Here is a 56692-nt window from a genome sequence, read left to right as displayed (position 1 = left end):
GAGGTCTTCGGGCCCGGGGCGGGAACGGGGGAGCGCATCGTGCACCGGCAAGTCGGCGAGCGAATGATCACACCGTGTGTGCGAGTGATGATATCCGCGATGTTTGAGGGTTCAAGATTGACTGGTGGGTAATCTTCCGAGTTGGCGAAAATTTTCATCGCACCGGCGATCGGCCCGTGCGGGCGGCCACGACGGCCGGCATCCGCTCCGGCGCAACCGGGGCTTTCGGCTGCTGTGGATCGGTCAGCTGCTGTCCGACACCGGCTCGCAGATCAGCGCGATCGGCTATCCGCTGCTCATCCTGGCCCTGACCCACTCGGCGGTGCTCGCCGGGCTGGTGGGCACGGTACGGGCCGTCGCCCTGCTGTGCCTGCAACTCCCCGCGGGAGCGCTGGCGGACCGGTTCGACAGGCGGCTGACGATGATCGTCTGCGACGCCGCACGCGCCGTCCTGCTCGCCCTGCTCGGCATCCTGATCGTGCTGGATCTCGCGTCCTGGCCGGTGATCCTCGCCGTGAGCCTGATCGAGGGGGCCGCCGGTGCCCTCTTCAACCCGTCGGCCGCCGCCGCGCTGCCGGCCGTCGTGCCGGACCGACAGCTCGAACAGGCCTGGGCCGCCACCGAAGGCCGGACCTACGGGGCCGGCCTCGCGGGCCCGGCGCTCGGCGGCCTGCTGTTCGGGGTGGGCCGGGCCGTCCCGTTCCTGGCCGACGCCCTCTCCTTCGCGGTCTCGTGCGGCATGGTCAGCCGGATCCGCGGGCGGTTCCGGCCGGAGAACGCGGCCGGGCGCACGACGCTGTGGCGTGAGGTGCTGGACGGTCTGCGACTCGTCTGGCAGGTGTCCGTTCTGCGGGCGGCACTGATCCAGACACCCTTGGTGAACTTCGCCTTCAGCGGCGTGATCTTCGCTCTCACCCTCACGCTGCGACAGGGCGGTGTCTCCACCACGGTGATCGGTCTGGTGCAGGCGGCCGTCGCGGCCGGCGGGCTCCTCGGCGCCGTGATCGCTCCCTGGCTGCAAGGACGCGCGCGGCTGGCGACGCTGGCCACCGCCATCACCCTGGCCGGGGCCCTGCTGTTCGGCACCGCGGCCCTGCTCCTCCCGTCACCGCTGGTGGCGGCGCCGGTCGCACTGGCACTGCTGCTCGCCCCGGCCGCGAACGGCGCGCTGGTCGCCGTGGTGCTGCGCAGCGCGCCGGAGCACATGCGCGGCCGGGTCATCAGCACCGTGGTGACGGCGGCGACCGCCCTGGCGGCCCTGGGGCCGCTGAGCGCCGGCCTGATCGTGCAACACGCCTCCGGGGCCTGGGCGGTGGGCGCCTTCGCCGCCACGACCGCCGTCGCGGCCGTACTGTGCCTGATCCTGCCGGGTTTCCGGCACGCGGATTCCGCGGCGACCGCACCGGGCTGAATACGTACGAGCGGACGGCGTGTGCGGTGCGGTGCCGTGCTGGACGCGCGCGGGCGCCGGTGAGGACGCCGGCGTCCGCGCGCGGCGGGGCGGTGGATCTCAGGCCGTGTCCGGGAGCGTCACCGGCCCCGCCTGCGGCCGCTTCGCCGAGCGCCCGTCGCCCGACGAACGCCCCCGCAGCCGCCGCCACAGCCACGGCCCGAGGAAGTCCACGGCCCAGCGCACCTCGACACCGACGGCCCGCAGCGCGGGGACCGGCGGCCGGGGAGGCAGCGGCTCGGCCCAGCCGTCGTGGCCGGGCAGACCGAGGGTGTGGGCCATGCCGGAGGCGATCCGCGCGTGGCCCAACGGGCTCGCGTGCAGCCGGTCGTCGGCCCACAGGCGCGGATCGGTGGTGACCGGGTGGGCGAAGACGTCCAGGACGAGGACGCCGTGACGCTCCGCGGTGGCGCGCAGGCGGGTGTTGAGGTCGAGGATGCGCGGCAGCACCCGGCGGGCGAGCGGCGAGACCTTCCCCAGGTCCGGGAAGTTCACGGTGGCCACCTGGGCGCCCGACGCCGTGAGACGGACGAACATCTCCTCGATGTCGGCGACGACCGACGCGGCGTCGAAGCCGGACCGCACCAGGTCGTTCATACCGGCCATCACGGTCACGAGGTCGGGCTTCAACTCCATTGCCGGCCCCAGCTGTTCGGCCCGGATCTGGGCCGCCGTCCTGCCGCGCACGGCGAGGTTGGCGTAGGACAGGCCCGGCTGCCGCTCCGCCAGGGCCTCGGCCAGCCGGTCGGCCCAGCCACGGTGCCCGCCGACCGGATCGGGGTCGCCGAGGCCCTCCGTCATGCTGTCGCCGATCGCCACGTAGCGCAGGTAGGGGTGAGGAGCCGTCATGACGAGCAACCCTACCCAGGCACCTCGACCCGGGTGCTGGGGTGGTCGTGGGCGGCCCGGAGGAGAGCGGCGGCCCCGCGGACGGCCGCGGTGTGCGGGCCGACGACGGTCCGCACGGGAGCACGCAGCCGTTCGGCGAGTCCGGGGCCGACGTGCGGGCGCAGGGCTCCGCCGCCGGCCAGCAGGACGCCCCGTCGCAGCGCGTCGTGGGTCCGGAACGTGTGGTCCTGATCCAGCATGGCCTCCGTCATGGCGGCGATCGCGTCGGTGATCCGCGCCGCCGGGGTGCGCCGGCCCGCGTCGCCGGTGCCCAGGACGGTGCGGCGGGCGTCGGTCACGGCGCCGTCGTCGAGAAGGACGACGTCGGTGACATGGGCCCCGATGTCGGCGACGAGCACGGGCCGGGTCAGGTCTGCGTCGGCGGCGACGGCCACGGCGCGGGCGGCGGGAACGGTGAGGACGGTGTGCGGCCGCAGGATCTCGGCCGCGGCTCGGGCCTCGGCGCGGAAGGCGACACCCCCCAGCGCGGGTGTGGTCAGGATGAGCAGGGGGTGGGCCGTGCCGGGCAGCCGATGGCCGAGCAGACGGTCGAGCATCCGGGCGGTCGCGGCGGTGTCGACGATGGCGCCGCCTCTGACGGGATGGACGATACCGTCGCCGAAGGCCGTCGTGGGCACGTCGAAGAGTGGTCCGCCGCCCGAACTCCAGGCACGCGTACGGGCGCTGCCCAGGTCCAGGGCGATGCCGCGGCACTGCCGGCACCAGGGCCATGGCCGGTGCCGGAGGCCGGCGGAGCGGGGGCGGCGGGCCGCGGTCACCGGCCGGCCTCCCTGAGGTGCTGGCAGCGACCGCAGTAGCGGGCCTGCGGCACGATCGTCAGACGGTCACGGTCGATGGGGCCGCGGCACAGATGGCAGGTGCCGTAGCGGCCCTGGTCCATGCGCTCCAGGGCCGCCTCCACGTCGGCGAGGACCATCCGGGCGGACGCGGCGAGCTGGACGCGGACCTCGGTCTGCGAGGCGGCCCGCCGGTCGAGCAGTGCCTCGGTACGGGGCACGGCGGGGGCCGTGAGCTGCTGGATCTGTTCGCGGCGAAACGCGCGCTGCTCGTTCAGGCTGTCGCGCAGCGCGGTGAGGTCCTCGGCCGACAGGGCCGTGCCGCGTGCGTGTGCGCCGATGGTCTGCTGGTTCACCACTTCACCCCTCGGGCGGTCAGGGAGACGAGAAGGCCGGCCGACGGTCGTCAGGCCGCGTCGCGCTGGCAGGGGACGCACCACCCCGTGTAGGGCAGGATCTCCAGCCGCTCGACCGGGATGGGCTTGGAACAGCCCCGGCACGTGCCGTAGGTGCCGTCCTGGACACGGGTGAGGGCCGCGTCGATCTCCTTGAGGACCCGCTGGATGGTGTCCCGCTGCGCCGACATCAGCTGTTCCTCCGCCGTGTGTCCGGCTTCGGCGAGGGCCCGCAGCTGTGTCAGGCGGGTGTCGCGTTCGTGCGCGAGGCGCTGGCGGGCCTCGTGCGCGGGCAGCCCTCCGGGCCGGGACGCGGTCCGCATGTCGGGCCGGGGCGCGGTCCGCATGTCGGGCTGGGGCGCGGTCCGCATGTCGGGCTGGGGCGCGGTCCGCATGTCGGGCTGGGGCGTATCGAGTGACATCGCGGTTCCTGTCTTCCGCACGGTGGATGGGGGCATGACCCCACCGTGGCCGATGCACCGCGCGAAACCCATCGGGCGCGATACCCATTCGCCGTCGCGGGGGGTCTACGGTGAGGTGGGCCGACCGGGAGCGGAAATGGGCATCGGAGCCCATCGACGCGGCCCCCCGGGTGCGGGCAGGCTGACATGAGCCCGGCCCGCGCGGCGGCGGGACGCGGCATCTGGACCGGGTCGCGCGGCGGCCGTGGACGAGACACAGGCCGTGTCACGGGCAGGAAGGAGGGCTTCGTCGCCGTGTCCCTGTTCTGGCGGATCTTCGCCCTCAACGCCGTGGTGCTGGGGACCGCGACGGCGCTGCTGCTGTGGGCTCCCGTGACCGTGTCCGTCCCGGTGGTGCTGACCGAGGCGATCATCCTCGTGGCCGGCCTGGTCGTCATGCTGATCGCCAACGCCGCCCTGCTGCGGATCGGCCTCGCCCCGCTGGAGCGGCTGACGAGACTCATGACGACGGTCGACCTGCTGCGGCCCGGGCAACGGCTGCCGGAGCACGGCCGGGGCGAGACCGCCGAGCTGATCAGCACCTTCAACGCAATGCTGGACAGGCTCGAACACGAGCGGGCGTCGAGCAGCGCCCGCGCGCTGCTCGCCCAGGAGGACGAGCGGCGCCGCATCGCCCAGGAACTGCACGACGAGGTGGGCCAGAGCATGACCGCGGTCCTGCTGGGGCTCAAGCGCGCGGCGGACGACGCGGAGGAGCCGCTGCGCGGTGAGCTGCACCAGGCACAGGAGATCACCCGCGAGAGCCTGGACGAGGTCCGCCGCCTGGTGCGCCGGCTGCGACCGGGAGTCCTGGACGATCTCGGTCTGGTCAGCGCCCTGACCTCGCTGACCACCGAGTTCGCCACCCAAACCGGGCTGCGCGTCGTCCGCCGCTTCGACACCGGTCTGCCCGCACTCGACCAGGAGACCGAACTGGTGCTGTACCGGGTCGCGCAGGAGGCCCTGACCAACGCGGCCCGCCACGCCGAGGCCGGGCGCGTCGAGGTGAGCCTGGCCCCGGCCGGCGGCGCGGTCGTGCTGGCCGTCGTGGACGACGGCCGGGGGACAGGGGTGGCCCGGGAGGGCGCGGGGATCCGCGGGATGCGCGAGCGGGCCCTGCTCATCGGGGCCACGCTGGACGTCACCTCCCAGCCGAGGGCCGGTACACACGTCCGGCTGACCGTACCCGTCCCCAGGAAGCAGCCATGACCCCCACCGAGCCGGCCGTGATCCGCATCCTCCTCGCCGACGACCACGCGCTGGTGCGACGCGGTGTGCGGCTCATCCTCGACGGCGAACCGGACCTCCGGGTCGTCGCCGAGGCCGGGGACGGCGCGGAGGCCATCACCGAGGCCCGTACCCACGAGGTCGATCTGGCGGTGCTGGACATCGCCATGCCCCGGATGACGGGTCTGCAGGCCGCCCGGGAACTGATCGCGCTGAAGCCGGACCTGCGGGTGCTGATGCTGACCATGCACGACAACGAGCAGTACTTCTTCCAGGCGTTGAAGGCGGGCGCCAGCGGATACGTCCTGAAGTCGGTCGCCGACCGCGACCTGGTCGCCGCCTGCCGGGCCGCCGTGCGCGACGAGCCCTTCCTCTATCCGGGGGCGGTCACCGCGCTGGTCCGCAACTACCTCGACCGGGTCCGCCACGGTGAGGAACCGCCCGACCAGGTCGTCACACCCCGGGAGGAGGAGGTTCTCAAGCTCGTCGCCGAGGGGCACTCCTCCAAGGAGATCGCCGAGATGCTCTTCATCAGCATCAAGACCGTCCACCGGCACCGGGCGAACCTGCTGCACAAGCTCGGCCTGCGCGACCGCCTGGAACTCACGCGCTACGCCATCCGCGCCGGCCTCATCGAACCCTGACTCCGTCCGCCTGATCCGCGCCGGTCCGGAACTCCCGGACCGGGCAAGCGCGTTGGCACTGACGAGGCACTTACTTCAGACACCGGAACGGGGAGGGGGCACATGGCACGCGGCCTGCCCACCGTCCCCCGCGGGGGCGGCCCCGGCGTCGGCCCCGCAGCGGTGCTCGCCGTCCTGGTCGCCGTCCTCACCGCCCTGCTCCTGCTGCCTGTGTACGGAGGCGCGCCCCGCGTGCCCGACCGCGTGGCGTCGGCCGTCGAGGGCCGGGCCGTGTCGGCCTTCGAGGTCGCGCGGGCCGACAGCGGGGCACCGGCGGACGACGGGCACTGCGCCGTCCTGCTGCGAAGCCCTCGCGATGTCCCCGGCGAGAGGCCGGCGCCGCCGGCCACGGTCGCCGTCGCCGCGCACCGCGCGACCGTCGGCCCGCCGTGGCTCGTCCGCACGACCTCCCCGGCCGCGGCGACCCCGCCGGCCGCGCCCCCTCCGACAGGCCGCCACCAGGGGCGGGCGCCACCTCCACCACCAGGCACCTGAGCTTCCCTTTCTTTCCGTCGACCGCGGTCATGCCTGGCCGCGGTGTGCCTGCCGGAGGCCCCTGTTGACCCGCGCCCCGCGCATCCGAGGGCTGCTCGCCCTCGCCGCTGTCGCCCTGTCCCTGTACATCGCCCTCACCACACCCGTTCACCTCGGACTCGATCTGCGGGGCGGCACGCAGATCGTGCTGGAAACCCGCCCCACCGATACCGACACCGCCGACACCGCCGACACCACCGACACCGCCGACACCGCCGACGCCGACGGCGAAGCCACCGACCGCACCCTGGAGGTGCTGCGCGGACGCATCGACGCCCTCGGCGTCGCCGAACCCACCCTCGCGCGCTCCGGCGACAACCGGATCGTCGTCGAACTGCCCGGAGTGCAGGACCCGGCCGAGGCCGCCGACGTCCTCGGCCGCACCGCCCAGCTCACCTTCCACCGGGTCCTCGGCACGACGACCGCCACCGACGACACGGACAAGGACGCGCCGAAGCAGCCGCGGGAGCGGGTCCTGGCCGACGAGTCCGGTCAACTCCTGCGCCTCGAAGCGGCCTCGCTGACCGGTGGAGACGTCGAGGAAGCCGCCGCGCGGATCGACCAGCAGACCGGCGCCGGATGGCATGTGACCGTCGACTTCGAGGGAGCCGGCCGCGACGGCTGGGCCCGCCTGACGGGCGAGGCCGCCTGCGCCCCGGCCGGAGACCCGGCCCGGCGGGTCGCCATCGTCCTCGACGACAAGGTCATCACCTCGCCCCAGATCGATCCGTCGGTCGGCTGCGGCGCCGGCATCAGCGGTGGCTCCACCCAGATCACCGGATCGTTCGACGCCGACGAGGCCAGGGAACTCGCCCTGCTCATCAACGGCGGCGCCCTGCCCGTACCGGTGGAGAACGTCGAGCAGCGCACCGTCGGCCCCACCCTCGGCGCCCAGGCCATCGAGGCCAGCGCCTGGGCCGCCGCGGTGGGCACCGCGCTCACCGCGCTGTTCATCATCGCCGTCTACCGGCTCATGGGCGTCCTCGCCACCGTGGCGCTGCTCTGCTACGGCCTGATCTCCTACGCCGCGCTCGCCGCCCTGGGCGCCACCCTCACCCTCCCCGGCCTCGCCGGATTCGTCCTGGCCATCGGCATGGCGGTCGACGCCAACGTCCTGGTCTTCGAACGGGCCCGCGAAGAGTACGCCTCCCACCACCGGCCCAGCCCACGCTCGGCCCTGACGGCGGGATTCCGGGGTGCCTTCAGCGCGATCACCGACTCCAACATCACCACCCTCATCGCCGCCGGGCTGCTGTTCTTCCTCGCCTCCGGACCCGTACGCGGCTTCGGCGTCACCCTGGGCATCGGCGTCCTCGCCTCCATGTTCAGCGCCCTGGTCATCACCCGGGTGCTCGCCGAACACGCCGCCTCCCGGCCCCGGATCCGCCGTCGCCCCCGCCTGACGGGCATCGACCGGACCGGTGCCGTCCGCGACCGCCTCACCCGCACCCCACCGCAGCTGATGCGCAGGCCCCGGCGGTGGCTGGCCGCCTCCGCCGTGGTCCTCGCCGTCGCCGTGGCCGGGATCGGCGTACGCGGCCTGGACTTCGGGATCGAGTTCACCGGAGGCCGCCTCGTCGAGTACTCCACCGCCACACCCGTCGACGCCGACCGGGCGCGCGCCGCTCTCGCCGACGCCGGATTCCCCCGAGCCGTCGTCCAGACCTCCGGCGACAGCCAACTCACCGTCCGCACCGACCGGCTGACCGACGCGCAGGCGGCAGCCGTCACCGACACCATCGGCACGCTGACCGACCGCGCCGACAAGGTCCGCGAGGAGGCCATCGGCCCCAGCCTCGGCAAGGAGCTGCGCAACGGCGCCCTGATCGCCCTCGTCGTGGCCCTCGGCGCCCAGCTCCTCTACCTCGCGGCCCGCTTCCGCTGGCTGTTCGGCACCTCCGCCGTCGCCGCGCTCGCCCACGACGTGGTGATCCTCATCGGCGTCTTCGCCTGGCTGGGCAAGCCCGTGGACGGCGTCTTCCTCGCCGCCCTGCTCACCGTCATCGGCTACTCGGTCAACGACTCCGTGGTCGTCTTCGACCGCGTCAGGGACCTGAGCCGCGCCGACCGAACCGCCCCCTTCGCGGCCGTCGCCAACCGGGCTCTGCTGCAGACGCTGCCCCGCACCGTCAACACCGGCATGGGAGCCGCCTTCATCCTCACCGCCCTGGCCGTCCTCGGCGGTGACTCCCTCGCCGACTTCGCCCTCGCCCTGCTGATCGGGCTCGCCGTGGGCACGTACTCCTCCATGTTCACCGCCACCCCACTCGCCATCGAGCTCCACCGGCGCCGCTGACACGACGGGCGCGCGGCCGGTGCCGCGCGCCCGGCACGGCTGCCGTGAAAACCGTTGTCCGGGCGGCCGAGGACGGTGATAGACAGTCAGCGTGACGAAGACGGTGACCACGACCCTGGACTTCCCCGCACGGTTGCGGATGATCGAGGAACGGTCCGACGCGTTCCGGGCCGTGATCGCCGCCGCGCCCAGCCTCGCGGAGCGGGTGCCGACCTGCCCCGAGTGGACGCTGCTGGATCTGGTGCGGCACCTGGGCACGGTGCACCGCTTCTGGGCCGCCACCGTCGCCGCGGGCCCGGCCGACGCTCCCCCGCCCGAGACCGCCCCGGACGCGCCAGGGGAGCGCGCGGCCCTGCTGGCCTGGTCGGCCGAGGCCACGGAGCAACTGCTCGCGGCACTGCGGGAGTCCGGCCCGGATCGCGGCTGTTGGACCTGGTGGGGTACGTCGCAGTCGCCGCAGACCTGCGGCGCGGTCGCCCGGCACCAGGTCCAGGAGGCGGCGGTGCACACCTACGACGCCCAGATCACCACGGGCGGCGCGCGGCCGCTGCCGGACGAGTCGGCACTCGACGGCGTCGACGAGTTCCTGTCCACCTGCTGTGCGGGGACGGCCCCCTGGCCCCACGAGCCCGCCACCGTCGACTGTCTCACCACCGAGGGCCCCGCGTGGCGCCTCACGCTCCGCGCCGACGGGACACGGGCCGCCCGCCTCCCCGACTCCGGCACGACGCCTGCCGACGCCTCCCTGCGGGGCACGGCCGGCGATCTGGTCCTGGCCCTGTACGGCCGGATCCCGGTGGACTCCCTGAAGGGGGACGGCGACCGCCGCCTCTTCGACCTGCTCCTGGCCTGGGACCCGGAAGAGGATGAGTAGCCCCCGCGAGCACCGCGGGGAGACCCCGCCGCGCTTCACCCTGGCCGCGACCACCCTCGACGCACCGGACGCCCGCGAGCCGGCGCGGTTCTACCGGCGTCTCCTACGGTGGCCGACGCGGAAGGAGGAACCGGACCGGGTCGAGATCGCCCCGCCCGGCGGCGGCGGGCTGTCCTTCCGGACCGAGCCGATGTACACCCGGCCGCAGTGGCCTTCCACCCGGTCCGGGCAGCGGATGGTGGCCATCTGAACATCGAGGTCGGCGACCTGCCGGCGGCCGTCGAGCGCGCGCTCGCACCGGGGGGCGAGCATGGAGGAGTTCCAACCCCGGTCCGACGTACGCGTCCTGTCCGATCCGGCCGGTCACCCGTTCTGCCTCTTCGTGCGCGGCGCTCATGGAGGGGACGCAGGCCCCAGGGGTGAGCCGGGGGCCTGCGTCGGCTTCAGCGGGTCGTGGTGTGCGACCCGGGTGCGATCAGTGGCCGACGGACCGGGGCGAAGGTGCCTCGGCCCCCTTCGTCGCGAGCGAGCCGCCCATCGCGGTGAGCGCCGACTGGTAGGCCGCCTTCTTGTTGCCGTTGCGGTCGAACAGCAACGGGTTCTCCCCGCTGCGCCAGGAGTCGCTGTCGCGGATGCCCCAGACGGTGATGCCGGTGCAGCGCGCCACGTTCATACACGCCCGGACCGTGTTCGCGTACGCGGACCCCGGTGCCTGCGCGATGTCCAGTTCGGTGATCTGCACGTCCACGCCGAGCGCGGCGAAGCTCGACAGCGTGGTCTGGAAGCTGCCGGGGGGACCGCCGGCGCCGAAGTGTGCCTGGAGGCCGACGCAGTCGATGGGCACACCCCGTGCCTTGAAGTCGCGGACCATGCGGTAGACGCCCTGGGTCTTGGCGGCGTTCCAGTCCTCGATGTTGTAGTCGTTGTAGCAGAGCTTGGCCGCCGGATCGGCCGTGCGGGCGGTGCGGAACGCCTGCTCGATGAAGCCGGTGCCCAGTACGTCCCGGAAGACCGAGCTGCGCATCTGGCCGCTGTTGCCGTCGGCGAAGGCCTCGTTGACCACGTCCCAGGAGTGGATCCGGCCCTTGTAGTGGTTCATCACCGTGGTGATGTGGTTGTTCATCACGCCGCGCAGGGTGTTCGCGTCGCGGATGGAGTTGACCCAGCCGGGGAGCTGCTGGTGCCACACCAGCGTGTGGCCGCGCACGCGCTGGCCCCGGGAGGCCGCGCGGTTCATGATCTGGTCGCCGCCGCCGAAGGTGAACTGGCCACGGTTCCGCTCGGTCGAGTCCCACTTCATCTCGTTCTCGGCCGTGACCGAGTTGAACTCGCGGTCCAGGATGCCGGTGTACTGGCCGTCACCGAGCCGTCCGGCGGCAACGGCGGTTCCGAAGTACCGCCCGGACTGGGCGGCCTGGGCGCCCAGGGTGGACGCCTTGACCGCTTTCGGCGCCGCTTCGGTGGCGGCGCCCGGTACCGTCTCCGGCGCACCGGCGGCGATGCCGGGCGTGACCAGGGACATGACGGCTGCCAGGCCCAGTACCGACGCCTGGCGCCGGCCGAGCCGTTTCAACGGGTTCATCGTTCTCCTCGTACGGTCGGGTGCGAGTGATGGTCGTGCTGGTGATGCGGGTGCGGAGGCTTCAGGGAGTGGAGGTCTCAGGGGATGGAGGTTTCAGGGGGTGGTCAGCTCGAAGCGTGTGACGCGGACCGAGCCGCCGAGTGCCTGCGTGGCGTGGTTGAAGAGGGCGAACCGGTAGCCCATGAAGAAGCGCCAGTCGTTGCCCATGGAGAAGGCGGGCCCGAGGCGGGTGAAGCGGGTGCCGTCGGTGCTGTAGGAGAAGGTGCCCGGCCGGGGTGATCCGGGGCGGATGTCGGCGTTCGCCCGCAGCCAGACGCGACCGCCCGGCACGCTCGCGCTCGCCCGTTCGACACCGGTGCCGGTGGTGTTCCAGCTGCCGTCCATGGTCAGCCCGTCGACCATGACCAGCCGTGTCGCACCGCCGTCGCGCTTGAGGCCGATCCACGCGGAGGAGTCACGCAGCAGCGCCAGTCCCGCCCGGTCGCCGTCCCGCATGGCCGAGGGGTCCAGCTGGACCGTGGCCGTGGAGGTGGGGCCCTGGATGCGGTGGGTGAGGGTGTTACGGGCCCAGTACAGGTCGCCCGTGACGGTCGCGGTGCGCAGGGTCAGGCCGTTGTTCACCGACCACTTGGTGTTGTCCGGGTTGTGGTTCCACTCCCACTTCGGCTTGAGGGCCGTGCCGTCGAAGGTGTCGACCCCGGTCATGGGGGTGGTCGGGCGGGGTGGGGCGGGCACCGCCGGCGCGGGATACGAGGCGCCCCAGGTGCCGTTCATGAGCTGCACGACGGGCCAGCCGTCCGAGGTCCAGGTGACCGGCGCCAGGGCGGGTACCCGGCCGCCGGGGTAGGCGTCCACGAAGGCCAGGTAGTACCAGGCCCCGCTCTGCGTCTGCACCAGTCCGCCCTGGTGCGGGACACCGCCGCCGGGGATCGGCCCGCGCAGGTCGAGGAGGACCTGCCGCATCGTGTACGGACCGAAGGGGCCGCTCGACGACTTCAGGATGTACTGGCCGTTCGCGGGGCGGGTCAGGAAGATGTAGTACTGCCCGTTGATCCGGTAGAAGCGGGAGCCCTCCAGGGTGCCGACACTCGACGGTGTGGTGAACACCTGCTGGGTGCGGACCTGGGTGCGGCCGTCCGGCGAGAGCTGGGCCACGCTGATGGTGGAGTTGCCGTAGGCCACGTACAGGGTGTCGTCGCTGTCCACGAGCAACCCCGCGTCGTAGTACGGCGTGTTGATCGTGGTGAGCCTGTTCCACGGGCCCTCGACGGCGGTGGCGGTGTAGACGTACGTCCGGGCGAAGTCGATCTGGCCGAGCCAGTAGAAGGTCCCGTTGCTCGGGCGATGGGCCAGTGACGACGCCCAGATGCCGCGGACGTAGCCACGGCCGCCGTTCAGGTCGTATTTGGCGCCGAAGTCGAGGGTCGGCACCGCGTGACCGGCGATCTCCCAGTTCACCAGGTCGTACGAGCGCAGCACGGGCGCGCCCGGCGAGTAGTGCATCGTGGAGGCCGAGGCGTAGTAGGTGGCGCCGACGCGGATGATGTCGATGTCCGCGAAGTCCTGCCAGACGACCGGGTTGGTGAAGTCCGCGGCGGCCGGCCCGGCCGGCTCCTGTGCCGGACCGGGGGCCGCGACGCCGTGCGACGCTCCGGCCAGGGGGAGCAGGGTGCCCGTCACCAGACCGGTGGCTGCGGTCAGCGCACGACGGCGATCCCAGAAGTGATCAGGCCATGACATATCCATGTCGTTCTCCTAGCGCGGCCGGGCCGTCGTGGGTGGCGCGTGGAGCCGCCGTGCCTCGGGATCGAGGGGCGGGTGCTTGTGCCGACGTACGTCGTAGGAGGTGCCTGACTCGGCGCGCGGTCCGCCGTGGCAGAACTTGCCCGTCCTGCCTGGTTCGTGATGTCGGACACCGATCGGCACATCGAGCACTTTGGATGATAGGAGGCCGGTGTGCCCCGTCAATACCTCTCGCATGATTCGGTGTTCAGGTCGAAAGATTTCGTTCGCATCGCGCGTCGGAGTCGGCTGCTTCCGCCGAGGTCCGGAGGCTCCTATGCCTGGTCCACGCCAACTCCGGTGTCAGCCGCGGCCGTCGGAACCGGTGGCACGCCGTGTGTTGACATGTTCACCCGCCTCTCTATAGTCCGGGACTACCTGGTGACCGGGTGGGTTCGATCGTGAACGTGGCCGAATCTTGCGTTACCGCTGGCTGTCAGGTGCACGACATTCATGGGATCGGTTGCCGGAAAGGGAGTCACATGATCACGAGGACCAGAACCCTCTTATGGCCCGCCATCGTCGCGTTGCTCGTCCTGGCCCTGGGGAGCACGACGCTCGCGGCCTCGGGCACGGCCGCCGCCTCCGAGCGTGCCCCCGCCGCCACGACCCCCGGCTGCGGCAAGGCGCCCGCGCTGACGAGCGGTACGCACACGATCCAGAGCGGCGGCAAGAACCGGAGCTTCATCCTGCGCGTCCCGGACGGCTACGACCGCAACCGCGCCTACCGGCTGGTGTTCGGCTTCCACTGGCTGGGCGGCACCTCCACCGACGTCTCCACGGGCCGCACTGTGGAGACGGGCACCTGGGCCTACTACGGGCTCCAGCGGCTGGCCGACAACAGTGCCGTCTTCGTCGCACCCCAGGGCCTCAACAACGGCTGGGGCAACGCGGGCGGCGAGGACATCACCTTCGTCGACGACATGATCCGGCGGCTCGACGCGGGTCTGTGCATCGACACGACCCAGCGCTTCGCCCTGGGATTCAGCTACGGCGCCGCCATGTCGTACTCGCTCGCATGCTCGCGGGCGACGGTCTTCCGCGCCGTCGCCGTCCAGAGCGGCGGGCAGCTCAGCGGCTGCGGCGGCGGTACGCAGCCCATCGCCTACTTCGGTGTGCACGGCCTGCGGGACAACGTCCTCGGCATCTCCGGCGGCCGGTCGATGCGGGACAGGTTCGTCAGGAACAACGGCTGCACCCCCCAGAACCCGCCCGAGCCGGCGCAGGGCAGCCTGTCGCACCGGGTCACCACCTACTCCGGGTGCTCGGCCGGGCACCCGGTCGCCTGGGCGGCGTTCGACGCGGGACACATCGCGGCTCCCCAGGACGGGGCCACCGGCGACAGCGGCTCCAGGACCTGGCTGCCGGCCGAGGTGTGGCGGTTCTTCAACCAGGTGTAGGACGCCTGCAACTCCGTTGCGCCGCACGGCACTTCGGCCGGCCGGACAGGGCCGGCACATGGCCGGGCGACTGACAGTGCAAGCGGTTCACCCCGGTGGTTGCACCGCCGGGGTGCTGCCGTGCCCGCGCCCGCGGCGTACCGCGCGCCGACGGGACGGACCTGCCGACACCTCCGGGCGACATGCGGAAAGCGGCAGTTGCCCGATGGCGCGGCGCCGTCGGCACTACGCTGCGGTGTCGTGCAGGAGACACGTCTCGACATCGCCCGGATCAGGGCGGCCCGCCAGGTCATCGACCCGGTCTTCCTCGACACCCCGCTGTATCGCTGCGAGGCCTTGGAACCGCACCTCGGATGCGCGGTGAGCGTCAAGCTCGAGACCGCGAACCCCGTGCGCAGCTTCAAGGCCCGCGGCACCGAGGTCGTCGCGACCCGGCTCGCCGGCGGTGGTCACGGCCCACGAGCCGCGGTGTGCGCCAGCGCGGGCAATCTCGGCCAGGCCCTCGCCTGGTCCGGTCGCGGCCGGGGCCTCGAAGTGACCGTCGTGGCCTCCCGCTTCGCGACCGTGGCCAAGCTCGACCGGATCCGTGCGCTGGGCGCCCGGCTCGAACTGGTCGACGGCGACCACGAGTCGGCCCGGGAGCGGGCGGCGGCCGTCGCCCGCTGCGAGGGCATCAGGCTGGTCGAGGACAGCCTGGACATCGAGACCTGTGAGGGCGCGGCGACCATCGGCCTGGAACTGGTGGACACCGCGCCGGAGTTCGACACGGTTCTGCTCGCTCTCGGCGGCGGGGCGCTGGCCACCGGCGTGGGGCATGTGCTCAAGACCCTGGCGCCCGAGGTCGAGGTGATCTGCGTCCAGCCGCTGGGCGCACCGGCGATGACGCACTCGTGGCATCAGCGGCGGGTCGTCACCACCGACGCGACCGACACCATCGCCGACGGCGTCGCCGGCCGGTATCCCCTCCCGGAAGTCCTGGACGATCTCCTCCTGGTCGCCGACGACGCCGTCCTGGTCCGGGAGGCGTCGATCATCGCCGGTGTGCGGATGCTCCACGACCACGCCGGCCTCGTCGTCGAACCGTCGGCCGCGCTCGGTGTCGCGGCGGTCCTCGAAGACCGTGACCGCTTCGCCGGTCGCCACGTCGTCACCGTCGTGTGCGGCGGCAACGTGGACAGGGACGCCTATCGCCGCTGGATCGGTGCGGTTCCCCCTCGCGTCCCCTGACGGCCGGCGTCCCCGGTCGGCGCACCACGTCGTCGACCGGTGCCGGGCGCCCGTGCGGCGCCCGGCACCGGTCGTGCGCGTCACGCCCGGGTGCAGGCGGTCCCGTTGAGGCTGAAACCGCCCGGCGCGGTGAAGGCGCCGCTGTAGGTGCCCTGGAACCCGAACGACTGGCTCCCGCCGGGGGAGATGCTCGCGTTGTGCGCCAGGGGGCTCGCCGTGACCGATCCCGAGGACGGGGAGAGGGAGGCGTTCCAGGAGCTGGTGACGCTCTGGCCGGCGGGCAGGGAGAAGGCGAGGCGCCAGGCGTCGACGGGTGCGGAACCGGTGTTGGCGACGGTGACGTTCGCGGTGAAGCCGCCCTGCCACACGTTCGTGGTGTACGCCACCTGGCAGGCGGCGCCGCCGGGGCCACCGGGCCCACCGCCACCGGTGTTGACACTGGACGAGAACGCGTTCACGGTCAGCCCCGTACCGTTCTGCCAGGGCTCGAAGCCGGCCTGGACGCTCGTCAGGTACCAGTTGTTCTGCGCCAGTCCGCGCGCCACGGCCTGGCGGACGAAGTCCATCACGTCGAAGCTCCAGCCGGCGATCGCCGACGGGGCCACGAAGGACAGCACGTCGTTGGTGCCGTTGTTGCCCGACCACACCTGCCACGAGCGTCCGCCCACGGTGGCCGTGCCGACCTGCGAGCCGATGGGCTGGATCGGGCCCACCTTGTTGAACCAGATCATGATCTCGGTCCGGTTCACACCGTCGGTCCGGGGCGTCGGGTCCAGCCAGATGTCGTACGAGGCGTTGTAGACGGCGTCGCCGACGTAGCCGTACGAGATGCTGCTCGGCGCGCTGGAGATGTTCGAGAGCTGGGCCGGGAGGCTGGTTCCCGGGGAGCAGTTGGTGTAGTGGCAGCCGTTGAACAGGGACGGGTACGACTTGGGCGCGCCGTTGGTGGGGACGGAACCGTCGGCCCGGCTGAGCCGGAAGCCGGTGTCGGTGGCGGTGACGCACTGGGGGTCGTTGGTGCCCCAGCGGTTGTTCTGGACGACATAGCGCCCCTGGACGACGGTCGAGCCGTACTGTTCGCAGACGGTCGTGTCGGCCTGGGCGGGTGGCGTGGCGGCGAAGAGTGCCGCGATGGTCGCGAGCGCGGTGACGAGCGCGCCCAGCGCGCCGCGCACGGAACGCGGCAGAGGCGGATACGGCGACGGTCGCATGGGGGCCTCTTTCGGAGGTACGGCCGGGAGGTGGGGGGTGGTGCCAGGCGCTCCCTGCATCCCCGCCTTGGGAGCGCTCCCATTTCCGTTCTGCCTTGGACTGTAGAAGCGCGAGCATGCCCCTGACAACCCTGCTGCGCCACTGCGGCGCCGTACGGAACGGAGGCCCGACGCGATGCGGGACGGCGTCGGGAGTGTCGTCCCCGGCCCGTCCGGCACACCGCCCACGATCTGGCCCGCGGCCCCGCCCTGTGCCGGACGTCCGGTCATGCCGCCGCCCGTGGCCGACGAAGAGCCGGGCCGGCACTGTTCGCCACCCTGCGCGCGGCCCGGTAAACGCCGGCGTCCGCCGCACAGGGCTGGGCGGACGGTCCCGGGTCGGCGCGGCGACTTCGGGCGGGCCGGGGGAGAAGGCTTCGGGCGGGCCGGGGGAGAGGGCCGGACCAATACCCTCGGCCGCTGACCGCTGACCGCTGACCGCTGACCGCTGACCGCTGACCGCTGACCGCTGACCGCTGGCCGCTGGCCGCTGACCGCTGACCGCTGACCGCTGGCCGCCGGCCGCCGGCCGTCCGAGCCGGGCCCGGCCACCGACCGACCCGCCGCCCCGCCTCGGGCGCACTGATCACCGGCTCCCGGGCGTGATCACCGGCTTCCGGGCGCCGGGTGCCCCATGGCAGGATCCCAGGACCCGCACTCCATGGCCCGCGCGGCCGGCACTCCAGGCCACACCGGAGGAACCCGTCATGACCGCCTCGTTCCACGTCCTGACCACCGGCTACGCCGAAACGCGGGTGGCGGGCACCGTCACCCTGCTCGTCGAGGGAGCGACCGTCGCGGTCGTCGATCCGGGGATGGTCGCGGACCGTCGGCTCATCCTCGACCCGCTGGCGGACCACGGGTTGACCCCCGAGGACGTCACCGACGTGGTCTTCAGCCACCACCACCCGGACCACACACTGAACGCGGCCCTGTTCCCCGAGGCCCGCTTCCACGACCACATGGCCATCTACCGCGACGACATCTGGGAGGACCAGGACGCCGACGGCTACCGGCTCTCCTCGTCGATCACGCTGATGACCACCCCCGGTCACACCGACGAGGACGTCAGCACCCTGGTGACCGCGGCGGAGGGCCTGGTGGTCCTGACCCACCTGTGGTGGACCGCCGAGGGACCGGCCGACGACCCCTTCGCGCCCGACCGCGACCGGCTCCGGGCGGCCAGGGAGAAGGTCCTGGCCCTGGGCCCGGCCCTGATCGTCCCCGGCCACGGGGCCCCCTTCGTGCCGTCGGCCTCGACTCCTCTCTGAGCACGCCGCACGCGCGGGCCCGTCCGCGGCCGGTTGAGCGGGCCGGGCCGCGGCGGGATGCTGGAGGCAGCGCCCCGCGAGGGGCGACCCGGCGCCCGTGCCCGGGCGACGCAGGGGACGAGGTCGGTACACGCCCATGGACAACGAGCCCGACACCACCACAGCGGCACCCGACGACTTCGCGGTCGTCATCGACGCCCGCGGCGCCGTCATGGTGTGGAGCGCGGGAGCCGGACGGCTCCTCGGGTACGGGCCCGAGGACGTGGTGGGCCGGCCCGCCTCGGCCCTGCTCGCCGGAACACTGCCCTTCGCGACCCGGCGCCACCTGGCCGCCGCCGAGTCGTGGACGAGCGACCTCGCGCTGCGCGGGCGCGACGGGGACCGCGTCACCGTGCGGCTCCGGGGCACCCCGCTGACCGACGCGGGCGACAGCGCGTACTGGGTCCTCACGCCGGCGGCGGTGACCCATGCCTCCGGCCCGACGGATGTGGCATCGGCGCAGCTGTGGGACCTCACGCTGGCACAGCTCCCGCTGCCCGTGGCCATCTACGACAGCGAGGCGCGGTTCGTCACCTGCAACCAGGTCATGACCCGGGCCATGGGGCTGAAACCCGACGAGATGCGGGGACGGACCCTGTGGGAGATCTACCCCGCCCCGCCCCTGGACGAGATCGACCGCCTGCAGCACCAGGTGGTGCGCACCGGCGAGACGGTCTTCCGCGAGGAACAGCCCTTTCGAGCCTCGGGCGAGGCCCGCGATCACGCGTGGTCCGTGTTCCTCTCCCCGCTGAAGGACCCGGCCGGCGGGGTGCTGGGGGTGTCCGCGCTGGTCATCGACATCACCGAGCAGTACTGGGCCCGGCGCCGACTGGCGGTGCTGAACGACGCCAGCGTGCGCATCGGCAGCACCCTCGACGTGACCCGCACGGCCGAGGAACTGGCCGAGGTCGCGGTGACGGGGTTCGCCGACTTCGCCACCGTCGACCTGCTGGAGTCCGTCGTCCAGGGGCATGAGCCGCAACCGGTGCCGCCCGACACGCCGGTCGTCTGCCGCCGCACCGCGCAACGGTCGGTGCTCGCGGGATGCCCCGAGTCCGTGGTTCCCACGGGTGACACCGACGTCCACCCTTCCGGCTCACCCCCTGCGCAGGCCCTGATCACCGGCCGGGGGACCCATTACCGCGCGGGCGACCCGCAGTTGCGCGCGTGGTCGACGGCCTCCCCGGCCCGGGCCGTGAGCATGCGCCGGTTCAAGATCCATTCGGTGCTGATGGTACCCCTGCGCGCGCGAGGGGTCACGCTCGGCGTCATGCACCTCATGCGGCACCGGACGGCGGACGCCTTCGGCCCGGACGACCTGGTCCTCGCCGAGGAGATCGCCGCCAGGGCCGCGGTGAGCATCGACAACGCCCGCCGCTACACCCGTGAGCGCCGTACCGCGCTCACGCTCCAGCGCAGCCTGCTGCCCGAACGGCTGCCGGAGGTGGCCGCCGTGGACCTCGCCTACCGCTACCTGCCCGCCGGGCCGGGGGACGAGATCGGCGGGGACTGGTTCGACGTCATCGAGCTGTCGGGGGGACGGGTCGCGCTGGCCGTGGGCGACGTGGTGGGACACGGCGTGCGTGCCTCGGCCACGATGGGCCGTCTGCGCTCCGCGGTACGGACCCTCGCCGACGCCGACTTCATGCCCGACGAGCTGCTCACCCGGCTGGACGACCTGGTCATCCGCCTCGACCGGGAGGAGGGCCCGGACGCGCGGGGGCAGGCGGAGGAGGCCTCGGGGGAGGTCGGGGCCACCTGCCTCTACGCCGTCTACGACCCCGTCGCCGGCCACTGCGACCTGGCTCGGGCGGGGCATCCACCGCCGCTGCTGATGACGCCCGACGGGACGGTGCGGGTACTGGATCTGCCCGCCGGGCCTCCGCTCGGCCTCGGTGGACTGCCCTTCGAGGCCACCCGGATCGACATGGCCGAGGGCAGCGTGCTCGCTCTCTACACCGACGGTCTGATCGAGGCCCCGGGCCGTGACGTCGACGTCGGGCTGGACCTGCTGGGTGAGGCACTGCGCCACCCCGCCGCCGGCCTGGAGGAGACGTGTGAGGAGGTGATGCGCAAGGTGCGGCCCGACCCCCCGGCCGACGACATCGTCCTGCTCCTGGCCCGCACCACCACCCTCGGCGCGGACCAGGTGCGCACCTGGCAGCTGCCCGCCGATCCGTCCGCCGTCGCCGGAGCCCGCCGGTCGGCCGGCGAGCAGCTGACCGCCTGGGGACTGACCGAGCTGGAGTTCGCCACCGAGCTGATCGTCAGCGAACTGGTCACCAACGCCATCCGCTACGGCACCCCGCCCATCCGGCTGCGACTCGTCCGTGCCGACGCGCTCATCTGCGAGGTCTCCGACGGCAGCAGTACCGCCCCGCATCTGCGGCGGGCCCGGACCTTCGACGAGGGCGGACGCGGACTGCTCCTCGTCGCCCAGGTGGCCGAGCGCTGGGGCAGCCGCCACACGTCCGCGGGCAAGACGATCTGGGCCGAGCAGTCCCTGCCGGACGAGGCCCCGGCGCGAGGGACCGCCGTCCGGCGTGAGCCCTGAGGGAGCCCGCGGGACGCGCGGGCACCGGCCGGCCTCCGTTCACGTCACCCCGCGACCGAGCGGGCTCCCGCCGAGAGCCGCGCCCCGGTGGGTCGTTCAGGGGGAGGCGAGCCTGCGGAGCACCGCGGCGGAGACGGATGTGGGCAGGGTGCGCAGTGTGCGGACCAGCGCGGCCGTGGGCCAGGGGAAGTACGCCTGAGCCGGTTCGCGCTCCAGCGCGCGCACGACGTGCCGCGCGGCCCGCTCCTGACTGATCTGGAACGGCTTCGGCAGGCCGTCCCCGCTGATGCGGTCGGTGGCGACGAACCCCGGGTGGATCGAGGTGAACCGGATGCCGCGGGGCGCCAGTTCGACGCGCGCCGCGTCGATCAGGGTGCGCGCGGCGGCCTTCGCCGCCGAGTACGGGCCCTGGCGGGGGATGCCCATCAGCCCGGCGAGGGAGCTGGTGTGGGCGATCAGGCCGCCGTCCCGCTGGGATCCCATCCGGTCGATCAGCGGGACGAGATAGTTGACGACCGTGTCGTAGTTCAGCGCCATGATCCGGGCGACGTCCGCCACGCTCACCCGGTCCATGGACATGTCCGGTCCCTGGCCCGCGTTGAGCAGCGCCACGTCGATCGCCCCGAACTCCGCGACGCCGGTCGCGACCACCTCGGCCGCCGCGCGGGGATCTAGGGCGTCGGCGACGAGGTCCAGGCAGGCGCTCCCCGCCGCCCGCACCTCCTCGGCCACGCGCGCCAGTTCGGGGGCGCGCCGTGCCGTGAGGACGAGGCGGTTGCCGTCACCGGCGAGCTGGCGTGCCACCTCGGCGCCGATGCCCGAAGAGGCGCCGACGATCAGAACCGTGCGGTCGGCGATGCGCGCCATGGTCCTCCCTCGCTCCGAGCGGGAACGCTCACCGGCCGTCCCGATGCCGGTCACCCTACGGGGACACCCCACGGCGCCGAACGCCGGCCGGTGTGGTGCGCGCGGGTCGCCCGGCCGTGCCGGGCGACCGCATCTCCCGGCCGCCGTCGACAGGACTCCATCATGTGACTGAGTCGATCCATCGAGTCGGCCCATTGCGACACGCGCGGCCAGGTGCGGCCCGATGCGGCTCGTGCGGCGCGGGGTTCCGAACAGAGCCCCGGCGCCCCAGCGCCGGGGCCGCCCGGGCCTCGCGGGGGTGGCGACCTGCTCAGTCCCCGAAGCCCCCGAAGAAGGGGCGGACGTCGGCGACGAACGCCTCGGGCTGCTCCAGCGACAGGAAGTTGCCCCCGCGCTCCAGTTCGCTCCAGTGGGTGATGTTGTGGTCCCGCTCCGCGAAGCGGCGGACGTCGAGCGCGAGGACCGGCGTACGTTCCGGGTCGACCGGATGCGGCCACGGACCCCCACGGGGCCAGGCTGCACACCGCGCGAACCGCCCGGCGGGGACATCACCGCGTACGTCTCCCTGCGGGTGTCGAGCGCCGCGTGGCGCCACCACGCGGGCGTGACCGTCCACGCCCCGGCCACGGCGGTGATCGAGCGGATCAACCCCGCGGGCGGCACGGTCCAGCCTCTCGACGCCGACACCTGCGTCCTGACCACCGGCGCCGACACGGTACAGACGCTCGCCGCCCACCTCGGCATGCTCGACTTCGACTTCGACGTCACCGAGCCCGTGGAACTCGTCGACCACCTGCGCCGGCTCGCCGACCGCTACGCCCGCTCGACACTCCGGCGCCCCCTTCCCCGGACGACGGCGAGTGAGCCTGGGGCACTGCGGTCACGGCGTCCGGATGGCCACCTACATGGGCCGTCGCGGCGTGGCGTTCGAGGACGAGGCGGGCCGTGAGGGCCATGGCCTCGTCGACCATCTCACCCCGGAACGTCACGGCGCCCCTCCCGTCCCCCTGCGCCGCCTCGACCACCGCGACCAGCTCCGCACAGCGCGCGAGTTCGGCGGGCCCGTTCCTGTGCGGTCCCGTACGGGACGCCGACAAGAACGACACCTCCCTGGTCACCCGCTGGATGGACACCTGCCCGTTCTGACCGGCCGCCGGGCCGCGGGCCCGACATGGGCGAGGCACGAGGTCACGGTGTGGCGTTCCCGCGCCGCACCGTGCGTCGTGTGGACCGGCGAGGGGTGAGCACCGGCTGTACGAGCCGGTGCCGGTCCACGCCGCCGCGGGCGTTGATGAGAGCGATCAGCAGGTCGACCGCTTCGTCGCCCACCAGGTCCGGGCGCAGGCTCAGCGTGGTGACGGGCGGCGTCGTCGCCGCGTAGTCCGCGTCCTCGCTGACGCAGGCCACCAGAAGGTCCTGCGGTACCCGGAGCCCGTGCTGTCGTGCGGCGGCGAGGATGTTGTGACCGGAGTCGGAGTAGACGCCGATGACGGCGTCCGGCCGAGGATCGCGTACGAGCAGCCGTGTGACCGCTTCGCGCTCGGCGGTGAAGCAGTCGGGCAACACGGTGTACTCCTCGACCAGGACGGGAAGATCGCGTTCGGCGCACCAGGACGTGTAGGCGCGCCGGACCAGGCGCGGGTACGCGTCGTCGTGCAGCGGCAGGGAGAGCCCGATCCGTCGGGCGCCCGCCTCGGCGAGATGACCGAGCAAGAGCCGCAGTCCCACGTCGTAGTCCGTTTCGACCCAGGCGTCGCACCAGTGCGCCCGGGGCGGCCGGCCGTCGCAGACCATCGGGATGCCCCGCTCCCGCAGCAGGGAATGCACGGGGTCGTCGGCGCGCGGCTCGACATGGATGACGCCGTCCATCGGCGTGTTGAGCCACATCCACGGTGACAGCGAACTCGGCATCACCATGAGCAGGTAGCCGCGCTCGTGCGCCGCGGCGATGCCGCTCAGCGCCAGCTGCGCGTAGTACGGGATCTCGGTGTAGGGCACGGGAAGGTCGCCGTGCGTCGTCATGGTCAGGCCTAGTATCCCGGTGCCGCCGCGAGCCAGGGCGCGTGCCGTGCCGGCCGGGGCGTATCCCAGTTCGCGTGCCGAGGCGAGCACGCGCTGCCTGGTCGTCTCGGACAGCCGCCCGGTGCCGTTGAGGGCGTTGGACACCGTGGCCGTGGATACCCCGGCCCGCGCGGCCACGGCGTCGAGCGTGGGGCGTTGCCAGACACGCGAGCTTCTCATGTGCACCCCAACAGCGCCTGTTGTTCCCCAACGACCCTGTGACCGCTTGTGGTTAAGAGCTTAATCACGCAGCGTACTCGCGACGGCGGCCGGGACGGCCGCCGGGTGAGGAGTATCCCGAACGTCGCGGAACAAGAACAGTCGCGGCCGAACATGGGCCACTTCTGGCCAGGTTCCGTATTCTTGCCCCGCCCAGGGGCCCTGTCGGATCCGGACGCTCGGGTCCCCGCGGCCTCGCGGGCATCGGGCTCCAGCGTCACATGAACCGACGCAGCTCATGAACCATCGCGTCACACGAACAAGCGCGGCACATGAACAAAAGGGGAAACGGTGGAGGCGACAACTACACGGGTGCGACAGGGCACCATACCTCCGGTGGTGGCGGCGCGGTGGGCGCTGTGGACGTTCGTCCTCGTCAACCTGGTGATCGTCGAGGTCCTGTTCGTCACCGCCGGGACCGGGAAGAACGGGGTGCTCACGGTCGCCAAGTTCTTCGGCCTGCACGCGGCCGTGCTGATGCTGTTCCAGTTGCTGCTGGTGGCCCGGCTGCCGTGGCTGGACCGCCGTATCGGCATGGACCGGCTGACGGTGTGGCACCGGTGGGTCGGCTTCACCCTGCTGTGGACGATCCTCACCCACGCCGTGCTGGTGGTGCTCGGATACGCGAAGCTCAGTGACACCTCGTTGCCGAAGACGTTCTTCGCGCTGGCCGGGGTGCCCGCCTCCCTGCTCGGCATGCTGGCCGCGGCGATCGTCGTCGTGGTCGCCGCGGTCTCCGCCCGACAGATCCGGCGGCGGCTGCGCTACGAGACCTGGCACGGCCTGCACCTGCTGCTGTACGTGGCGTTGGGGCTGGCGTTCGTCCACCAGCTGCAGGAGACCACGACCTTCACCTCCTCCGCGCCCGCGCAGATCTACTGGTGGGCCCTGTGGCTGTTCGCGTTCGGCTCCCTGATCGCCGGGCGGATCGTGCTGCCCGTGTGGCGCAACGCCTATCACCGCTTCGAGGTCGTGGCAGTGGTGCCGGAGTCGGACGACGTCGTGTCGGTCCACGTCACCGGCCGTCACCTCGACAGGCTGCCCGCCCGGGCCGGCCAGTTCTGCTTCTGGCGCTTCCCCGGCCACAACCCCTGGTGGACGGCCAACCCCTTCTCGCTGTCGGCGGCGCCCGACGGCCGTACGCTGCGCCTGACGGCGAAGGCCTCCGGCACCACCAGCGCCGGCCTGCGCCACCTCCCGATCGGGACCCGCGCGTTCGTCGAGGGACCGTACGGCGCCTTCACCTCGCTGCATCGCAGCCGGCCCGGCGCCCTGCTGATCGCCGGGGGAGTGGGGATCACACCCGTCCGGGCCATGCTGGAGGAGAAACCGGCCGGCGATGTCGTCGTCCTCTACCGGGTACGCAGCGAGGACGACGCCGTACTGATCGACGAGGTGCGCACGCTCGTCGAGGATCTCGGTGGGCAGCTGCACCTGCTCACCGGCCGCCGGGGTGAGGGCAGCCCGCCGTTCGAGCCGCAGAACCTCCGAGCCCTTGTCCCCGACATCACCGAGCGCGATGTCTACGTCTGTGGCCCGGCCGCGATGACCTCGGCCGTACTCGGTGCCCTGCACGGGCTGCGGGTTCCCCGCTCGCAGGTGCACGCCGAGCGCTTCGGCCTGGCCTGATCGGGCCGGGCCGGGCCGGGCCGGTCCGGCCCCGCGACTCGGCCCCGACGGCCCCCGCACCCGGTTGTTCCACGCACCGGGTGCGGGAGCCCCGGTCTGTGTCCAGGCGTGCACGACTGCCCAGTGCGTCCCATGCGGCGCCTATGGACGGTCTACCGGTCATCACTGGTCGCAAGTGGGGTGGAACCGCGGCAATTTCGGGCCCGCTCGTTCAGTACCGGTACATCAGGCGTCCCGGCCGTGCGTGCTTCGTAGGGTCCTTGCACCCGGCGGCCGAAGGCGACGCCCGAGCCGCGCACCGACCAGGAGGAGACACTGTCATGAGCAATGTGGAGATTTCCCTGAAGGAGATCATGACGTCGATCGAGGGCGCCTTGGGGACCGCGTTGGTCGACTACACCAGTGGCATGGCGCTGGGCACGTTGGGAGGCGGCAAGGACCTCGACCTGACCGTCGCGGCAGCGGGCAACACGGACGTGATCCGCGCCAAGACCCGCACCATGGAGCACCTCGGTCTCAAGGGTGCGATCGAGGACGTACTGATCACCCTCGGCGGCCAGTACCACATCATCCAGCCGCTCAAGGGCCGTGCCGGCAACGGGCTGTTCCTCTATCTCGTGCTCGACCGGACGAAGTCCAACCTGGCGATGGCCCGCCATCAGCTCAAGCGCATCGGGGCCGAACTCGACGTGTAGACAACTCCGGGCCAAGCGGCGTCGCACGCCCATGACTTGAAGACTTCTTCAACTGGGCATATCCAGATCAGGTCAATCCCCTGGGTGTGCGGCGCCGGATCCAGGAGGATTGGCCGCAACATCGGCTTCCGCACCACCGGCTTCCGCACCACCGACGTCCGCACCACCGATCTCCGCACGACCGACCGCGCGGCGGCACCGACGGCCCGCCGTGCCCGGGAAGAGCCCGTCACGCGCCAGGGAGTGAGCGAATCTCATGCAGGTCCCCCTCTACCAGGCCAAGGCCGAGTTCTTCCGCATGCTCGGCCACCCGGTCCGTATCCGGGTCCTGGAACTGCTGCAGGGCGGCCCCCTGGCCGTACGCGACCTGCTGAGCGAGATCGACATCGAACCCTCCAGCCTCTCCCAGCAGTTGGCGGTTCTGCGCCGCTCGGGGATCGTCATCTCCATCCGGGAGGGTTCCACCGTCAGCTACGCGCTCGCCGGTGGCGACGTGGCCGACCTGCTCCGCGCGGCCCGCCGGATCCTGACCGAACTCCTCGCCGGCCAGAGGGAACTGCTGGCCGAACTCCAGCAGGCGGAAACCCAGCCGGCCCTCACCCCGGGCGGAGCCGAACGGCGCCCCTGACCGTCGGCGGGGCTCTGCCGGCCGATTACCGCTCCCCTGACGGCTTCGTCCGGACCCGTGCCCCTGTCGGCGGCGCCGGGGCGAGGCGAGGGCCCATGCCGCTCGCCTCGCCCCGGCGCGCCGCCGGTGCAACCGGGCCGTGGGCCTCAGAGCGGGTTGAGGCGGGCCTTGAGCAGGCAGAACTCGTTGCCTTCGGGGTCGGTCAGGACGTGCCACTGCTCGTCGCCGGTCTGGCCGATGTCGGCCGGACGCGCACCGAGCTTCAGCAGGCGTTCCAGTTCGGCGTCCTGGTCGCGGTCGGTGGCGTTGACGTCGATGTGCAGCCGGGACTTCCCCGGCTCCGGCTCCTCCCGGTAACTGAGGATGATCGTCGGCTGGGGGCCGCCGAACCCCTCGCGCGGCCCGATCTCCAGCGTGCCGTCGTCCTCGCGGTCGAGTACGACGAAGTCCAGGACCTCGCACCAGAACCGCGCCAGTACCTCGGGTTCGCGGCAACCGAGCACGAGTTCACTGATACGGCATGCCATGGAAGCGACCTTCTCTCAGCCGGGGGACCGCCGGGAGGCCACCCCACGCGTCACACGGCCTCCGGCAGCGGAGATCAACCCGGCGACCGTACCGGACGAGACGATCAAGGGCGAGAGGATTTCGGCGCCACGCCTCCGTCGGCCTGTCAGCTGTCCGCCGGGTACACGCGGGTGACCTTGCCCTTGGGGTCGGCCTCCAGATAGCCGGACTGGCTGTACTCGTCGCTGAAGTAGATGGCCATCCCGGCCGGGGTGTCGAAGATGTCGTTGGGCTGTCGCACCAGCAGGTAACGGTTCTCCGGGTCGGGGACGTTGAGCTTCTTCTCCGCCTCCTTCAGGAGTGCGGGGACCTTGTCCCAGTCGAAGTCGTCGAGACTGACGGGCTGTTCGCCACCGGCGAGGGTGCCCTTGATGATGCCCTTCTCCACGCCCTGCCCCGGGCGGTAGGTGTAGGAGTCGTACCTCTTGTCACTGCCCTCGACCATGAGCTGCGCCGACACGAAGTCCGGGTAGACCGAGAAGTCGCCGAACGTGTCCCGGCCGGTCTCCTTCTTGAACGCCTTGATCGCGGTGCGGATGCCGTCCGGAGTCAGCATGTCGCCGGTCTCCGCGGTCTCCGTGGTGTCCTCGGTCTCCGAGGTGTCCTTCTGCTTCGCGTCCGTCGGGTCGGCGTCGGCCGGTGAGACGGTCGACTTCGGGGCGGACGTGGTGGCCGAGGCGGTCGGCGAGGCACCCGCGTCCGAGTCGCCGTTGTCGTCCAGGGGCAGCAGCCACCACAGCAGGCCCAGAACGCCGGCGAGCGAGGCTCCGGTCACGCCCAGCAGCACGCCGCCACGCCGTCCACGCCTCGGCGGCGGGCCCACGGGCGCGGTCACCGGCTGATACGGGCCCTGCCTCTGTGGTGGGTGCCCTTGTGGTGAGTGTCCCTGGGGTGAGTGGTACGACGACGGCGGTGGGCCGAAGCCGGCGGTCGTGGCGCGCGCCGGATCGGACGTGCTCTTGGCGATGCCGACGGAAGGCGGCGGGGAGGCGGTGGCGCCGGAGGGAGTGAACGCTGTCGGCGAGGTGAGGCCGCCCGGGTCGGGAGAGACCGGGCTGGTGGTGGGCGGCGGGGTCAGCGGGTACGAGGTGGGCTCGGCCCATGCCGCCGGAGCGGCCGGGCCGGACTCGACCTCGGCGAGCCGTCGGTCGAACACGGCTGCCGACGGCCGTGCGGCGGGATCCCGTACGAGCACGCTCATCAGCACGTCGCCCAGGGCCCCGGCGCGCACCGGGGGCACGACGTCGTCGTTGAGGACCGCGGCGAGGGTCGCCAGGGTGCTGCCGCGGCGCAGCGGGTGGTGGCCCTCCACCGCGGTGTACAGCATCATCGCCAGTGACCAGAGGTCGGAGGCGGAGCCGCCCTCGTGCCCGGAGATGCGTTCCGGAGCCATGAAGTCGGGCGTACCGATGACCGAGCCGGTGGCGGTGAGACCGGTCGTCTCGCGGATCGCGGCGATACCGAAGTCGGTGAGGACGGGGCGTCCGTCGGGGCGCATCAGCACGTTGGCGGGCTTGACGTCCCGGTGCTGGATACCGGCGTCGTGCGCGGCCGTCAGCGCGGCCAGCACCTGCCGGCCGATCCGCGTCGCCTCGGTCGGCGGCATCGGGCCCTGGGCCAGCCGGTCCGCCAGCGAGCCGCCGCTGACCAGTTCCATCACGAGCCACGGATAGGTGCCCTCACCGCCGTCGACTATGTGGTGGATGGTGACGACGTTCGGATGGTCGATGCGGGCCAGGGCCCTGGCCTCGCGCAGCACCCGTTCGCGCAACTGCCGCGCGCCGTCGGGGTCGTACTCGGCGAGGTCCCGGTCGGGCGGGCGGACCTCCTTGACGGCCACCAGTCGGTGCAGCACCAGGTCCCTGGCCCGCCAGACCGTCCCCATCCCGCCGCCACCGAGGCGGGTCTCCAACTCGAAGCGCCCGTCGACGACTCGTCTTTCGGGCCCTCTGTCGTCCTCGTTCATGGGCGGGAGCATAGTTGCCTTTACCGCCAGCTTACGCCGCTTTGCGCCGCGACGAATCGGCTCGGCCGCCAACTCGGCCCGAGGGCTGGCGACTTGGGGTCGCGTCGTAGCGGCGGGGGCTCGGGGTCAGGCCTCGGCAATCGGTGATACCTCCCCCTAGACATCCGATCTATTGAGCGGAGAGGATGACCGCGCCTCCGGCGAAAGCCGATGTGGCTGTCATTGCCTCAAGAAAGAACCGATGAATGGGCTGGGAGATCTTACTGTGATCAATGAATCCGACCCGCAGCGACGCAGCGTCCTCACGTTCGGCAGCGCGCTCGCCTTCGCACCGTTGATCACACAGCTGACCGGAGGCACCCCCGTGGACCGAGCCGCCGCCGGGACCGCCGCCCCGGCCGCCGTCCGGGCGCCGACCCTCTCCCGTACGGCGCTGAAGTACCGCGTCCCCGCCACGGCCTGGCAGTCGCAGGCGCTGCCGATCGGCAACGGCCGGCTCGGTGCCATGCTCTTCGCCGATCCCGACGAGGAGCGCGTCCAGTTCAACGAACAGAGTCTGTGGGGCGGCGTCAACAACTACGACAACGCCCTCGCGGGCAAGCCCGACAGCGACTTCGACACCGGCATGACCGGCTTCGGTTCGTACCGGAACTTCGGCGACGTCGTCATCACCTTCGCCTCGCGCGCGCGTCCGAAGGTCACCGCCCCGGGGGGACCGTACGACAGCTCCGCGGCGGAGGGTGTCGACAAGTCCTACGACGGTGCCTCGACCACCAAGTGGTGCATCGACGGGCCCGGTGCGAAGGTGCGGTGGCAGGTCGAGCTGCCCGACCCGGTCGCGGTCGCCTCGTACCGTCTGACGAGCGCCGACGACGTGCCGCAGCGCGACCCCCGGCAGTGGACCTTCTCGGGTTCCGCCGACGGCGACACCTGGACCACGCTGGACCGCCGCACGCTGGACGCGCCCTTCGAGAGTCGCTTCCAGACGAAGGAGTTCACCTGTGCCGACAGCGCCGCCTACCGCTTCTACCGGTTCGACTTCGTCCCCGCGGCAGGCGTCAGCCACTTCCAGGTGAGCGAGATCGGCCTGGCCGGCGTCGATCTCGGCGGCGCCGGTCCGACGTACCTGTCCTCGCCCAGCGGGCACTCCCAGGGGTCCGGATCGGGCGCCGGGTCCCGCGCCACGGACATCTCCCGTTCCGTGGACGGCGATCCGGCCACGGCCTGGCGGGTCGGCTCCGCCGCGCCGGCGGTCCTCTGGCAGGCCGATCTGCCCCGCGCCGCCGTCGTCACCTCGTACACGCTGACATCGGCACCCGACCGTCCCCACGAGGACCCCCGGCGATGGCTCCTGGAGGCGTCGCAGGACGGGCAGGCCTGGACGACCCTCGACACACAGGACCCGCGGAAGCCCTTCGCCGACCGTGGCCGGCGACGGACCTTCCCGATCACCAACAGCACGGCCTACCGGGTCTACCGGCTCACCCTGGTCCCCGGCGCGTCCGCGACCGGCCTCCAGATCGCGGAGATCGCACTGACGGGCCCGAACCTCGACACCCGCACTCAACGGACGGTCGTCGACTACGAGCGCAGCCTCGACTTCGTCAAGGGCCTCCACGTCACCCGCTTCGGCCCGCCAGGGCGGCGCGTCCTGCGCGAGGCCTTCGCCAGCCGCTCGGCGGACGTCATGGTCTTCCGCTACACCTCCGAAAGCGCCCGGGGGCTCTCCGGTGCGATCGCGCTGACGTCCGGACAGGAGAAGGCCCCGACCTCCGTCGACCCCGCCACCCGGCGGATCGCCTTCAGCGGGGTCATGGGCAACGGCCTCAAGCACGCGTGCACCATCCAGGTCGTGGACACCGACGGCGACTTCGGCGCCGACGGCTCGACGCTCAGGTTCAGCGACTGCACGACACTGACGCTGCTCCTCGACGCCCGTACCGACTACAAGCTCGACGCCGCGGCCGGATGGCGGGGAGGTGATCCACGGGCGGCCATCGACCGGGCGCTCGACAGGGCGGCCGCCCGGCCCTACGACAAGCTGCGCGACCAGCACACCGCCCGGACCAGCGCTCTCATGAAGCGGGTCTCCGTCGCCTGGGGCACCTCCGCCGCCGATGTCGTCGCCCTGCCGACCGACGCCAGGCTGGCACGCTACGCGGCCGGGAAGACGGATCCCACCCTCGAACAGGCGATGTTCGACTACGGCCGATACCTGCTCATCAGCTCCTCCCGCCCCGGCGGCCTGCCCGCCAACCTCCAGGGCCTGTGGAACGACAGCAACCAGCCGGCGTGGGCCTCCGACTATCACACCAACATCAACATCCAGATGAACTACTGGGGAGCGGAGACGACGAACCTCGCGGAGTGCCACGAGGCACTCGTCGGCTTCATCCGGCAGGTGGCGGTACCCAGCCGCGTGGCGACCCGCAACGCCTTCGGCGCCGGCACCCGCGGCTGGACCGCCCGCACCAGCCAGAGCGTCTTCGGCGGCAACGCGTGGGAGTGGAACACCGTCGCGAGCGCCTGGTACGCCCAACACCTCTACGAACACTGGGCGTTCACCCAGGACCTGGACTACCTCCGCACGGTCGCCCACCCGATGATCAAGGAGATCTGCGAGTTCTGGGAGGACCACCTCAAGGAGCGCGAGGACGGACTTCTCGTCTCGCCGGACGGCTGGTCACCCGAACACGGGCCGCGCGAGGACGGGGTCATGTACGACCAGCAGATCATCTGGGACCTGTTCCAGAACTACCTCGACTGCGAGGCCGTACTCGACGCGGACCCCGCCTACCGGGCCAAGGTCGCGGACCTGCAGGCGCGCCTCGCACCGAACAAGATCGGAAAGTGGGGCCAGCTGCAGGAGTGGCAGACGGACATCGACAGCCCCACCGACATCCACCGCCACACCTCACACCTCTTCGCGGTCTATCCGGGCCGCCAGATCACCCCGAAGGACCGCGACTTCGCGGCCGCCGCCCTCGTCTCGCTCAAGGCCAGGTGCGGGGAGAAGGACGGCGTCCCGTTCACCGCGGCGACGGTGTCGGGCGACAGCCGCCGATCCTGGACCTGGCCCTGGCGGGCGGCCCTCTTCGCCCGCCTCGGTGACGGGCAGCGCGCCCAGGTCATGCTGCGCGGACTGCTCACCTACAACACGCTGCCCAACCTGTTCTGCGATCACCCGCCCTTCCAGATGGACGGCAACTTCGGCATCTCCGGCGCCGTGGCGGAGATGCTCCTGCAGAGTCACGACGGCGTCGTCCACCTCCTCCCCGCACTCCCGGACGACTGGAAGGCCGAAGGGTCCTTCTCCGGCCTGCGCGCTCGCGGTGGCTACGAGGTGAGCTGCGCGTGGCGCGACGGCAGGGTCACGTCGTACGACATCGTCGCCGACCGGGCGCGGGACCGGAGGAAGGTCACCGTGCGGGTGAACGGCACCGAGAAGAAGGTGAAGCCGGCCAAACCCTGACGGAGCCGCCGCCTCGCCGACGCCACGGCGGCCGGGCCCACGACGACCGCCCCCGCTTCGAACGCGGCGGCCTCCGTCGTCGGCCCGTCCGGCACACCCGCCCGGTCCTGGGATGGGGTCATCCGACGGCGTTGTCCAGATGGGCGATGACGGCCGGCACGTCGTCACTCTCGGTGCCGCGGATCAGCTGCAGGGCGGGCCGGACCAGGCCACCCGGCCGTGCCACCAACCGCGCGAGCACGGCCGCCCGCACGTCGAGTCGTTCGATGGTGGCCGCGCGCTCCTCCTCGTTCTGGCCGGCGAGCAGGACGGCGTTGTGCCAGGCCTCCGCACGGGACTGGCGGACACTGAAGTCGAGGATCCGCTCGTCCGTGCGGGCGCCCAGCCGGTCCAGCAGCGACATGAGCGGTGACAGGGCGCCGACCGAGTCCTGCACCGCCAGCGCCACCCGCGCGAGGATGTCGTTGATGAGCAGGAAGTCGTGCCGTAGCGCGTGGATGGCCTCGCCCGGGCTGGTGCGCGCGGCGGCGACGGCCAGGTCGAGGTTGATGTGCGCGTTCACGCCGAGCAGCAGGTGCTGGACGATGATCGTGTCGCCGTCGTCGAGCAGCCCGAACGCCTGACGCCAGCAGCGTGGCCCGCCCCGGTCGCGACGCCAGGCGTCGTACGCGTCGAAGTAGCGGTTGCCGAAGAACGTGTCGAAACGGTCCATGCGGGCGCCGTCGTCGAACAGCCCGGCGTGGATGCCCGCCCGGACCTCGGCGGTCACCTGTCGGTACAGCGCCGCGAAATATCCGACCCGGTCACCGGAGCGGACGGCCTCCCGCACGATCCCGGCAAGCCCGTCCACGACCTCGTCGATGTTCTCCGCGTTCTTCGCAGCCATGCCCAACTCCCCTTCAGTGGGCCCTTGTTGAGCCCGCCCGCCCGAGTGGTGTCCGCCGTGCCGATCACAGCCCCGTTGTACCACCGCACGGCCGGAACGGACCCGTCCCGCGGGGAAGTCCGGGCGGGAGCCGACCGTGCTTCCCGCCGTGGCGGGCAGGACCGGTGTGCGTCCCTTCGGTGCCCTTGGGCATGCGGGCCGGGAGGAAGCCGCGTACATGTGTCGGTGTGCCCCTGACCCCTCCGATCCAGCCGATGCTCGCCGAAGCACGGCGGGTCCTTCCCCCGGAGGGGGCCCTGCCCGGAGGACTGGTCGCGGAGCAGAAGTTATGGATGGGGTTTTGTTCTGTCCGTTGTCCACTGCGGGCAGGGGTCAGGGCCCTCCGGTGTGAAGGGCCCTGGACCAGTGGTGGCGTCGGTTCCGGCACCGTGCTCCCACGCGGTCGCGAACGCGTCGTCCAAGCTTTCGATGGTGCCCTGCGCGGCGATACGCAGGGCACCGTGTCCGAGATCGCCCGCGCCGCGAGCGCCGCCGTCGCGGCCTCAAGCTCTTCTCTCAGTTGCCGGTTCTCCAAGGTGATCCGCTGGATGTGGCAGGCGGCGAGTGTCGCCACCAGGCACGTAGGTCAGGACCTGAGGGACTTCGGTGGCCTGACATGCCGCGTCTTGCCTCCGCACTCGCCAGCGATGACTTCTTTTCAGGTCACGCGCTGTCGGCGGGCAGCGCCGGGTAGTCGGTGTAGCCGTGGTGGTCGCCGCCGTAGAAGGTGGCCGCGTCGGGGGTGTTGTAGGGGCCGCCGGCTGTGAGGCGGGCGGGCAGGTCGGGGTTGGCCAGGAACAGCGCGCCGAAGGCGATGATGTCCGCGGTGCCGTCCTCGATGTGGGCGAGTGCGCCGGGGCCGGTGGTCTCGGGGTGGGTGAAGGGGTTGAGGATGAACGCCGTCGGCCAGTCCTTGCGCAGCCGGGCGGTCAGGTCGCGGTCCGGGCTCTCGACCAGGTGCAGGTAGGCGAGGTCCAGCCTGGCGAGTCCGGCGATCAGGGTGGTGTAGGTCTCCAGCACGTTGGCCGGGTCGGTCTCGGCGATGTCGTTGTAGGGGTTGCCGGGAGAGATACGGAAGCCGGTCCGGTGGCCGCCGATCGCCTCCGCGACGGCCCGGGCGACCTCGATGCCGAAGCGGGCCCGGTCCGCGGCGCCGCCTCCCCAGCTGTCGGTGCGCAGATTGGTGTTGGGGGCGAGGAACTGGTGGATCAGGTAGCCGTTCGCCCCGTGGATCTCCACGCCGTCGAAACCGGCGGCGATCGCGTTGCGCGCGGCGTCGGCGTAGTCAGCGATCGTCCGGGGGATGTCGTCCTGGTCCAGTTCCTTCGGCGTGACGTAGTCCTGGGGGCCCTGGTAGGTGAACACCTGACCCGCCGCCGTAACCGGGGAAGGGGCGACGGGGAGGAGTCCGTCGGGCAGCAGGCTGGGGTGGCTGATCCGGCCGGTGTGCATCAGCTGCGCGAAGACCGTGCCGCCCTGGGCATGGACGGCGTCGGTCACCTTCCGCCAGGCGTCGACCTGCTGGGCGGAGTGCAGGCCGGGGGTGTTGGTGTAGCCCTGGCCGACGATCGACGGCTGTATGCCCTCGGTGATGATCAGGCCGGCGCTCGCGCGCTGGGCGTAATAGGTGGCCATCAGCTCCGTCGCCGTGGCTGCGGGAGCATCCGCGCGGCTGCGGGTCACCCGGTGCCATTGCGATGCGGTTGGCGAGCGTCTTGCCGCCCAGGTCGATCGGGTCGAACGCGGTGGTCATGGCAGCTTCCTTCGAAGAATGGGTCAGGTGAAAGAGGCAGGCGGCAGCACGGTCCTGCCGGGGGGAGAGAGAACTGATGATCGGCAAGGCCAGGGGGGTGGGGCGCCGCCGGAAAACAGTCATAGGCGTCAGCTGTGGCCGAAGGCCGCCGCGGTGGCCACGCACGAGAGCGATGTGCTCGCCGAGTCACCGAACGCAGGCTGCTGACCGAGAACTTGCGGACCGTCAACGCCCTGACGGACCCGACGGTCCTCGAGCCGGTGATCGCCGCTGTGACCGCGGGCTCAAAGGGGCGGGCACAGTGTCGCCGGTCGGGCGCCTGTCCATGGGTGAGTGGGGCTGCCGCATGGACAGGCGTGACCGTGGGCCTCAAGCCGCTTCGAGGAAGGGGTAGTCGGTGTAGCCCTCGGCGCCCGGCCCGTAGAACAGTTCCGGCCGCGGCTCGTTCTCCGGGTGGCCGCCCTGCCAGCGCTCGACCAGGTCGGGGTTGGCGATGAGGGCCCGGCCCACGACCACGGCGTCGGCGTGGTCGGCCTCGATGTGCTGGAGCGCCTGCTCGCGGGTGGTCTGCCCCCCGAAGGGGCCGTTGTTGACGATCAGCTTGCCGTCGAAGCGCCGCCGCAGCTCCTGTACAAGGTCGCCGCCCGGCTCGGTGTGCAGTACGGAGAGGTAGGCCAGGCCCAGCGGGCGCAGTTGGTCCATCAGGGTGCCGTAGGTGGCCAGGACGTCGTCCCGGTCGGTCTCGAAGACGTCTCCGAGGTCGACCTCCGGCGAGATCCGCAGCCCGACCCGCTCGGCACCGACGGCTTGGGCGACCGCCGTGGTGACCTCGACGACGAAGCGGGCGCGGTTGTGCGGCGAGCCGCCGTACTCGTCGGTGCGCTGGTTGGCGGCCGGGGAGAGGAACTCCTGGAGCAGGTAGCCGTTGGCGCCGTGGATTTCCACGCCGTCCGCTCCCGCCTGGATGGCCCGGCGGGCCGCGGTGACGAAGTCCTCCAGGGCTGCCCGGATCTCTGCGGTGGTCATCGCTTCCGGTACGGGGTAGGGCTGCTCGCCCTTCTCGGTGAACGTCTTGTTGTCGATGGCGATCGCGCTGGGGGCGAGGATGCGGCGGCCGCCGTTGATGTCGGGGTGGGTGCCGCGGCCGGCGTGCATGATCTGCAGGACGATACGGCCGCCCTCGGCGTGGACCGCCTCGAACACCCGCTGCCAGCCGGCCGCCTGCTCGTCGGTGGCGATGCCCGGCTCACCGACGTACCCCTGCGACGCGTGGTCGGGGTAGGTGCCCTCGGTGATGATCATTCCGACGCTCGCCCGCTGCCGGTAGTACTCGACCATCAGGTCCCCGGGAATGCCGGAGGAACCGGCCCGGACCCGGGTTATCGGTGCCATGACGATGCGGTTGCCGAGCTCGATCTTCCCGAGGGAGACGGGGGAGAAAAGCGACGGAACGGGCGAAACTTCTGAAATATTGACAGTCATGGGTTTCTTTCTTTCTGCAATACGGAGGGAAACGGGATGAAGGTCTGCGACGCAGGGGGTCCACGCTGCGGCGGAGGCGCGGATGCGGTCCTCGGGCAGGCGCGGGCCCGCTGATGGTGACGCGGTTCCATGACCGCGATCGGGGTGTGGGTGGTGTTGGCGGCGAACGCGGTGAGAGCCGCACGCCGCCGGCGCCGGTCAAGCGCAACTGCCCGCCGGAGTACGGGCGTTCGTCCCTTGCGCATGATCAGCAGTCAGCCAGGCGACGAATCATGGGTGTCGCCGGCGTCGGTACAGATCGGTGTCTGCAGGCCGCGCCGCGACCGACTCCCTCGACGCGCCCCCGCGACGAGGACCGATACACGGCTTCACCTGGAATGCGCTTGCGGCGGTGGCGGGAACAGCGATCTCAGCGCTCCTCATTCTCACCGCCTGAGGCACTCCCGACGGCCGATCGCCCACCGGACAGCCTGCTCCACAAAAGCGCGGGCCTAGTTGAGCGGCACGTCCGCGACGGCCTTGAGGTGGCTGAATGTCTCGAGGGAGTAGCGGCCGTGGTACCGGCCCATGCCGCTTTCGCCGACGCCACCGAAAGGCAGGCCGGGCATGAGCAGCTGCATCACCGGCTGGCCCCAGGCGATGCCGCCGGAGGAGGTCTCGTTCACGAGGCGCGACTTGGTGTCCTCGGAGGTGGTGAAGGCGTAGAGCGCGAGGGGCTTGTCGCGGTCGTTGATGAAGGCGATGGCGGCATCGAGGTCTTCGACTTCGACGACGGCGAGGATCGGGCCGAAGATCTCCTCCTGCATGATGGGCGATGCGGGGTCGACATCGGTGAGCACGGTCGGTGCGATGAACAGGTCGTCACGGTCGTGCCGGCCTCCCACCGCCGCCCGGCCGGAGTCCAGCAGAGCGGTGAGCCGGTCGAAGTGCCGCTCGTTGATGATCCGGCCGAAGTCGGCTGAGGTCTGCGGAGTGGCACCGAACTGGGCGTCGACCGCCGCGCGCAGGGCGGGAACCAGCGCGGCGGCGGTGGCCGGATCGGCCAGTACGTAGTCGGGGGCTATGCACTGCTGCCCCGCGTTGCCGAACTTGGCGCCGACCAGCCGCTTCGCGGTCTCGTCCACGTCGGCGTCGGGGGCCACGAAGACCGGCGACTTGCCCCCGAGCTCAAGCGTGACCGGGGTGAGGTTCTCGGCGGCTGCGGCCATGACGATCCGGCCGACGGTGCCATTGCCGGTGTAGAAGATGTGGTCGAAACGCTGTGCCAGCAGGGCCGTGGTCTCCTCGGCGCCCCCCTCGACCACGGTGAGCACATCGGCGTCGAAGTACTGGCGCAGCAGGCGTGAAGCGACCGCCGAGGTGTGCACGGACATCTCGCTCGGCTTGGCCACCACGGTGTTCCCGGCGGCCAGCGCGCCGATGATGGGGTCGATGAGAAGGTGCAGCGGGAAATTCCACGGAGCGATCACCAGCACGACGCCGAGCGGGTCGTACGTGGTGTAGGCCGTGGTCGTGGGCCCGAAGTGGGCAGGAACCTCCACCGGGCGGGGCTGAAGCCAGTTCTCGAGGTTCGCCAGTGCCTCGTCGATGTCGGCGACGGTGAAGTCGATCTCCTGCATTTTCGCCTCGGCGGCGTTCTTCCTCAGATCCGCCCAGAGCGCATCGAGCAGCTCCTGCTCGTTCTCCACCAGCAGGGCCCGCAGCCGCTGCAGCTGGTCGACGCGCCAGTCCAGTGGGCGGGTGACACCGGTGTTGAACGTCGCCCGAAGGCGGCCGACGACCTCCGCGGCCGGTTCGCTCTGGTGCGTCCTCGGCTCGATCCCCTGTGTTGCGCTCATGGGATGTACTCCGTTCTTGATCCAGGCCACGCCCCGGCCGTCTTCTAGCCGGGCACAGTGGCCAGCGTGCTGGACGATCCGGCATCCACCCAGGTCACGGCTTTGCGTACGCGCGCGATGCCTACCACTGGTTGGGTCAGGCTGGTGTGCGTGCGACCGTGGATACTCGAGGCATGGACGAATACCCCGAACCGGTGCACGAGCCCGCCGCCGGAGCTCTGGACCCGCGCGCCGAGCTCAGTGAGTTCCTGCGCACCCGGCGGGCCCGGCTGAAGCCGGAGGACGTGGGGCTGCCGGACTATGGGCGGTACCGGCGGGTTCCGGGGCTGCGCCGCGAGGAGCTGGCGCAGCTGGCCGGGGTGTCGGTGGCGTACTACACGCGGCTGGAACAGGGCAACGGGCGGCACGTGTCGGCGGAGGTCCTCGACGCCATCGCCCGCGCGCTGAGGCTGAGCGACGCCGAGCACGCCCACCTCACTCACCTGGCGAAGCCGAAACAGAAGAAGAAGCCGGCCGGCCGCGCCCAGCAGGTGCGGGGCCCCCTGCGGACGCTGCTGGACACCATGGACGGTGTTCCGGCGATCCTCGTAGGGCGGCGCTCGGACATCCTCGTCTGGAACCGGATGGCCGCGGCGGTCTTCGGCGACTGGGCCGAGCTGCCGGCCAGGGAGCAGAACTGGGCACGGCTGGTCTTCCTGAGGCCCGAGTACCGCGACCTGTTCGTGGACTGGGAGCACAAAGCCAGCGACGTCGTCGCTCAGCTGCGCATGGACGCCGGCTCCCATCCCGACGACCCCCAACTGTCCGCGCTGGTGGGCGAACTCTCCGTCAAGAGCGAGGAGTTCAGGCGGCTGTGGGCCACCCACGACGTCAAGGAGAAGTGCCACGGCACCCAGCGCCTGCACCACCCACTCGTCGGCGAACTCGACCTCCGCCTCGAGTCGTTCCACCAGGCCGACAACCACGAACAGATGCTGGTGACCTACCACGCCGAACCGAACTCCCCGTCGGCGGAGGCTCTGCGCCTGCTGGCCAGCTGGGGCGCGGACGCGACCCGGGCGGGAACGAGCACGCCGTCGGCACGCACGGCTTGATCAACTCCCCTTGATCACCGGTAGTCGGCTGCGCGCCACGCCCAGCGACCTTATCCACGCCAGACGCCTCCGGGGGGTGTCGGATTCAGGACGGCCCGGGTGGCACGGGCCTGCTGTGGTTGGGCAGTGAAAGCACGGTGCCGCCGCTGCGCAGCGCGTCGTTTTCGAGAGCCAGCTGGCGGATGGCCTCCTCGTACAGAGCGAGAGTGCGGCGCAGGTCGCTGTTCTCCTTCCGTAACCGGCTCAGGTTGGCTTCCGTACGTACGTCGGATCCGGAGGGTTCCGTCGGCGTCGCAGGCCGGGCCGGCGCCGGAATGCGGGGCCGGAAGTGCACGTCGATCAGGTCGGCGTAGTGCCGGTGGTAGGTGGCGTGCGGGATGTCCAGGAGCCGCTCGATCGCGGTCACGGTGGGGCGCCGTCCACGGGCCGCGGTCTCGGCAAGGACAGTGTCGATGGCGGCTTTGACGGTCTCGGTGCCGGGCAGGGCGCGTTTCACTCGGCGGTCTCCGGGGCGTGGCGGGTGAGGAACGCGGTAGTGGCGCGGTGCTGTTCCTCAAGGCGGTGACGGACGTAGGGGGCGAGGCGGTCGCTGTCGGCGAGGGCGTCCTCCAGACGGGCGAAGTGACCGGTGAGGGCCTGCCGGTTGGCGGGCGTGAGAGCGGTGTTGCGGCAGACCAACGGTTTGCAGTCGGCCATGACGGGCTGATCGGCGGGGCCCTCGGACGTGCGGCACAGGGCACGGTCGGGGTTGTAGACGCAGGTGATGAAGGTGCCTGGGTACAGGCGCGTGTCGTGGCGGGCCAGGATGCGGCGCAGGCGGGCTTCGTCGGTGACGACCTGGCCGTCGAAGACGGTGTGGCGGGCGAGCTCGGCGAGCCGGGCTTCGGCTTCCTCTCCGGCGGGGCCCGTCAGGCACGGCCGGTCGTCGTCGGCGCCCAGCTCGGCGAGGAACTGGCCGCGGGCGAAGGCTTCTTCGGCCTCGACCTCGTCGCGGAGACCGGAGTCGCTGGTGCCGGCGTAGCCCTCGAACATCTGGATGCGCTGGTGGCGGTACTGCAGGGCGCCGGCGATGGTGCCGCCCGGGCGGCGGGCGATGAACCAGGCCAGGGTGCGGCGGAACTGCCGAGGCGTCAGTCGCGGCAGGCGTCCCTTGACCTTGGGGATCGCATCCAGGCGTGGACGGGCAGCGCAGTAGGAGTTGATCCACTTGGCCAGTGCGGCGATGTCCTTGATGGTGGTGGCGCTGGTCCGCACGCGCCCGGCCACGTGGTGGCGTTGATGGTCGGCCGATTTGAGCGGGTGCGCGAACAGGTAGGGCTCGCCGGCCGGCTGGCAGCGTTCCAGGACAGCGACGGCTCGCGCGACGGGAGCGGTGACGACCCAGGTGGCGGCCGCGCCGTGGACGCCTTCGCCCTTGAAAGCCAGTCCGTGAAGCCGGTAGCGGTAGATGCGGCCGTCGGTGTCGCGTTGGGCGCTCACGCAGCCGCGCCGCAGGTGTTTGATCTCGGAGTCGCGCAGGTCGGAGAGGTAGGCGATGACGATCCAGCAGGACACCTGCAGCAGCCGTTCGAACTGGCCGACGTCGTAGTAGGAGATCTGCTCCAGCCACCGCTGCCCGCCCACCTGCGCTTGAGGAACGTGACGCAAGGGAGAGTCGGTGCCTGCTCCGAGGCCGCGGGCCGCTTCCTCGATCAGACGCCGGGGGCGGGCCTTTCTGAGCGGGTATGACGGATGGCCTGCGAGCCGGGCCAGGTAGGCGAAGTTCGGGGAGCCCTCTCTGCCCCGCCATCCGGTGGCTGCCGGGTGGGTGCAGTGGGCAGCCGCTGTCCGAGCCGGCGGAAGTCGTCCAGTACAGCTTGCAGGGCCGCGACCGGGTCGGGGTGGGCAGGCGGGCGTGCGTCGATGCTGTCGCGCTCGGCGCGGGCGGCGAGCACGTCGTCGGCGAAGTCGTCCACCCAGCGCAGCGCCCAGGTCAGCAAAGGCCCTATGACATGCTCGGGGATGCGGTCGGTGAGGTTCTCGTCATACCGGCGCGGATTGGCGCGCGCCCATGCCTGCCACAGCGGCCGCCGCAGCGGGTCCTGCCCGAGGTGGTCGGCAAGGCGGGAGCGGTAGGCCCACAGCAATCGCACGGCACGGCGGTGGCGATACACCCCACTGACCGACAGCCGCAGCGCCGTCAGCTCGGCGTGATAGGCGTCCAGGTCATCGCCCATCAGCTGCGCCAGCGGGAGCCGGCGACCCTGTGCCCACAGCAGGAAGTGGCGTACGCAGGTGAAGTAGGCGCGGATGCTGGAGATCGTGATCGGCTCTTCGCCGGGCGGGGTGTCCTCGATCAGCAGGGCGTAGAACAGGAGCTTGGCGGTGTCCCGGTGAGCGTGCGGGACCTGCGCGAAGTCGAGCCGGTGAGGCTTGCGGTCCGCGCGCAGCCATGCCGGCGTCAGCGTCCAAAGGTCATCGCCGTAGCGGGAGGTCTCTTCCAGCCGTGCCTCGGCGCGCAGCGGACGCGTGGCCAGGACCAGGGCGTCCTCGGGCACTGCGGCGCGGTGTGCGGGGGCTTGGGCCGCATGCGTCATCACCACTGGGTGGGCCCTTCCAGAAGAGCGAGCATCAGGTGGGGCTGCCTCTGCTGGGCAGCGGCGCGCTGGGCCGGGCTGAAGCGAGGCAGGATGTCGCGGGTGAGGATCTGCCAGGTCGTGCCGTACCGGGCCGTCCACTGCGCGGCATCCCGGCGCTGAAGGTCCTCACGCAGGACCTCGGCCAGGGCAAGCAGGGCAGGCAAGTGGCGTTCCATCACCAGGGCGTTGGGGCAACCGAAGCAGGCCAGGAACGACTGGCGGCATCGTCCACCGCCGGGTGCGTGCTCGATGTCCGTGCACGCACAGGCCAGCGTGTCGAGCTCGCCCCCTGCCGCCTGCTCGCGCACCTGATCGGGCACGGCAGCAGCCGATCCGCCACCGAGGCGGACGACGACCGCGCGGGCGCTCTCCTCCGCGTCGGTGATCGCCTCCGTGAGCACGTCGGCCGCCCACTCGGCGACGAACGGGTCCTTGCGCAGGTAGTGGGTGAAGGAGGTGTCCGCCGTGTTCGTCACCCGCGCTGACGGAAGATGCCCTCCGACCTGCTTCGCCGTGCGTACCTCGACGGTCTTCTTGATGCGCGTCACCATCATCTGCAGCGGCTTGCCATCGTCGCCGACCAGGCCGTGGCGCTCCGCCCACGCCCCGAGCTTCAGCTTGCGGGCCAGCTCGGCATCGAAGGGCCCGATGTGCCCGCCGGTGGCGGCATTGAGGACACTGCCTCGGCCGTTGCCCGCCCAGATCGACCACACCGACCCGGTCTCGGAAAACGCCCGGCTGCGGCCCATCAACCGGTGCAGCAACAGGTAGAAGCCGCCCATCGTCCGCAACTGGCGGTCCTCATCGACGCTCCAGTGCACCGTCGTGCGGGAGTTGGCCTTGCCCCGGCGGCGCTTGGTCAGCGTGACCGCCACCGCGCGCTCCTCCAACATGCGGTGCTCGGCGGGCAGTTCCTTCACTGTCTCCGGGTTGCGGCCGCTCAGCCCGGCCGCGTAGATGAGCAGCGGGGCAAGGTCCGGATCGGTCACGAACAGCTGCTTTCGCCTGGGCGTAGCAGGCCGCCGGGTACTCGCCCACCGTCAGCCCGCGGTAATCGACCTGGACCCGGCCCGTGGCCGCCATCGCCGCCAGCCGTACCCCCTGTTCCCGCTCAGCCACCGAGAGGCTTTCGTCATTGTCGAGGAAACGCCCCAGCAGCTTCTCGCCCGCCATGATCCGGGCGTGGACGGCGGCCACGTCGGAGCGGGCGGCGGCCATGACGGCCTGGAACTCGCGATCGGAGTACCCCGGCCGCCCGGCCTGCTGGGCGCCCACGCCGTCCCCGGGCTGCCGGCATAGTCCACCACAGCCCCGTCCAGCCGTTCCTGACCGGGCAGAACACGCACGATCCGCAGCAGATCCTGCAGGTTCCGGCGGGCGGACTTCTCCTCACACGTCTGCCGCCTCGACATCAGGTACCGCTCCAGGTGACGCACCCGCAGCCCCTCCACCCGCCGCGGCGGTTCCGCAAGCTGGTCCAGGAGCAGCAGGAACCGCTTGACCGTCTACCACTGGCTGCTCGCCGCCCGCTGCGTGCGGCGCCCGCCGCCGGGTCCGATCCGCACCCCCAGCGCGTGCGCGAAATCCCGGTGCAATCCCGGCAGCGGCAACTCCTCGAACCGGAACACGCACTCGCGGCCGTCCTCACCGGTGAACCGCACCACCGGCGCCCCGCCGTCCTCGGCGAACTCCACGGTCTGAGGCGGCTCGTAGAAGCCGCCGGGAACAGCCGCGGCACAGCCGCGCCCCGCGCGGGGTGCCTCCTCGCTCACGCGACGACCTCCGACCGCTCCAGCCAGCCCTCGTCGCTGAAGCCCACCGGCTCCCAGGCCCCCTCCGGCACCAGTTCAAGCCGGGTACGCATCTCCAGCTCCTGCAAGGTGTGCAGATAGAGCGCCGTGGTCGTCGCCGACCGGTGACCGAGCCTGATCCGCACCCAGTTCAGCGGATCACCGAACACTCGCTGATACGTCAGCCGCTGCTGCTCGTTCATCTCGCCCAGCGCCTGCAGGTGGCCTCGCCACAGCAACTCCAGCGTGATCACCGCGTACGAATGCCTTGTGTCCGCAGAGGCCGTGTGCGGATGAGCCTGTGTGCGATTGAGCAGGTGCGTCGTTTGGGACACGTTCGCGCTGCATATCGCCGGGCGTGTTGCATTCCGAGAGAGTCGTTGTGATGCGGCTCACCCTGCGGGTGTCTGAGGCAGGGCATGCGCGATCATTGAGCTCACCGTGGCGACGCGGTGAGCCAGTTCGCCGGCAGGGATGTCGATGAGCTCGTAGCCGAACGCGCGGTAGCTCTCTTCGTGGATCTTTTCGAAAGCCAGTGATTCCTGGAAACTGATCCGCCGGGCCGCGGTCGGCTCGCAGAACCCTAGATTGCGGACGAATAGCACTTGCCGCTCGTAGACCCCTTCCGAGGTGATCCGTTCGAGTTCCGCGGCCAGCGCCGGAGACACCGGCCGCCCCAAGTAGGTGGCGAGGGCGTGGGCGCAGACCGGTGACCGGTCGAACACCTGAACAGAGCCGGTGGCCTCCAACTGCCGCTGTCGCTGCAGAGCGACGATCTCGTCGATGAAGGACGCCCGTGTCCATGGCTGGTCCTCGCCCAGAGCCTGCGCTTGTGCGATGACCGCCGTTGCCGCCTCCTCGACAACGCCGTAGCCAAGCTCGTCCAGGCACCGCAGGATTGATGTCTTGCCCGCGCCCGGCGTGCCAGTGAGAACGTACCGCCGCATGATCCGAGAACCTTTCTTGCAGGTCGAGACAGGTCCATTGGTCACCGTTTGGGCCTCCGGAGGAGGCAACGAGCCAGTGGAGCCCTGAAGATGGGGATGGGGGGACACAGGCGGATCCTCGAACGGCTGATGTGCCGGAGACGCCCCTGATGCCCAAGGCGTTGAACAAGACAACCACGGCCAGATTGCTCAACGTCCCTCTTCGTTCCAGTACATCCTGTCGACCGGAGTCTCGGCAACCACCGCTGAGCAAACCGGGTGTCAGAACGAACGGTTCAGGAGTCCTGCCGCTTCAACTGCATGTCCCGATGACGGTGGTTCGCGGTGTGGGCAGACGGCTCACCCTGCTTGCCCCGGCGACGGCGTCGCGGAGTCTGACGATCTCTTCGTGTTGTGCGGCAAGTCGAGCCAGAGCCTGGGTGCGGAAGTCAGTGAGCTCGCCGATTGTCTGTTCGGACTGGCACAACCGGTCCTTGAACTTGGTGATCTCTGTCTTGAGCCGGACGATTTGGGCTTCGCGGGGGTCGGGGATCTCTCCGGCCTGCTGCAGGGCCTGGAGGCGGTGTTCGAACTCGACGCGGAGGTGAGCGTAGGGGCGGGTGCCGTAGAACGCGGTGCGGTCGACCGCGGCCTCGATGGCGAGAATCTTGATGTCGCACTTTCCGCCGGGCGGGATCTCGCCTCGAAGGAGCCGGTCCATGGCGGCCCGGATGCGGTTCTCGTTCTCGGTCCGCTGGGCTGCGGAGATTCTCATGCGGAGTCCTCGTTCATGGTGGTGCAGGCGGCGTCGATCTCCGTGACGACGCGGAGGGCCCGGTCGTAGTCGGCCTGCAGGCGGGTGCGTTCGGTCTTTCGTGTGGTGCCGAGCTGTCCAAGAAAGGTTCCGGTGCGTTCGGCGTGCTCGGCCCAGACGGGACGGTGGCAGGGGTGATGGGTGGCCTGCGGGCAACGGGCGGAGTCACACATCCCGACCAGCGGACGGTCGGCCGTCGGAGTGCCGGCCAGCTTGAGGCAGAGGGCCCGGGATGGGTCGGTGAACCAGCAGTAGTTAGCGGGCCCGAGGTGAAGGACCTTGGCACGCTTGGTCAGGAGGTTCAGCACGTCACGGTCACTGCGCTGTGTTTTGGGTGCTGTTGCTGCCGTTGCGTCGAGCTTCTCGTCGATGCTGGCGAAGAACTCGGTGAGGCTCCGGGCACCGGGGCCGGCCGGGAGAATGCCCTGCTGGTAATTTTGGAACTCTTCCAGTACCAGCTGGAGATTGCGGTCGCTCTCGTGCTTGTTGACCTCGGCCAGCAGCTCGGCCTGGGCCCCGCCGGGGCGGGAGGCATACCCTTCTGTCGTGGCCACGGCAATGTGCTTTAGGTGAATCTTGGCGGCCAGCACGCCGCCTGGCCGGTAGGCCATTTCCAGCGCCAGTGTGCGACGCAGTCGCCTCAGATTGACCTGTCCGTCTGGGATGGGGGCGAGTCCAAGACGCTGCCCTGCCGGAGAGTTGATCCAGTTGCGGAACCACTTGTAACGGACGGAGAAGGCGAACCGCCCGAAGAGCAGGGTGCCCTCCTTCCGGTCGTCATGCAGGTCTTCGGCGAGTTCGACGGCGCGATAGACGGGCTCGATGACGACCCACTCGTCGTCGGTGCCCCCCAGCGGCTGTCCCTTGATGACCTTGCTGGCGAGCCGGTATCGGGTGAGCCCCCGGACGGGTTCCTCGATCGGAAGTCGGCAGCCGATGCGAAGCTCCATCAGCTCGCTCGATCGCATGCCCGAGGCTGTGGCCAGCACGATCATCGTGGCGGTGCGGACGATGCCGACCAGAGCGACGGCCTGGGGACGGTGCAGAGGCAGTGTCCAGGGCAACACCGACAAGGTGTCCGCCGTAGCGATCTCGACAGAGTTCCGGGCAAAGACCTCCTTCACCCCGACCGACGCGACCGCGTCTTCCAGCGGGTCGCGCAGGCGGTTCATCCAGCGGGCCTCGAACTGGGTGATCCCGGCCTGACGGGCCAAAACTCCCGTGGCCACGGTCAGGAGGGGGTCGTCGGCGGACCAGCCGTTGGCAAGCCGGTCGGCGACGTGGTGGTCGGCGAGCATCGGCAAAGGTGTGCACGTATCCGTGTACTCGCTCAGCAGCCCGGTGAACTCGGCCACCGGGGCGACGTGGAGCGATCGGAGTCCTCGCGCTTTTCGGGCGGACAACTTGTCGGCCTCCCGGATCTGGCGGGCGAGTTCAACAGCGTGCGGTCCCAGGGCGGACACCAGGAACAGGGCGGCGGCGAGCATCGGTTGCAGGACCGGGTCGTCGACGGGCTGGGTCTTGTTCTCTGGCCGGCCGCTGGGCATTTCGGCGATGGCGGAGGCGGTGGCCCCGCCCCAGGGCCGCAGATCTGCCGAGACCCGGTCGGCGGTGAACAACTCGCGGTAGTTGACCAGGTCGACGACGACCTGTGCGGCCGCACGACGGACTGCCGGACTCTGTTCGCCGACGACCGCTCCGTGCTCGTCGAGGACATAACGCCGGTGAGCCATGTAGGCGTCACAGATGCGCGTGTCGACCTGCCCGAGGCTCGTCACCCCGTGCTCGGACAGCCAGCGGCAGAACCGGATGATCTCGTCCAGACGGCCCGCGCAACTGCTCAGGTGCAGGGCGGTGCGATGGGCCCGGGGCAGCGGAGCGACCGCAGGGTGCCGCGGGGCGAGCATGGCCAGGACGAGTTCCTTGCCCACCAGCCGCCACCGCTCATCAGTGATCCCGGTGAAGTCGAAACGGCGTGTGCTGAGGGCGAGTTGGACAGGCAGGCCGACGACATCGGTGAAGTTCCAGACGTCGTCCTCGAACACCGGACGGCGGGATCCCTCGGGGAGGGGGAGTCCGGCTTCGCGGCAGACATCGGCGCCGGCGAAGACCGCGGACCGGCCGTCGAAGGCGGCAGCAGTGGCGAGGGCGGTTCTCACGCGGTCATCTCCTCAGGCCGCAGGGGAAGTTCGTCGTCCAGGTCCTCGACCTGGTGGGCCGCCGCAGCCAGGACGGCAGGATCGAAGCGGTCCAGGACCTGCTGGACGCGGGTTGTGTAAGGGCCGAAGACGGCCATGAAGTGGGCGGCGGGCATCTGCTGCCACTGCCGGGAGAAGAACGCCTTGAGCCGCAGCAGGTTGCCCACGTGCCGGGGAGCGTAGACGGCCAGTGGGCAGAGCAGGCAGACCCAGGGCCGGGCAGGACAGGGCTTCCCCTTCGGTCCGTGCAGCCCGGACAGTTGGTCCCCGCAGGCGGCGGTGAACACATCGCGCTGTCCGCCGACCAGCTCGGCGATCACGGCATCGTTCAGGTTCAGCTCTGCGACCAGCTGCGGGTAGCCGTCCGCCAAAGCGGCCGCGTCCTCTTCGGTGATCACGGTCGGTGGGTGAGCCCGCCGGAGCATGTCGTGCTGGGCGTCCTCAATGACCGTCTCGACAGCATGCTGCTGGGCTGGAGTTGTGGCGGTGAGGTAGTGATCGCCCTCAACGTGCGGGGTGTGGTTCGGATCGATCGTGGCCCGCCCGCTGCCTGTCCAGGAGGTTTTGTCCCGCATGGCTTCGTGGGTGGTCCGGATCCGCGAGCGGTGAATCTTGAGGGGTTGTCCGTCGTTCCCCAGAACCGCATGGCGAAGCGCCCACCGCTGGACGGCAACACGGTCGACCTGGCGGACACGGCGGGACTTGCCGGCCTGGCTCACCCCCACCCAGAGTTTGCGGCGTTCCCCGGGGGTCACAAAGGTCCGCAGCAGAGCGGAGTGCGCGAGCCACTGTTCCAGCAAACGGACCGCCCGGCGGGGCAGGTTCAGGCTCTCCGCCGCGGTGCGGCGCTTGATGTAGGAGAGGAGGACCGTCGAGTCACCGGCCCAGTCGATGTCCTCGACCACCAAGTCGGCAATGCCGTCCGGGACGATGCCGGAGTAGATGCCGAACAGCAGCCGGTAGGCGATCAGCACGTCCAGGTGCGGGAAGACAGCCCGAGTCGCGTCGTGAAAGCCGCCGCGATTGCGGACCACCGCCGCCGAGACCTCCAGATGCTGGCCGAACTCGCCGATGCTGACAGGCCCGACCCGGGCCAGCAGCCAGCGCAGACTGCCCGGTTCCCAGCCGCCTTCGAGGGGATGCCGTCCGTCGGCGGCATCCGCGAGGGCCCGGCGGTGGGCGGCGTACGAATCGTCGACCAAGGTCCGACAGACCTCGGTCAGCCGCTGCCATTCCTCCTCCCCATAGGGCGGCAGCGCCTGGCGGTTGGGCTGGATGTTGAAGTGCCGTCCGGCAGCGAGTTCCAGCACCTCTTCACCGAGCGTGCCGCCGCTCTGGGCATAGCCCTCCAGCAGACTGCGGGTCATGGCCTCCAGCCTTGATGGACTGGACATCCAGAATTCGGCCAGCTGCCCTCGCCGCAACTGAGCGGCACCACCGGTGAAGCCCTGAGCGGCCAGGACGCGGACCATGCTTCGCAGGGACTGGACGTAGAAGTTGACGGTGCCCTCCGAGTCCGCGGTGCCGTGCGGATGGATCAGGTCCACGAGACCGAGGGCCAGGTCCCGGGCCAGACGCGGGTTGGGCAGTCCGTCCAGGCTGTACTCCGCGCGACTTCCGTCGCTGAACACGCAGGTGAGGCCGAGTGGTTCCTCGATCAGCATCGTCGGCATCAGAGGTCACCGTCCTCGATCTCGTCGTCGAACTCGGCTGCGGCCTCCCGCTCGGCGGCCGGATGATCCGTCAGCCCGGCAGCGACTCCGGCGCCCTCGTATGCCTCCCGGTAGATACGGGTCGTATCCAGGCGGCGGAGGTACTTTTCCGTGGTCAGGACGGTGGAATGGCCCAGAAGATCACGAAGCACCAGCAGTGGGTCCGCCTTGCTCAGGTAGAAGACCAGGGCGGCGTCGGCATCGGTGTCCCGGACGAGCTTCGCGGCCTGCCGGTAGTGCCCGGTGACCAGGTATTCGAGGGTCCTCATGGAGAAGGTGTGGCGACATCGGTGGGGCCAGACGTGCGGGAAGCGGGGCTCGAAGCGGGCCCGGACCCGGTCTGATGTGCGCTCGAAGACCGTGCCCCAGGCGGTGAATGGGCCGCCGCCGTTCTTCACCGCCAGCAGACACGAACCGCCCCCCGGAGCGACCAGCCGGCGCCGCTCGGCCGGAGCCAGTGACTCCCAGGGTCGCCGGACCCCGTTGATCAGCCCTCCCCGGGCATCCGGCTCGGTCACCATCAGCGGCTCGCCCCAGCGCCGTGGAGGCCGCCAGGATGAGCCGTCCGTCGTAGCGGCCCGGTCCAGCTCGATGTAGTCGTGCAGCCCGGCCAGTGCCTCGTAAGAGGTCCACGTCGTGCGGAACTTCTTGCCCTTGGTGATCCCGGCCGGCACCGGGAACGGAATAGGAACTGCGATCGGCTCCGGCGACAGCGCTGGGATCTCCCAGGGAAGCAGATAGGTGAATTCCTGCAACCGCATCCCGGTAGCCAGCGCGTGATCCCCGACAGCCCCGTTGCGGGACAGCTCCCGCCCGTGGAAACCGGTGTCCTGCGAGCCGTCCGGGGCCAGCCCGCGCAGCCCCTTGCGGAACAGCTCAGTGAAGTCCGGCTCCAGGTACTTGATCGTCACGTGTGGCTTCGGTGTGCGGCGGACCGCCAGATTCACCCGCACCTCCCGCCCGGTCCCGGCGAACAGGGCCCGCGCGGCGCGGTAGGTGAACGGCTCGGCCGTCGCGTACCCCTCGTTGATCGACCACCGGTAGAACAGCGACAGGATGCTCATGTGCTGGCCCCACGTCGTCGCCGCGAACCGGGCCTTCAACGGACCCGCCGCCCGGTGCTCGGCGTACCGGCTCAACGCGGCCTTCAGCCGTACCCGCGAGTCGAACAGACCCACCCCGTGCTCGGCCAGGAACTCCATCCATTCCTTGACCACCCGCGCGTAGCTCTCCCACGAGCTCGGCGCCGGCGCCCCGCTGGCCGGGAGCTCACGCAACCACCGGTTCACCACCGCCGCCGAACGCGGCGCTGCCGGACCGTCCTCGAAGCACAGGTCGTCATCGACGAGCACAGGCATCCCCTCGGGGATCAGTGGCCGATGCTCGACGTTCCAGGACTCCCAGCCCCGGGACGAGAAGAAACTCAAGATCATGGGCGCTGACAGTAGAAACACCACACGGCTCAGCGCAAAGCCCAAACGCCCAGGCCACCAACCCAGTTGGAGCCAATCACTACACGGAAACTAACGAGTAGCCGCACGATAGTGACGCGATCTTGATCGTCCAGGAGCATGCGACTTGAGTGCTGGCATTTGGCGTTGCTGGCCTGGCAGGATCCGCCTGTGATCAATACCTCGGTGACTGTGCGCGATCTCGTTGTCGGTGACTGCCACGATGTACACGCCTTCGCCAGCCTGCCGGAGGCTTGCCGCTACCAGGCGTGGGGGCCGAACACCGAGGAACAGACGCGGGACTTCGTCCAAGGCGCCGTGGATGCCCGGTTGCAGTCCCCACGGTCAAGATTCGTGTATGCGGCCTGCCTCGACGGTGAACTCGTCGGTATTGGCGAGCTGAAGGTTCGTAGCCTGGCCCACCGCCAGGGCGAGATCTCCTATCTCGTGCATCCTCGGGTGTGGGGACGAGGCGTGGGTACGGCCATCGGCGGGGAACTCCTCAGCAGAGGATTCGGGCTGATGGGACTGCACCGGATCTATGCGACCTGCGATCCTCGCAACGTCGCGTCGGCCCGAGTACTGGGCAAGCTCGGCATGACCCACGAGGGCCGGCACCGGCACACCGCGCTGCTCCGGAACGGCTGGCGTGACTCTGAAGTCTTCAGCATCCTCGACCACGAATTGGCGCACCGGCCCGGTCCTGAATGATCGATGTATCGGCGGTCAAGCTCCGGCAGCCGCCCTGGTGCCAGAAGGCGAACAGCCGCACGGGATTATCTGGAGTGTGAAGTCAAGTTGGGCCCGCGCGGCCTGCTCTGATGCTGCGTTGTGCGGGGTCTCGAAGGAACACCTGGGTGCGCTGATCGCCGAGATGGCCGGGCCGTGGATCGCAGCCCGAGACTCTGAGCTGGCCAAACGGCGTGGCCATGGCCGATTGCGGGCGGCCGGGGCTGGGCCGGATCATCAGTTGGTCTTCGTGGACCGGGTGCTGGTGACCTTGGTGGCGTTGCGCTGGGCGCTGTCGCACAGGGTGCTCGCGGCGCTGTTCGGAGTCTCGCCTTCCACGATCGACCGGGCGGTTGGCGAGGTGCGCCCGTTGCTGGCCGCTCGCGGTTTCGCGGTGCCGGACCGGCCCGGGATCAGGCTCAGGACCCTCGCGGACGTGTTCGCCTATGCCCAGGCGGAGGGGATCACGCTGCGGATCGACGGTACCGAGGTGCAGGTACGCCGCCCGAAGGCGGGGCGGCCAGGCCGTAAGGCGTTCGTGTCGGGCAAGAAGAGGCAGAACACCGAGAAGGCCACGATGATCAGCGACGAGCAGGGTCGGGAGCTGTGGCTCGGGGCGATCCGCCCAGGCCGGATGCACGATGCCACCGCAGTACGCACCGAGGGCGTCGAGGAGCAGTTGCGGCTGCACCCGAACGTGAGAGCCGAAGTCGATTCCGGCTATGCCGGTCTGGCCCGTGACTTCCCCGGCCAGGTCAGCGCCCCGCCGAAGAAGCCGGCAGCGGACGCCGGGCCGTCCGAGCGCAACTTCTACGACTATGCGCGCCGCCGCCAATCCCAACGGCGGATCATGGTCGAGCACGCCAACGCAGAGGTCAAGCAGTGGCGGTCGCTGCAACGCTGGACCGGCGAGCGCGCCGACCTGCCCGAGGTAATCGCCGCGATCGGCGCCCTGGTCTCCGACCGCAGCGCCAAGCGTCCGACTCGCAGCAGGCCAAGCATGGAACTCGACCTCGTCCGCGCGACGGCCTGCTGATACACCCTGAGCCGAACCGCTAGGCCAGCACATCCCAAGCCCTATCGTGCGGCTACTCGTAAGCGGAGACAAAGTGCCGCAGCATGTGCGGCGTCGCCCCCACGTCTACGCCCTGGGCACGGCACCGTGCGTTGGCGTCGGCGAAGACCTGCTTCCACCCGGACATCGTCATCGGCAGGCCCCACTGGTTCAGCCACACCATCGCCGGCTCCCACCTGCCATCGGCCGTCGCCACCAGCAGCCGGCGCCGCTCTTCCGCATCCAGGCGGGCCACCGGCACCCACCGGCCACCCATCCGCACCCGGGGCGCGGCCGGGTCCTCCACCAGCAGCGACCGGCGCGTCGGGATGTAGAAGCCGCGCGAGCGCCCGTAGTCGAGCATCTCGGCCCGGTCCCACTCCATGTAGTCGCGCACAACTCGCAGCACCGGCACCGGCCAGTACACCGCCCTCCCCTTGGAAATCGCGTGCGGCAGCACCGCTGGCGCGTTGACGATCCCTGACGCCGCAGGCGGCAGCTCCGGTAGATCGAACACCGTCAGCGCCGAGTGCTCGCACAACCGCAGCCCCGTACGGACCATCGAATCCGCGTACGCCGCGTTCCGCGCCGCCCACCTCCCGCGGAACCCGCGCCTTGGCATCTCCTCCGAGTCGAAGCCGCATAGCCCGACATTGCGCCAAAGCCGATACGACTTCGGTGGCAGCCACTTCACCTCTCGCCGTGGCCCCATGTGCGACGTCTCGGCTGGCACTTGCCGCACCATCGTGCCGCCAGCCCCGCCCCGCCACGGCGACCACACCGAAGCCGCGCGCTGACGGATCGGATTTGCCCTGACGAGGTCCTGCTCGATCGCCCACAGGTAGAACTGGTTGACCGTGGACACCTCCCGGTCCCAACTCGTGTCTTCCAAACGAGATCCACGCTCATCACGACGACGCCACCACTCGTACGCCGCCCCGGTCGTCCATGGACGCATTACGCCAGTCCCGCCTGCCTCGTGCGAACCACAGGAAGTCGAAGTACGTGCGCAGATCCCGGGCATGGGCGGCCTGGGTGTTCCACGGCGAAGACGCCAGCCACACCGAGAAATACCGGTTCAGCGCCACGTCGTACACGCCCGCCGGACTGATCAGGAACGGCTGCCCCTCGGGCACCCACAGATCATCCAACCCCTCACCGAGGTCGGCGAACAGGGCGCTGAACTCCCGCATGAACGGGGTCTTTTCGCGTGGCCACGCCAGGTCTCGACGGGTGAAATGCCCTCGCCAACCGGTGATCGACATGACGCTGGACGATAGTCCGTGGACAGCTCAACAGCGCATAACCGAAGGCGGACGGGTTTCGCGCTCTCCTCTTCACCCGTCCTGGACACGCGCTGATCCAGTCCCGCAGGGGCTCGGACCTGACCGGTGCCTTCCCGGACATCGCCGTGGCGGCCGCGGGCCTGGGGGAGACGCTCGTCCTGGACGGTGAGCTGGTTGTGCCCCACCAGGGCCGGCTGGACTTTCCCAGACTCCAGAGCCGCGCGAGCCGCCGGGGCGCCGGTGCCGTGCACGCTGCCGCCCGCCATCCGGCCTACCTGATCGTCTTCGACGTCCTGGAGGCGGCGGGCAGGGAGTGGTTGGCCCGGCCGTATCGCGAGCGACGAGCCGTGCTGGAGGACCTCTTCGCCCGCGGTGTGCTCGCCGCCCCCTTCACGCTGTGCCCGAACACGACCGACCGCGCCACGGCACGGGACTGGCTGGACCCCGCCTGGGGCACGGCCGGCATCGAAGGGGTGGTGTGCAAGGGGCTCGCGCAGCCCTACCTCCCCGGCCGGCGGGCCTGGTGTGTTAACTGCACCTTCTCTGGCTCGTTGGCCGGGGCAATTCCGAGCCCCAAGGAGACGTATGCACGACCGCCACCGCGACGTGGTCGAGGGGCGAGCGACGGTCCCCCGTGTCGGCTCCGTTGTCGAGCTGGAGACCAAGTACCCCGGGTACGCCGTTCACGACGCATCAGGTGAAGTCGTTGAGCCTGTCGTCCCGTACCTGAGAGAACTCGCACTTGACGACAACCGCCCGCTCACCGGTCGCAGTTACGCGTACGACCTGCTGCGCTGGCACCGGCTCCTGTGGTTCCTCGACGTTCCGTGGGACCGTGCCACCCAGGCCGAGGCATCCGCATTGGTGGGCGGCTGCGGATGGCGGAGAATCCACAACGTCGGCGTACGAGACCGGATGCTCCGCCGCCGGGTTCGGTGAACACCAGGACCGGCAAGCCCTACCTGAGGGCCGGTTACGCGTCATCGACGATCAATCACAACCTCACGGTCGTCAGCAGCTTTTACGCCTTCCACCGTCACCACAACCGCGGTCCCCTGGTGAATCCGGTGCCGGAATCGGCCGCTCAGCGCCGTGCCCTGGCCCACCGCGATCCCGACACGCCCGCGCCGCCGTTCCGACGGGCCCGGCTCCGCCAGCGGGTTCGCAGCACCGATCCGCGGGCCATCCCCGACACGCTGTGGGACGAGCTCTTCGCCGCGATGACACACGACCGGGACCGGGCCGCCGTCCTGCTCTACGTCTCCAGCGGTTCACGGGCCGGCGAACTTCGCCGAAGCCGAGAAAGAGGGCTGGCTCGGCGAAATCGAGGGCCTGCGCGTCAGCCTCGCCGGCGCCGAATCCAGAATCGACCAGATCGACTCCGCGCCCGGCAGCGTGGCGATCAACCTCGGCATGTCGCGCAAGGCCCCGGCTCACCCCGCCCAGAAGGAGGGAGCAGGGTCGCTGAGACAATCGCGGGATGATCAGCAATGAGATCCGGTTCGATTGCCAGCACCGTGGCGACAGGGGTCTGCTCGTGGTCGTCCCTCACATCGACGGAGCACCACTCACCGAGCTGATCGATGAGTACGAGATCGCGGCCGGGATGCAGCCTGCAGGTGATGCCTACGGTGGTCTGATTCCGGAGTTCTTCCGGTTCGGCCCGATGCAGGACCACTTCCTCGGACTGTCCACTAGCGCGATGGGGCCGAAGACCCCCGTCCTCGGTTGTGAATGCGGTGAGTGGGGGTGCTGGCCGCTCATGGCCCGCATCACCGCGACAGCGGATCTCGTAACCTGGGACGCCTTCGAGCAACCCCACCGCAAGACCCGCGACTACGTGGCATTCGGTCCGTTCCAGTTCGACCGCCACCAATACGATGGCGCCTTGCAGGCCCTGAGCGCGGTGATCGACTCCGCCGCCGACGACACGAGCGCATGAACACTGCCGTCAGTCCGTCTTGCCGCACATGGAGTCCAGGGGCGGAGGCCAGCGGCGGGGGACTCGTCCTCACCCGTCGGCGACGGGCAGGTTATGCCACCAGTGACCGCATCCGCCGGAGCAGAAGCGTTCGCGGCGCCGTTCGTCTGCGACCGCGAGGACCTCGACCAGTAGCCGGAACGCCTTGCGTCGTTCGTCGACAGGGGTGAGGCCGGCGATCTTCCCCAGTTGCTGGTCGATCGGGCCGCAGGTGATCAAGACCGCCG

50 protein-coding genes and 3 pseudogenes (1 of these 53 cut by a window edge) are annotated in these 56692 nt (G+C 70.8%); 23 read left to right on the top strand and 30 right to left on the bottom strand.

Going from position 1 to position 56692, the window contains the following annotated elements:
• Window positions 1-124: 124 nt before the first annotated feature.
• Window positions 125-1411 (top strand): MFS transporter, encoded by a 1287-nt coding sequence (locus tag ACWCRJ_RS21350; protein WP_450940741.1) that lies wholly within the window; start codon window positions 125-127, stop codon window positions 1409-1411.
• A 99-nt stretch (window positions 1412-1510) separates the two neighbouring features.
• On the opposite strand, the gene ACWCRJ_RS21345 is transcribed toward ACWCRJ_RS21350, so the two are convergent.
• From ACWCRJ_RS21345 to ACWCRJ_RS21330, 4 genes are read right to left on the bottom strand one after another with little or no spacing between them, the layout of a single operon-like run.
• Window positions 1511-2299 (bottom strand): SGNH/GDSL hydrolase family protein, encoded by a 789-nt coding sequence (locus ACWCRJ_RS21345; RefSeq protein WP_450940740.1) that lies wholly within the window; start codon window positions 2297-2299, stop codon window positions 1511-1513.
• A gap of 11 nt (window positions 2300-2310) precedes the next feature.
• A complete protein-coding gene (locus tag ACWCRJ_RS21340; protein WP_450940739.1) occupies window positions 2311-3117 on the bottom strand; it encodes a hypothetical protein in 807 nt (268 codons plus the stop codon).
• The gene (locus tag ACWCRJ_RS21335; protein WP_450940738.1) at window positions 3114-3494 is read right to left on the bottom strand and encodes a TraR/DksA family transcriptional regulator; all 381 of its coding nucleotides are present in this window, start codon (window positions 3492-3494) and stop codon (window positions 3114-3116) included. The genes ACWCRJ_RS21340 and ACWCRJ_RS21335 overlap by 4 nt, the downstream gene beginning before the upstream one ends.
• 47 nt (window positions 3495-3541) lie before the next feature.
• Window positions 3542-3877, bottom strand: a complete 336-nt coding sequence (locus ACWCRJ_RS21330; RefSeq protein ID WP_450940775.1) for a TraR/DksA family transcriptional regulator — start codon at window positions 3875-3877, stop codon at window positions 3542-3544.
• Window positions 3878-4246: 369 nt separating this feature from the next.
• On the opposite strand from ACWCRJ_RS21330, the gene ACWCRJ_RS21325 reads away from it, so the two are divergent.
• The 6 genes from ACWCRJ_RS21325 to ACWCRJ_RS21300 all read left to right on the top strand — a co-directional run bounded on the left by ACWCRJ_RS21325 (window position 4247) and on the right by ACWCRJ_RS21300 (window position 9855).
• Window positions 4247-5200, top strand: coding sequence for a HAMP domain-containing sensor histidine kinase (locus ACWCRJ_RS21325; RefSeq protein ID WP_450940737.1), 954 nt, complete (start codon window positions 4247-4249; stop codon window positions 5198-5200).
• The gene (locus ACWCRJ_RS21320) at window positions 5197-5862 is read left to right on the top strand and encodes a response regulator (protein ID WP_450940736.1); all 666 of its coding nucleotides are present in this window, start codon (window positions 5197-5199) and stop codon (window positions 5860-5862) included. Before ACWCRJ_RS21325 ends, ACWCRJ_RS21320 begins: the two co-directional genes overlap by 4 nt.
• 102 nt (window positions 5863-5964) lie before the next feature.
• Window positions 5965-6396, top strand: a complete 432-nt coding sequence (locus tag ACWCRJ_RS21315) for a hypothetical protein (protein ID WP_450940735.1) — start codon at window positions 5965-5967, stop codon at window positions 6394-6396.
• A 64-nt stretch (window positions 6397-6460) separates the two neighbouring features.
• Complete coding sequence (gene secD, locus ACWCRJ_RS21310; RefSeq protein ID WP_450940734.1) at window positions 6461-8731, top strand: protein translocase subunit SecD; 2271 nt, start codon at window positions 6461-6463, stop codon at window positions 8729-8731.
• Window positions 8732-8870: 139 nt separating this feature from the next.
• On the top strand, window positions 8871-9605 hold the full coding sequence (locus tag ACWCRJ_RS21305; RefSeq protein ID WP_450940774.1) for a maleylpyruvate isomerase family mycothiol-dependent enzyme: 735 nt from the start codon (window positions 8871-8873) through the stop codon (window positions 9603-9605).
• A complete protein-coding gene (locus ACWCRJ_RS21300; RefSeq protein ID WP_450940733.1) occupies window positions 9598-9855 on the top strand; it encodes a VOC family protein in 258 nt (85 codons plus the stop codon). Before ACWCRJ_RS21305 ends, ACWCRJ_RS21300 begins: the two co-directional genes overlap by 8 nt.
• 252 nt (window positions 9856-10107) lie before the next feature.
• On the opposite strand, the pseudogene ACWCRJ_RS21295 reads toward ACWCRJ_RS21300, so the two are convergent.
• Window positions 10108-11187, bottom strand: a pseudogene (locus tag ACWCRJ_RS21295) (endo-1,4-beta-xylanase); the annotation flags it as partial.
• Between the two features lie 93 nt (window positions 11188-11280).
• The gene (locus tag ACWCRJ_RS21290; RefSeq protein ID WP_450940773.1) at window positions 11281-12927 is read right to left on the bottom strand and encodes a glycoside hydrolase family 43 protein; all 1647 of its coding nucleotides are present in this window, start codon (window positions 12925-12927) and stop codon (window positions 11281-11283) included.
• A 524-nt stretch (window positions 12928-13451) separates the two neighbouring features.
• On the opposite strand from ACWCRJ_RS21290, the gene ACWCRJ_RS21285 reads away from it, so the two are divergent.
• Together ACWCRJ_RS21285 and ACWCRJ_RS21280 are read left to right on the top strand one after the other, a co-directional pair.
• The gene (locus ACWCRJ_RS21285) at window positions 13452-14369 is read left to right on the top strand and encodes an alpha/beta hydrolase family esterase (RefSeq protein WP_450940732.1); all 918 of its coding nucleotides are present in this window, start codon (window positions 13452-13454) and stop codon (window positions 14367-14369) included.
• A gap of 240 nt (window positions 14370-14609) precedes the next feature.
• On the top strand, window positions 14610-15596 hold the full coding sequence (locus tag ACWCRJ_RS21280; protein ID WP_450940731.1) for a threonine ammonia-lyase: 987 nt from the start codon (window positions 14610-14612) through the stop codon (window positions 15594-15596).
• A gap of 80 nt (window positions 15597-15676) precedes the next feature.
• Here the strand turns inward: ACWCRJ_RS21280 and ACWCRJ_RS21275 are convergent, their stop codons facing one another.
• Window positions 15677-16807, bottom strand: coding sequence for a GH12 family glycosyl hydrolase domain-containing protein (locus tag ACWCRJ_RS21275; RefSeq protein ID WP_450940730.1), 1131 nt, complete (start codon window positions 16805-16807; stop codon window positions 15677-15679).
• A gap of 746 nt (window positions 16808-17553) precedes the next feature.
• On the opposite strand from ACWCRJ_RS21275, the gene ACWCRJ_RS21270 reads away from it, so the two are divergent.
• Both ACWCRJ_RS21270 and ACWCRJ_RS21265 read left to right on the top strand, forming a co-directional pair.
• The gene (locus tag ACWCRJ_RS21270; protein WP_450940729.1) at window positions 17554-18117 is read left to right on the top strand and encodes an MBL fold metallo-hydrolase; all 564 of its coding nucleotides are present in this window, start codon (window positions 17554-17556) and stop codon (window positions 18115-18117) included.
• Between the two features lie 136 nt (window positions 18118-18253).
• On the top strand, window positions 18254-20710 hold the full coding sequence (locus ACWCRJ_RS21265; protein WP_450940728.1) for a SpoIIE family protein phosphatase: 2457 nt from the start codon (window positions 18254-18256) through the stop codon (window positions 20708-20710).
• Window positions 20711-20806: 96 nt separating this feature from the next.
• On the opposite strand, the gene ACWCRJ_RS21260 is transcribed toward ACWCRJ_RS21265, so the two are convergent.
• Both ACWCRJ_RS21260 and ACWCRJ_RS21255 read right to left on the bottom strand, forming a co-directional pair.
• A complete protein-coding gene (locus ACWCRJ_RS21260) occupies window positions 20807-21577 on the bottom strand; it encodes an SDR family NAD(P)-dependent oxidoreductase (RefSeq protein WP_450940727.1) in 771 nt (256 codons plus the stop codon).
• Window positions 21578-21887: 310 nt separating this feature from the next.
• A complete protein-coding gene (locus ACWCRJ_RS21255; RefSeq protein WP_450940726.1) occupies window positions 21888-22175 on the bottom strand; it encodes a hypothetical protein in 288 nt (95 codons plus the stop codon).
• A 6-nt stretch (window positions 22176-22181) separates the two neighbouring features.
• Between ACWCRJ_RS21255 and ACWCRJ_RS21250 the strand changes: the two genes are divergently transcribed.
• Both ACWCRJ_RS21250 and ACWCRJ_RS21245 read left to right on the top strand, forming a co-directional pair.
• Window positions 22182-22526: a hypothetical protein gene (locus ACWCRJ_RS21250; protein ID WP_450940725.1), complete on the top strand. Its 345-nt coding sequence runs from the start codon at window positions 22182-22184 to the stop codon at window positions 22524-22526.
• Window positions 22527-22531: 5 nt separating this feature from the next.
• On the top strand, window positions 22532-22723 hold the full coding sequence (locus ACWCRJ_RS21245; protein ID WP_450940724.1) for a hypothetical protein: 192 nt from the start codon (window positions 22532-22534) through the stop codon (window positions 22721-22723).
• Window positions 22724-22765: 42 nt separating this feature from the next.
• Here ACWCRJ_RS21245 and ACWCRJ_RS21240 read toward each other — a convergent pair whose 3' ends face one another.
• The gene (locus ACWCRJ_RS21240) at window positions 22766-23818 is read right to left on the bottom strand and encodes a LacI family DNA-binding transcriptional regulator (protein WP_450940723.1); all 1053 of its coding nucleotides are present in this window, start codon (window positions 23816-23818) and stop codon (window positions 22766-22768) included.
• 375 nt (window positions 23819-24193) lie between these two features.
• On the opposite strand from ACWCRJ_RS21240, the gene ACWCRJ_RS21235 reads away from it, so the two are divergent.
• The 3 genes from ACWCRJ_RS21235 to ACWCRJ_RS21225 all read left to right on the top strand — a co-directional run bounded on the left by ACWCRJ_RS21235 (window position 24194) and on the right by ACWCRJ_RS21225 (window position 26809).
• Complete coding sequence (locus tag ACWCRJ_RS21235) at window positions 24194-25486, top strand: ferredoxin reductase family protein (protein WP_450940722.1); 1293 nt, start codon at window positions 24194-24196, stop codon at window positions 25484-25486.
• A 320-nt stretch (window positions 25487-25806) separates the two neighbouring features.
• Window positions 25807-26181, top strand: a complete 375-nt coding sequence (locus ACWCRJ_RS21230; RefSeq protein WP_450940721.1) for a hypothetical protein — start codon at window positions 25807-25809, stop codon at window positions 26179-26181.
• Window positions 26182-26437: 256 nt separating this feature from the next.
• Window positions 26438-26809, top strand: a complete 372-nt coding sequence (locus ACWCRJ_RS21225; RefSeq protein ID WP_450940720.1) for an ArsR/SmtB family transcription factor — start codon at window positions 26438-26440, stop codon at window positions 26807-26809.
• Between the two features lie 146 nt (window positions 26810-26955).
• On the opposite strand, the gene ACWCRJ_RS21220 is transcribed toward ACWCRJ_RS21225, so the two are convergent.
• Window positions 26956-27336, bottom strand: coding sequence for a VOC family protein (locus tag ACWCRJ_RS21220; RefSeq protein WP_334660950.1), 381 nt, complete (start codon window positions 27334-27336; stop codon window positions 26956-26958).
• Between the two features lie 146 nt (window positions 27337-27482).
• On the bottom strand, window positions 27483-29342 hold the full coding sequence (locus ACWCRJ_RS21215; RefSeq protein WP_450940719.1) for a serine/threonine-protein kinase: 1860 nt from the start codon (window positions 29340-29342) through the stop codon (window positions 27483-27485).
• 265 nt (window positions 29343-29607) lie between these two features.
• On the opposite strand from ACWCRJ_RS21215, the gene ACWCRJ_RS21210 reads away from it, so the two are divergent.
• Window positions 29608-32814 carry a glycosyl hydrolase family 95 catalytic domain-containing protein gene (locus ACWCRJ_RS21210; protein WP_450940718.1) on the top strand — a complete coding sequence of 1069 codons (3207 nt, stop codon included), beginning with the start codon at window positions 29608-29610 and terminating at the stop codon, window positions 32812-32814.
• Window positions 32815-32932: 118 nt separating this feature from the next.
• Here the strand turns inward: ACWCRJ_RS21210 and ACWCRJ_RS21205 are convergent, their stop codons facing one another.
• From ACWCRJ_RS21205 to ACWCRJ_RS21190, 4 genes and pseudogenes are all read right to left on the bottom strand, one after another.
• A complete protein-coding gene (locus ACWCRJ_RS21205) occupies window positions 32933-33700 on the bottom strand; it encodes a DUF5995 family protein (protein ID WP_450940717.1) in 768 nt (255 codons plus the stop codon).
• Window positions 33701-34402: 702 nt separating this feature from the next.
• Window positions 34403-35492 (bottom strand): annotated as a pseudogene (locus ACWCRJ_RS21200) (alkene reductase).
• 369 nt (window positions 35493-35861) lie between these two features.
• On the bottom strand, window positions 35862-36974 hold the full coding sequence (locus ACWCRJ_RS21195) for an alkene reductase (protein WP_450940716.1): 1113 nt from the start codon (window positions 36972-36974) through the stop codon (window positions 35862-35864).
• A 491-nt stretch (window positions 36975-37465) separates the two neighbouring features.
• Window positions 37466-38812 (bottom strand): aldehyde dehydrogenase family protein, encoded by a 1347-nt coding sequence (locus ACWCRJ_RS21190; RefSeq protein WP_450940715.1) that lies wholly within the window; start codon window positions 38810-38812, stop codon window positions 37466-37468.
• Window positions 38813-38985: 173 nt separating this feature from the next.
• Between ACWCRJ_RS21190 and ACWCRJ_RS21185 the strand changes: the two genes are divergently transcribed.
• On the top strand, window positions 38986-39906 hold the full coding sequence (locus ACWCRJ_RS21185) for a helix-turn-helix domain-containing protein (RefSeq protein ID WP_450940714.1): 921 nt from the start codon (window positions 38986-38988) through the stop codon (window positions 39904-39906).
• An 85-nt stretch (window positions 39907-39991) separates the two neighbouring features.
• Here the strand turns inward: ACWCRJ_RS21185 and ACWCRJ_RS21180 are convergent, their stop codons facing one another.
• From ACWCRJ_RS21180 to ACWCRJ_RS21130, 11 genes are all read right to left on the bottom strand, one after another.
• On the bottom strand, window positions 39992-40402 hold the full coding sequence (locus ACWCRJ_RS21180) for a hypothetical protein (RefSeq protein ID WP_450940713.1): 411 nt from the start codon (window positions 40400-40402) through the stop codon (window positions 39992-39994).
• Window positions 40399-41553, bottom strand: a complete 1155-nt coding sequence (locus ACWCRJ_RS21175) for a hypothetical protein (RefSeq protein WP_450940712.1) — start codon at window positions 41551-41553, stop codon at window positions 40399-40401. Before ACWCRJ_RS21175 ends, ACWCRJ_RS21180 begins: the two co-directional genes overlap by 4 nt.
• A 44-nt stretch (window positions 41554-41597) precedes the next feature.
• On the bottom strand, window positions 41598-42482 hold the full coding sequence (locus ACWCRJ_RS21170; RefSeq protein ID WP_450940711.1) for a hypothetical protein: 885 nt from the start codon (window positions 42480-42482) through the stop codon (window positions 41598-41600).
• On the bottom strand, window positions 42482-43513 hold the full coding sequence (locus ACWCRJ_RS21165; RefSeq protein ID WP_450940710.1) for a hypothetical protein: 1032 nt from the start codon (window positions 43511-43513) through the stop codon (window positions 42482-42484). Before ACWCRJ_RS21165 ends, ACWCRJ_RS21170 begins: the two co-directional genes overlap by 1 nt.
• A gap of 516 nt (window positions 43514-44029) precedes the next feature.
• Window positions 44030-44296, bottom strand: a complete 267-nt coding sequence (locus ACWCRJ_RS21160; protein WP_450940709.1) for a hypothetical protein — start codon at window positions 44294-44296, stop codon at window positions 44030-44032.
• On the bottom strand, window positions 44293-44568 hold the full coding sequence (locus tag ACWCRJ_RS21155) for a hypothetical protein (RefSeq protein WP_450940708.1): 276 nt from the start codon (window positions 44566-44568) through the stop codon (window positions 44293-44295). The genes ACWCRJ_RS21160 and ACWCRJ_RS21155 overlap by 4 nt, the downstream gene beginning before the upstream one ends.
• A gap of 138 nt (window positions 44569-44706) precedes the next feature.
• On the bottom strand, window positions 44707-45261 hold the full coding sequence (locus ACWCRJ_RS21150; protein WP_450940707.1) for an ATP/GTP-binding protein: 555 nt from the start codon (window positions 45259-45261) through the stop codon (window positions 44707-44709).
• A gap of 292 nt (window positions 45262-45553) precedes the next feature.
• Entirely contained in the window at window positions 45554-46015 is a 462-nt protein-coding gene (locus ACWCRJ_RS21145) for a hypothetical protein (protein ID WP_450940706.1), read from the bottom strand.
• On the bottom strand, window positions 46012-48213 hold the full coding sequence (locus ACWCRJ_RS21140; RefSeq protein ID WP_450940705.1) for a site-specific integrase: 2202 nt from the start codon (window positions 48211-48213) through the stop codon (window positions 46012-46014). Before ACWCRJ_RS21140 ends, ACWCRJ_RS21145 begins: the two co-directional genes overlap by 4 nt.
• Entirely contained in the window at window positions 48210-49925 is a 1716-nt protein-coding gene (locus tag ACWCRJ_RS21135) for a hypothetical protein (protein ID WP_450940704.1), read from the bottom strand. Before ACWCRJ_RS21135 ends, ACWCRJ_RS21140 begins: the two co-directional genes overlap by 4 nt.
• Window positions 49925-51397 (bottom strand): site-specific integrase, encoded by a 1473-nt coding sequence (locus ACWCRJ_RS21130; RefSeq protein WP_450940703.1) that lies wholly within the window; start codon window positions 51395-51397, stop codon window positions 49925-49927. The genes ACWCRJ_RS21135 and ACWCRJ_RS21130 overlap by 1 nt, the downstream gene beginning before the upstream one ends.
• A gap of 138 nt (window positions 51398-51535) precedes the next feature.
• Here ACWCRJ_RS21130 and ACWCRJ_RS21125 point away from each other — a divergent pair, with 138 nt between their 5' ends.
• Together ACWCRJ_RS21125 and ACWCRJ_RS21120 are read left to right on the top strand one after the other, a co-directional pair.
• A complete protein-coding gene (locus ACWCRJ_RS21125) occupies window positions 51536-52126 on the top strand; it encodes a GNAT family N-acetyltransferase (RefSeq protein WP_450940702.1) in 591 nt (196 codons plus the stop codon).
• Window positions 52065-53180, top strand: a complete 1116-nt coding sequence (locus ACWCRJ_RS21120; protein ID WP_450940701.1) for a transposase family protein — start codon at window positions 52065-52067, stop codon at window positions 53178-53180. The genes ACWCRJ_RS21125 and ACWCRJ_RS21120 overlap by 62 nt, the downstream gene beginning before the upstream one ends.
• A 52-nt stretch (window positions 53181-53232) precedes the next feature.
• Here ACWCRJ_RS21120 and ACWCRJ_RS21115 read toward each other — a convergent pair whose 3' ends face one another.
• Entirely contained in the window at window positions 53233-54063 is an 831-nt protein-coding gene (locus ACWCRJ_RS21115) for a hypothetical protein (protein WP_450940700.1), read from the bottom strand.
• Between the two features lie 43 nt (window positions 54064-54106).
• Entirely contained in the window at window positions 54107-54391 is a 285-nt protein-coding gene (locus ACWCRJ_RS21110) for a hypothetical protein (RefSeq protein WP_450940699.1), read from the bottom strand.
• A gap of 128 nt (window positions 54392-54519) precedes the next feature.
• Here ACWCRJ_RS21110 and ACWCRJ_RS21105 point away from each other — a divergent pair.
• The 3 genes and pseudogenes from ACWCRJ_RS21105 to ACWCRJ_RS21095 form a co-directional block, all read left to right on the top strand.
• A pseudogene (locus ACWCRJ_RS21105) lies at window positions 54520-55185 on the top strand (ATP-dependent DNA ligase); the annotation flags it as partial.
• Window positions 55070-55423 (top strand): hypothetical protein, encoded by a 354-nt coding sequence (locus tag ACWCRJ_RS21100; RefSeq protein ID WP_450940698.1) that lies wholly within the window; start codon window positions 55070-55072, stop codon window positions 55421-55423. The pseudogene ACWCRJ_RS21105 and the gene ACWCRJ_RS21100, both read left to right, overlap by 116 nt.
• 541 nt (window positions 55424-55964) lie before the next feature.
• Entirely contained in the window at window positions 55965-56426 is a 462-nt protein-coding gene (locus ACWCRJ_RS21095; protein WP_108999123.1) for a hypothetical protein, read from the top strand.
• 69 nt (window positions 56427-56495) lie between these two features.
• On the opposite strand, the gene ACWCRJ_RS21090 is transcribed toward ACWCRJ_RS21095, so the two are convergent.
• Window positions 56496-56692, bottom strand: the final stretch of a protein-coding gene (locus tag ACWCRJ_RS21090) for a DUF5958 family protein (RefSeq protein WP_108999122.1). The gene runs 205 nt beyond the window's last position; 197 of the gene's 402 nt are visible here — the last part of the coding sequence; its start codon lies beyond the right edge, outside the window — the gene reads right to left on this strand; it ends in the stop codon at window positions 56496-56498.

This window comes from Streptomyces sp. NPDC002324 (genome assembly GCF_053593335.1).
The sequence above is the reverse complement of the archived record's forward strand: the minus strand, read 5'-3'. Positions and strand labels throughout refer to the sequence as shown.

Coding starts and splice junctions, on each gene's coding strand:
- ACWCRJ_RS21345 (WP_450940740.1), bottom strand. CDS start 2,299: ATGACGGCTCCTCACCCCTACCTGCGCTACGTGGCGATCGGCGACAGC.
- ACWCRJ_RS21330 (WP_450940775.1), bottom strand. CDS start 3,877: ATGCGGACCGCGCCCCGGCCCGACATGCGGACCGCGTCCCGGCCCGGA.
- ACWCRJ_RS21320 (WP_450940736.1), top strand. CDS start 5,197: ATGACCCCCACCGAGCCGGCCGTGATCCGCATCCTCCTCGCCGACGAC.
- ACWCRJ_RS21315 (WP_450940735.1), top strand. CDS start 5,965: ATGGCACGCGGCCTGCCCACCGTCCCCCGCGGGGGCGGCCCCGGCGTC.
- ACWCRJ_RS21305 (WP_450940774.1), top strand. CDS start 8,871: ATGATCGAGGAACGGTCCGACGCGTTCCGGGCCGTGATCGCCGCCGCG.
- ACWCRJ_RS21300 (WP_450940733.1), top strand. CDS start 9,598: ATGAGTAGCCCCCGCGAGCACCGCGGGGAGACCCCGCCGCGCTTCACC.
- ACWCRJ_RS21290 (WP_450940773.1), bottom strand. CDS start 12,927: ATGTCATGGCCTGATCACTTCTGGGATCGCCGTCGTGCGCTGACCGCA.
- ACWCRJ_RS21285 (WP_450940732.1), top strand. CDS start 13,452: ATGATCACGAGGACCAGAACCCTCTTATGGCCCGCCATCGTCGCGTTG.
- ACWCRJ_RS21275 (WP_450940730.1), bottom strand. CDS start 16,807: ATGCGACCGTCGCCGTATCCGCCTCTGCCGCGTTCCGTGCGCGGCGCG.
- ACWCRJ_RS21270 (WP_450940729.1), top strand. CDS start 17,554: ATGACCGCCTCGTTCCACGTCCTGACCACCGGCTACGCCGAAACGCGG.
- ACWCRJ_RS21265 (WP_450940728.1), top strand. CDS start 18,254: ATGGACAACGAGCCCGACACCACCACAGCGGCACCCGACGACTTCGCG.
- ACWCRJ_RS21260 (WP_450940727.1), bottom strand. CDS start 21,577: ATGGCGCGCATCGCCGACCGCACGGTTCTGATCGTCGGCGCCTCTTCG.
- ACWCRJ_RS21245 (WP_450940724.1), top strand. CDS start 22,532: ATGGCCTCGTCGACCATCTCACCCCGGAACGTCACGGCGCCCCTCCCG.
- ACWCRJ_RS21240 (WP_450940723.1), bottom strand. CDS start 23,818: ATGAGAAGCTCGCGTGTCTGGCAACGCCCCACGCTCGACGCCGTGGCC.
- ACWCRJ_RS21230 (WP_450940721.1), top strand. CDS start 25,807: ATGAGCAATGTGGAGATTTCCCTGAAGGAGATCATGACGTCGATCGAG.
- ACWCRJ_RS21225 (WP_450940720.1), top strand. CDS start 26,438: ATGCAGGTCCCCCTCTACCAGGCCAAGGCCGAGTTCTTCCGCATGCTC.
- ACWCRJ_RS21220 (WP_334660950.1), bottom strand. CDS start 27,336: ATGGCATGCCGTATCAGTGAACTCGTGCTCGGTTGCCGCGAACCCGAG.
- ACWCRJ_RS21215 (WP_450940719.1), bottom strand. CDS start 29,342: ATGAACGAGGACGACAGAGGGCCCGAAAGACGAGTCGTCGACGGGCGC.
- ACWCRJ_RS21205 (WP_450940717.1), bottom strand. CDS start 33,700: ATGGCTGCGAAGAACGCGGAGAACATCGACGAGGTCGTGGACGGGCTT.
- ACWCRJ_RS21195 (WP_450940716.1), bottom strand. CDS start 36,974: ATGACTGTCAATATTTCAGAAGTTTCGCCCGTTCCGTCGCTTTTCTCC.
- ACWCRJ_RS21190 (WP_450940715.1), bottom strand. CDS start 38,812: ATGAGCGCAACACAGGGGATCGAGCCGAGGACGCACCAGAGCGAACCG.
- ACWCRJ_RS21185 (WP_450940714.1), top strand. CDS start 38,986: ATGGACGAATACCCCGAACCGGTGCACGAGCCCGCCGCCGGAGCTCTG.
- ACWCRJ_RS21170 (WP_450940711.1), bottom strand. CDS start 42,482: ATGACGCATGCGGCCCAAGCCCCCGCACACCGCGCCGCAGTGCCCGAG.
- ACWCRJ_RS21150 (WP_450940707.1), bottom strand. CDS start 45,261: ATGCGGCGGTACGTTCTCACTGGCACGCCGGGCGCGGGCAAGACATCA.
- ACWCRJ_RS21145 (WP_450940706.1), bottom strand. CDS start 46,015: ATGAGAATCTCCGCAGCCCAGCGGACCGAGAACGAGAACCGCATCCGG.
- ACWCRJ_RS21135 (WP_450940704.1), bottom strand. CDS start 49,925: ATGCCGACGATGCTGATCGAGGAACCACTCGGCCTCACCTGCGTGTTC.
- ACWCRJ_RS21130 (WP_450940703.1), bottom strand. CDS start 51,397: ATGATCTTGAGTTTCTTCTCGTCCCGGGGCTGGGAGTCCTGGAACGTC.
- ACWCRJ_RS21125 (WP_450940702.1), top strand. CDS start 51,536: ATGCGACTTGAGTGCTGGCATTTGGCGTTGCTGGCCTGGCAGGATCCG.
- ACWCRJ_RS21110 (WP_450940699.1), bottom strand. CDS start 54,391: ATGCGGGAGTTCAGCGCCCTGTTCGCCGACCTCGGTGAGGGGTTGGAT.
- ACWCRJ_RS21100 (WP_450940698.1), top strand. CDS start 55,070: ATGCACGACCGCCACCGCGACGTGGTCGAGGGGCGAGCGACGGTCCCC.
- ACWCRJ_RS21095 (WP_108999123.1), top strand. CDS start 55,965: ATGATCAGCAATGAGATCCGGTTCGATTGCCAGCACCGTGGCGACAGG.